We start from the raw sequence: 56,878 nt of genomic DNA on the forward strand, positions 1-56,878 counted from the left end.
CGAATTCATCTCGTTTTAGTCCCGGCCGACACCCCACCCCGTCCCCGACCCCGACCTCGGCACCACCATCCAGCCCACCTGGCACCTTCCAGCCCCGGTCGGCAACTTCAGCCTCGCCGGCGATTGAGGCGCGGGGTACGGAGCCGCACATTGCAGGCTCGCCGGGCAGAATCCGGCAGCGCGACAGCCCGGGCTCAGCCCGCCCGATGGACGATCTCGCCCGCCACCACCACCGTTTCGGCCACCGTGCCCGGGATCTCGGGCGCCGGGACGGCGAGGATGTCGCGGGACAGGATCACGAAGTCCGCCGCCTTGCCCACCGTGAGGGAACCCCGTTCCTCCTCCAGGAAGTTGGCGTAGGCGGAGCCCATCGTGTAGCCGTACACCGCCGTCTCCACGTCCACCGTCTCCGCCGGCTGCCACGGCTCGCCGCCGGCCAGGGGGCGGCGGGTCACGGCCGTGTAGATGCCGATCATCGGGTCCATCTCCGCCACGTTCCAGTCGCTGGAGAACGCCAGGACCGCCCCCGCCTCGTGCAGGCTCCGCATCGGCCACGCCTTGTGCCAGCGGTCCGGGCCCACGTTCTCGGCCCAGTCCTGGCCGGGGCCCGCGATCTCCGGTGCGCAGTGCCTCGGCTGCATGCAGGCCACCACGCCCAGGTCCGCGAAGCGCTCCACGTCCGCGGGGTCCAGGCATTCCACGTGGACCACCTGGTGGCGGGCGTCGCGCACGCCGTTGACCGTACGGGCGTGTTCCACGGCGTCCAGGACGGTACGGATGCCCCGGTCGCCCGTGGCGTGCACGAAGCACTGGAAGCCCCGCGCGTCCAGCTTGGCGAGGAGCTCCGCGAACTCCTCCGCCGGGTAGAAGGTCTCGCCCCGGTGGTGCCCGCAGCCCGCGTACGGCTCCAGCAGAGCGGCCGTACGCGGTTCCACCACGTCGTCGATGTACAGCTTGAGCGGGCCCACCCGCAGCCGGTCCCCCGAGAAGCGGCGGGCCGCGTCCTCGAAGTCGGCCAGGTCGGTGTCACCCGTGCCGCGCGGGTGGAACAGCGCCGCGACGATCCGCGAGCGCAGCCGCCCTTCCGCCCGGGCCCGCTCGAAGAGTTCGAGGTCGTCGAGGGAGTTCTGCGGCTCCACCACCGTGGTGATGCCGAAGCCGATCGCGTCGTCGAGGCTCTTGGTGAGCCGCCCGTACTGCCGGTCGGGCGAGGCCCACGGCACGCCCAGTTCGCGCAGTGCCCGGTGGCCGTCGCGGGAGAGTCCCTTGACGGCGAAGTCCTTGACGAATCCGGTGGGTTCGCCGGTCTCCGGGTCCACCGCGGCCGTGCCGAAGGGCAGGTCCGTACGGTCCCGGGTGACGCCCAGGCGCCGCATGGCCGCCGTGTTCAGCCAGGCCGTGTGCACGTCGTACGAGAGGACGAGCGCCGGGACGTCCCCGGTGGCCGGGTCCAGGTCGGCGGCGGTCGGCATCCGGCCGCCCGGGATCGCGGAGTAGTCGAAGGCCTCGGCCTCGATCCACTCGGCATCCGGGTTGGCCCGCCGCCAGGCCAGGATCCGCTCGTGGATGCCCTCCAGGGTGCGCACCCCGGCCAGCTGGACGCAGGCGTCGTCGGAGCCGAGCCGGACGTGGTTGTGCGCGTCGACGAAGCCGGGCAGGACCAGCTTGCCGCCCGCGTCGATCCGCTGGGTGTCCGGTCCGGCCCAGGCGGCGGCCTCGGCGTCGGGGCCGAGCCAGACGATCGTTCCGTCGTGGACGGCGAGGGCCTCGGCCTCGGGCAGCTGCGGGTCCACGGTGTGGATCCGGGCTCCGGTGAGCAGCAGGTCGGCGGGGAAGGGGCGCGGTGCCATGTGAGGGTGCTCCATTGCGTGGGACGTGGGACGTGGGCCGGTCAGGCGGCCGGGGCGGCGGCGGGTGCGTACGCGGGGACCCGGCCGCGGGCGAGGGCCCAGTAGGCGATGCCGGAGACGACGGAGCCGAGGAGGGTGAGGTCTGCGCCGCCGAGCGGGGCCACCAGCGGCCCGGTCCACAGCTCGGAGTCGCAGGTCAGGGCGGCGAAGACCATGCCGGCGAGCAGGGCGGCCATCCCTGCCGGGTGGTAGCCGGCGCGGTACCAGTAGGCGCCCGTGCTCCCGGCGTGCAGCGCGTCGGAGTCGTAGCGGCAGCGGCGCAGCAGCATGTCGGCGAGGAAGACCCCGCCCCAGGGCGCGAACACGATGATCAGGAGGGAGAGGAAGGAGAGCAGGGAGGTGGTGAAGTCGGTGAGGAAGAGCGCCGCGAGCGAGCCGAGCGCGGTGACGGCGGCGCTGATGCCGAGTGCTCGGGCGCGGCTCCACGGGATGCCGAGGACCTGGAGGTTCAGGCTGGAGGAGTAGAGCGTGATGATCGAGTTGGTGACCGAGCCGCCGAGTACGAGGGCCAGGAACAGCGGCTGGAACCAGCCGGGCAGCAGGCTCTCGGCCCCCGCGACCGCGTCGGTCATGTCGGTCTGGGTGGCGGCGGCGACGCCCGCGACGCCGAGGGCCACGGAGGAGACGAAGCCGCCGAGGGCACCCGTCCAGGTGATCGACTTCAGGGAGGTGGTCCGGGGCAGGTAGCGGGTGTAGTCGGCGGGCATCGGCAGGTACGAGAACGGCCCGGCGAGCATGACGAGGAAGGCCAGGCTCCAGCCGGAGAGGCCGGGCGCCGCGGCCGGGGCGGAGGTGTCGGCGCCGGGCAGGACGAGGACGAGCAGCACGCCGAAACCGGCGGCCAGCGCGTACGCCGCCCAGCGCTCCGCGAACTGCACGGTGGCGTGGCCCCACATGGCGACGGCGAAGGTCAGCGCGAGGGTGATCGCGAGGGCGAGGGCACGGGCCGGCGCCCCGTCCGCGAGGCCGGTCTCGGCGAGGACCAGCTCCAGCGCGAGCGTGCCCACGACGGTGTTGACGATGGTGTAGCCGATGCTCACCACCCAGTTGAGGACACCGGCCGGGAAGTTGCCGCGGACGCCGAAGGCGGCGCGGGAGATGACCAGGGTGGCGGTGCCGGTGCGGATGCCGCTGAGTCCGGCGGCGCTGACGGCGAAGAAGGACAGTCCGCTGATCACGACGACGGCGGTGGCCTGCCAGAAGGAGAGCCCGAAGGCGACGGCGAGGGCGCCGTTGATCACGTAGGTGAAGGTGAGGTTGGACCCGAACCAGAGCCAGAAGAGGTCCTTGGCGCTGCCGTGCCGCTCCTCGTCCGGGATCGGGTCGATGCCGTGTGTCTCGACTCTGAAGACCTCGTCGCTCATCTGCGCACACCCCTGACTGATCTTGAACAGCGTTCTAAGTTCTTGAATGGCATTCAAGATGAGGGGTGGACCGCACAGCCGTCAAGACCCTGCCCGGGATAAGGTCTGGCCAGGGAAGACGGAGGGCGGGAGCGGTGGCAGGAGCGGCACGGCGGCGTGACGGGCAGATCGCCCAGGAGCGGATGCTCGAAGAGGCCATGGCGGCGATCGCCGAGGACGGACTCGCCGCGCTGACCATGTCCAAGCTGGCCGAGCGCCTCGGCACCAGCGGCGGCCACATCCTGTACTACTTCGGCAGCAAGGACCGGCTCCTGCTGGAGGCCCTGCGCTGGAGCGAGGAGCTGCTCACCGGGGAGCGCCGGGCCCTGCTCGGCCGCCGGGTGACGGCCGGGCGCAAGCTCGACCAGTTTCTGGAGCTCTACCTCCCCGAGGGCCCGCGCGACCCGCGCTGGACGCTGTGGATCGAGCTGTGGGCCCGCACGGCCTCCAACGAACCGCTGAAGGCGGCCCAGGAGGAGATCGACGACAGCTGGCAGCAGGATCTGGAGGCGCTCCTGGCCAAGGGCGTGGACCAGGGCCGCTTCGCCCCCATGGACGTCCCCGCCCGCGCCTCGGAACTGCTCGCGCTGCTGGACGGGCTGAGCACCCGGGTGGTCCTGGGCCAGCGCGGCGCGGACCGCGCCCGGGCCCTGGAGCAGGCCCGCTCGGCGGCGGCCCTGCTGATCCCCCGCGCATAGCGGAAAGCCCGCCCGGGCCTTGGCACCCGGGCGGGCCGATCCCTGCCCTCAGCGGGCCTGCGCTCCCTCCTGGTTGCCGTAGTACGCCTGGCGCATCAGCCGCTTCATGTCGTCGATCATCGGCATCCGCGGGTTGGCGGGGGCGCACTGGTCGGCGTAGGCGTTCATGGCCTGCGTCGGCAGGGCCTCGATGAAGGCCCGCTCGTCCACGCCCTCCTCGGCGAAGGAGGCCGGGATCCCGCACTTGGTGCGGAGCTCCTCCACCGCCCGGGCATAGGACTCGACGCCCTCGGCCGGGGTGGCGGCCGGAAGGCCCAGCATCTTCGCGATCTCCTGGAAGCGCTCCGGGGCCCGGTAGACCTCGGCCTTCGGCCACGGGGTGGCCTTGTGCGAGACCGTGCCGTTGTGGCGGATCACGTGGGGCAGCAGGATCGCGTTGGTGCGGCCGTGGGCGACGTGGAAGGTGTTGCCGAGGGTGTGCGCCATGGCGTGCACCAGGCCCAGGAAGGCGTTGGCGAAGGCCATGCCCGCGACCGTCGAGGCGTTGTGCATCTTCTCGCGCGCCTCGGGGTCGTTCGGCCCGTCGACGACGCACCGCTGGAGGTTCTCGAAGATCAGCTTGATCGCCTGGAGGCAGAGGCCGTCCGTGTAGTCGTTGGAGTACGCGGACACGTACGCCTCGGTGGCGTGCGTCAGGGCGTCGAAGCCGGAGTCCGCGGTGACGGTGGGCGGCAGGCCCATGGGCAGGACCGGGTCGACGATGGCGACGTTCGGGGTCAGCGCGTAGTCGGCGAGCGGGTACTTCTGGGCGGCGGCCGGATCGGAGATGACGGCGAACGGGGTGACCTCGGAGCCGGTGCCGGAGGTGGTCGGGATGGCCACCATCCGGGCCTTCTCGCCGAGCGAGGGGAACGTATAGGCGCGCTTGCGGACGTCGAAGAACTTCTCCTTCGTGTCGGCGAACTCCACCTCGGGGCGCTCGTACATCAGCCACATGATCTTCGCGGCGTCCATCGGCGAGCCGCCGCCGAGGCCGATGATCGTGTCGGGCTCGAAGTCGCGCATCATCGCGGCGCCCGCCCGCACGGTCGACAGCTCCGGGTTGGGCTCTACGTTGTCGATGACCTGGACGGCGACGGCGCCTTCGCGGGCCTGGAGGATGTCGGTGACCTTCTGCACGAAGCCGAGGGCGACCATCGTCTTGTCGGTGACGATCGAGACGCGGCTGATGCCGTCCATCTCGCCGAGGTAGCGGATGGAGTTGCGCTCGAAGTAGATCTTCGGCGGGACCTTGAACCACTGCATGTTGGTGTTGCGCCGTCCGATCCGCTTGACGTTGATCAGGTTCACCGCGGTGACGTTGTTCGACACCGAGTTGTGGCCGTACGAGCCGCAGCCGAGGGTCAGGGAGGGGAGGAAGGCGTTGTAGACGTCGCCGATGCCACCGAAGGTGGAGGGCGAGTTGGCGATCACGCGGACCGCCTTGACCTTCCGGCCGAACTCCTCGACGAGCTCCTCGTCCTCGGCGTGGATGGCGGCGCTGTGCCCCAGGCCGTGGAACTCGACCATCGCGGCGGCCAGTTCGAGGCCGTGCTCGGTGTCGGAGGCCTTCAGGGCAGCCAGCACCGGGGAGAGCTTCTCGCGGGTCAGCGGCTCGCTCTCGCCGACCTCGTTGCACTCGGCCAGCAGGATGGAGGTCCCCTCGGGGACGGTGAAACCGGCCTGCTCGGCTATCCACCGCGGGGACTTGCCGACGACCGCCGGGTTCAGCCTGGCGCCGGAGCAGTCGGCGGCGTAGGCCGTCGTACCGAAGACGAACTGCTCCAGCTTGGTCTTCTCGGCGGCGGTGACCACGTGCGCGCCGAGCCGCTTGAACTCGGCGAGGCCCTGCTCGTAGATCTCGGCGTCCAGGATGACGGCCTGCTCGGAGGCGCAGATCATGCCGTTGTCGAAGGCCTTGGAGAGCACGATGTCGTGGATCGCGCGGCCCAGCTTGGCGCTCTTGTGGACGTAGGCCGGGACGTTGCCGGCGCCTACGCCGAGGGCCGGCTTCCCGCAGGAGTAGGCGGCCTTGACCATGGCGTTGCCGCCGGTGGCGAGGATGGTGGAGACGCCCGGGTGGTTCATGAGGGCGCCGGTGGCCTCCATGGAGGGCTCGGTCACCCACTGCACGCAGTCGGCGGGTGCGCCGGCGGCGACGGCGGCGTCGCGCACGGTGCGGGCGGCCTCTGCGGAGCAGTTCTGCGCGGAGGGGTGGAAGGCGAAGATGATCGGGTTACGGGTCTTCAGGGCGATCAGCGCCTTGAAGATCGTGGTCGAGGTCGGGTTGGTGACCGGGGTCATCGCACAGACGACGCCGACGGGCTCGGCGATCTCGGTGATGCCGTTCAGCTCGTCGCGGCGGATGACGCCCGCGGTCTTCAGCCCGCGCATCGAGTTCACGACGTGCTCGCAGGCGAAGAGGTTCTTGACGGCCTTGTCCTCGAAGAGGCCGCGGCCCGTCTCCTCCACGGCGAGCCGCGCGAGCTCACCATGCCGGCTCAGCGCGGCCAGCGAGGCCTTCTTGACGATGTGGTCGACCTGCTCCTGGTTGAACGACTCGAACCGGTCGAGCGCCTTGAGCGCCCCCTGGACCAGTCCGTCCACCATCTCGTTGGCCTGCATGGCAGGGCTCCTTCATTTCGACCCCGTTTTCCTGATGCCTCAATTCGACACCCGAAATCGGAAGCCGCCCCGCCGAAAAAGCCCTTTCCCGATGGGTAGAAGGTCGGTTTACACGCGTTCACCAACCCGATGGATGCCGTCTGACCTGCACGAACAGGGGAGGACCAAAGACCCCTGTGCGCTTGTGGAAACTTTCACAAGAATTTCTCGAACTCTTGGCGCAGTTGCGCCACCACCGCCCTGCCGGTCGCGGTCAGCTCCGCCGCGCCGGAAAGCCGGTCCAGGGCTCGTTCGACATCGGCTCCCCGGCCCGACCGCCGGAACGCCTCGACCGCCACCCGCGCGTGCGCGTCGGCCAGCAGCACCGACACCGGCACCGGCCGCCCCCGCCAGGGGGACTCGTGCAGCCACTCCCCGTCCAGTACGTACAGGTCGGCGACCTCGGTCAGCTCACGCAGCCGGGCCCGCCGCCGACCGGTGAGCAGCGCGAGCGCGGTCTCCCGTACGCCTCCCGCGCAGGGCACGCCCAGTGCGCCGGGCCCGCACCTCCCCCCGCCCCCGGGGCCCCGTCGGCCGGTGAGCGGCGTGAGCGTGGTCAGCCCGGCCTCGGTCTCCCGCGCGAGGTCCTCCGCCGTACGGTGCAGCAGCGCCCGGGCCGCGTCGAGCCGGCGCCTCCAGGCCTCGGCACCGGCGCGGTCCAGCCGCGGCCGGGGCGGTCGGGAGTAGCAGTCGCGGTAGGGATCGAGGTCGTCCAGGGCCACCGGCGCACCGCCCGCCCCGGCTCCCCGCCAGACCCGTACGGGCTGCCAGCCGAGGTCCGGCCCGGACAGCGCGATGCGCCGCTGCGTCCCGCCCTCCCGTACGTGGAACCCGCCATCGGCGGCCCTGATCCCGACCGCGGTCCCGCCGGTGCGCAGCAGCCCGAGGGTGGGCAGGTACAGCTCACCGCCCCGGAGGACCACCCTCGCCGGCAGCTCCGACCGCCCCCGCACCACCGCCGCCGCGGCCAGCGCGGACAGCCGGAAGGCAGGTGGCTCGTCGGGCGGCCGCCCCTGGCGCAGGGCGTCCAGGGCGCCGAGCAGCCAGGTACGGGTGTACGGATGGTCCAGTACGGCGTCGAGGGCGTCGGGCGCCTCGGCCTCGACGGCCGTGATCAGCTCCCAGGAGCGCTGCCAGTCCGCTCCCCCGGAGCCCGCCAGCTCCTCGTGCAACCGGACCAGCAGGACCCGGGTCAGCTCCTGCTGGGAGGCCGCGAGCACGGCGGGCTCCGCGGTCTCGGGTGCGACGGCCGCCGGGCCGGCGCGCCGCTCGACCCTCTCCACGAGCTCCTTCAGGTCGGTGCAGTAGACGGAGGGGTTGTCGAAGCCGGTGGCGGCCCGGTAGCGGTGCGCGTAGAGGCCCCCGCCGCAGGAGCGCACCACGGGGCAGGCGCGGCACGGTGCGCTGACCCCGGCGAGGCCCAACTGCCGGGCGCGGATGCCGGGATGGGCGGCCACCTCGTCGAAGCTGTGCCGGAAGACGTCGAAACCGGTGGCGGCGGCGCCCTCGTGGGCGGTTTTGAGGGAGTCGGCCTGCTCCAGGGTGCCGTCGGTCTCGACGACGACGAGGTCCGTGGGCGCCAGGCCGAGCGACTCGGTCAGGCTCGGCCCGCCGCGCAGTGTGCTCAGGAGGGAGTCGAACATCCGGACCGGTACCGGCCGGCCCTGCGCGTCCCAGTGGTCGAAGGCCTCCAGGAGCCACCGGGCGTAGGTGTCGGGGCGGCCGTCGGGCCTGGCCGGGGGCGTCTCCCAAGTGGCGTGCGGCAGCAGGAAGTCGATGCGCGGCGGTGCGAGCGCGGTGAGCGCGTCGAGCACGGCGCGCGGGTCGTTCTCCGCGTCGATCGTGCAGAGCAGGCCCTGGTAGAGGTGCCGGTGGCGCTCCCGGCCGAGCAGCCCGAGCGCCTTGAGGACGAGGGGGTGGCTGGTCCGGCCGTTCGCGAAGCGGCGGTGCCGGTCGTTGGCCTCACGGTCGCCGTCGAGGGACACACCGACCTTGACCCCGTACGCGTCGAAGACGTCGAGGAACTCCTCGTCGAGCCGGAGCCCGTTGGTGTGGATGCGCAGGTCGAGTCCGGCCACCCCGTCGAGGCCCCGCGTGAGCACCTCGCACAGGCGCCGCAGCCGGGCGGGGCCGGCCAGCAGCGGCTCGCCGCCGTGGAGGATGACCGTCACCGAGGGCAGTGCGTGGGCGTCCGCGTGCTCGGCCAGCCGCTCCGCGATCCGTTCCGCGACCGCTTCGGAGATCACCGCGGGCCGCTGCCGCCAGCTCTGGTCCGCGTGTTCGTAGACGTAGCAGTGGTCGCACGCGAGATCGCATCTGCTGTGCACCTTGACCACGAACTCGCGGAAGGGGATGAGCCGCGCGGCACCGGCCCCGGTGGACTCCATCGCTGCGGACGCGCCCCCGCTCAGAGGGAGGAGTTGAAGGTGACCGTCCGGGTGTCGGGCGCGGTCGCGCCGGGGAGCACCCGGGCGATGCGCCGGTCGGCGTCCGTGCCGCGGGCGGTGATCGAGGCCAGCGACGGCCGGCTGCCGCGCTCCTGGTGTGCCGGTAAGACGGCGGGCTGCTGCTTCCGAATGGTCGTCACGGTTCCCCCTCCGGGTCGTGGCTGTGTTTCCATCAAGAGCTGTCGTCATGAGACTAGGGACATCGGTAGGAAGCCGGAAGACCGCGGAGGCGTCGTGCGCGTCGAGGTGAGGGCAGGAGACGGCCGCTTGCTCGTGGCCGAGGTCTGGGGTGCGCCGGACGGTGTGCCCGTGCTCCTGCACCACGGCATGCCGGGGAGCAGGATCGGGACGGTGTGGGGCGACACCACCGAGCGGTACCCGGGCATCCGGTTCTTCGCCTACGACCGGCCCGGCTACGGGGATTCCGACCGGTCCCCGGGGCGGACGGTGGCCGATGCCGCCGCGGACTCCGCCGCCGTCGCGGACGCCCTGGGCGTGGACACCTTCGCCGTCGTCGGCCGTTCCGGGGGCGGTCCGCACGCCCTCGCCTGCGCGGCGCTGCTCCCGCACCGGGTGACGGGGACGGCCGCCCTGGTCAGCCTCGCGCCGTGGGACGGGGCAGGACTCGACTGGTTCGCCGGCATGACCGCCCACAACGCCGAGCACTACGCGCTCGCCGTCCGCGACCCGGCGGCCCTGGAGCGCAGACTCACCCCGCGGGCCGCGGCGATCAGCAGCGACCCGGGGCAGCTGCTGGAAGAGCTGCGGGCGGACCTCTCCGAGGCCGACCTGCCGGTCCTCTCGGACCGCGCGGTGCACCGGGCCCTGCTGGACAACTACCGGGAGGCGCTGCGTACTTCCGGGTACGGGTGGCTGGACGACAGCCTGGCCTTCTGCCGGCCCTGGGGGTTCGATCCCGCCTCCATCGCCGGCCGGGTCCTGCTGTGGCGCGGCGCGGAGGACAGCTTCTCCCCCCTGGGCCATTTCCGGTGGCTGGCCGGGCACATCGAGCACAGCACCGCCGTGCTCAAGCCCGGCGCGGGCCACTTCGCCGCGCAGTACGCGCAGCCGGAGGCCCTGGACTGGCTACTGTGACCGGCGGCGGCTCCTCGACGGGCGCGACCACCGCCTCGCGGGCGCCTTCGAGGCACTGGATGATCCGCTCGTGCGTGTCCCCGACGCTGTCCACGACCTGTATGCGCATGTAGAAGGAGCGCACCTCGTCGATGAACCGCTTCGAGAACACGCCCACGGCGACCGTCTCGTAGGTACCGGTCGCCACCAGCGGGTATCCCGCGCCCATCCCCACGAGCCGGAAGTCGACCGTGGCCCGCAGCCCCGCCCCGGCCAGCCGTTCGCCGATCCCCGCCAGGCCCGTCCACCGCGGTTCGTGTCCCGGCTCGTCCGGCGGGTCCCCGGCCAGGACCAGCCGGTAGTCCACGTGGTCCACCACCACGTTGTGCTGGCCGCCGTTGAGGACTCCCACGCTCCACGCCTTGGAGGTGCCCGGCAGCTGTCCCGCCACGTACTCGGACCGCCAGCCCAGTGCGGGCCGCACCGTACGGGCGTACTGGGCCCGCGCCAGGACGGCGCCGGCCGAGACGGCCAGCAGGCTCGCCAGCGGCTCGGCGCTCATCAGCTCCAGGCGCCACGGCCACTGGGTCCGGGAGGCCTCGGGGACGTTCCCGCGCACGATCTCCCAGACGAGGACGGCGCCGAGTACGCACAGGAGCACCAGGGGCGCGGTGAACAGCCAGCGGTTGCGGCGGATCCGCCGCTGCGCATCGGCGCCGGAGCCTCCCCGACCGGACGGTGAACTGGTCATCCGCGCCTCCTCTTCCCCCAAAGATGAGCCCCCGCCCATGAGTTGGGCAGGGGCTCACGATTGTGCCGCAGGGCGGGCGCGGCGGCCTACCCGTCGGCCGGGTCAGTAGACGCTGACCCCGTAGGCGTTGAGGGCCTCGACCACGGGCTGGAAGTACGTGGTTCCACCCGAGGAGCAGTTGCCGCTGCCGCCCGAGGTGAGACCGACGGCGCGGGTGCCCGAATAGAGGGGGCCGCCGCTGTCGCCGGGTTCGGCGCACACGTTGGTCTTGATCATGCCGTAGACGATGTCGCCGCCGCCGTAGTTGACGGTGGCGTTAAGCCCGGTCACCGAACCGCTGTGGGTGCCGGTGGTGGAGCCGCGCCGCTTCACGGACATGCCGACGGTGGCGTTGACGGCGCTGGTGATGTCCTGGCTGCCGACGGTACCCGGCGGGACCGGGGAGTTGCTGGCGTACTTGATCAGGCCGTAGTCGTTGGTCGGGAAGCTGGATCCGACCGTGGTGCCGAGCGTGCTGGTGTGGGCGGAGTTGGTCCACCAGGTGCCCGCGCCGTCCGTACAGTGCCCGGCGGTCAGGACGTAGTACGTACTGCCGCTGCGCACGTTGAAGCCGAGCGAGCAGCGCCAGCTGGACGCGTAGATCGCGTCGCCGCCGGAGAGCAGTTTGGTCAGTTTGCCGGGGGTGCGCTCGATGCGCAGGGCGCCCGCGTCGGCTCCGGCCTCGCGCTTGATTCTCGCGAGGTCGGCGTCCGAGACGGTGGAGTCGGCGGTGACCACCAGGGTCCCGGTGGCGGGGTCGGTGTGCCAGGCGGTGCCGGCGACGTCGGCGCGCAGGACGGATGCGCCGGCCGAGGCCAGCCGTGCGGCGCTGAAACCGCCGCCGTCCCGTGCGTCCGCGTTCGCCACGGTGGGGGCGGCGAGTGCTGCGACGGCGGCCAGGCCGGTGGCCACCGCGAGCAACCTGGTACGGGTGATGCTCTTGATCCTCACTTATCGTCCTCCGAGAGGTTCGGGGGCCCGGCTGTCGTGGGGGTGCCGGAGCCCGTGAGGCGCAGTCGGGACACGGGAGCGCACTCTGTTTGCGCCGTGTCCCTGACAAGCACTGTCGGGAGTGTCCTGGCGTCAGATACCGGTCGCAAGAGCGCCTTTCAGCCGCCGCTCTCCCGCCGCCACTTCGAAGGGAAGGGTGTTCCCCGGAGGCGGGAAGGGGCAGATGAAGTGGTCGGCGAAGGCGCAGGGCGGCAGCAGGGCCCGGTTGAGGTCGACGGTGATCGAGCCTCCCCCAGACTCCGTCCGGGGGGACCCCCAGGCCGGGACGCCGGGCTTCAGGAAGCGGAAGCGGTAGCTGGAGCGCCCGCCGGTGGCATCGCCGAAGACGACCCAGAGGCTGCCGTCCTGCTCGTCGACGGCCGCCTGGAGGGTGTGCTCCACGCCCTCGAAGCGGAAGCGCAACTCGCCGCCGAGGCCGAGCCCGCGCTCCCGCCCGTCGGCGTTCTCCACCTGTACGGTGCGGTACTCCTCGTACGGCCGGAACCGCCCCGGCAGCACGAACGCGGGGTCATAGGGAGTGGCCTCGATCCCCGCGAAGTCCCGGCGGGCCTCGGTATCGGGGTCGAAGACCCGTACCGCCCACTCCCCTTCGCGCCGGATCACGACGAGCCGCGCCTCCCCCGCCGAGAGCCGCGCGTGCGAGGGCGGGGCCTCGTCGGCGGTGAGCACGGTGTCACCGGTGAAGGGCTTGCCGTCGAGGTGAAGGGAGTCACCGGGGGCGGCCGTCAGCGCAACTCCGCCGTCAGTCGTGCGCCACCGCCCCGGAACGGCCGGAATTCGACCTTCCGGGTAGTCGGCGAGCCAGTGGGTGCCGGTCAGCGCGAGGGGACCGTAGGGGGCGGACACGGTGGCCACCCGATGCTCGTGCCATTTCCGCCAGGCGGTGGGCTGATCATCTGCTTCATCGCTCATGCCGCTCAACCCTTCCACACGGGTCCGGACGGGAACCGTGAGGTACTCCGTCCGGGCCTGTGCGTCGGGGAAGAGCTCGGTCTGAAGGGCCCTCAGCAGCCGCAGTCGCAACCGCAGTCGCAACCGTCACAGCAGCCGCCGTCGCCGCAGCAGTCGCAGCCGTCGCAGTTACCGTTGCCGCAGTCGCAGTTGTCGCACCAGGGCTGCTTCTTCTCCCGGGACCACGGTCCCTCGTGCTCGGTGCAGCACAGCTGGCAGGTGCAGAACAGCCCCAGGGCCACCGCGCAGCCGGCCAGCAGCCCGCGGCGCGGCTTCTGCGGGGGCAGGCCGCCCCAGCCGCCTCCGCCACCGCCGCCACCGCCGGGCCCCATCGGCGGCGGCACGCCCGGCCCGCCCGGGGCCTGCTGCGGCGCGCCCGGCGCGTAGGGGTTCGAGCCGTAGGGGTTGGAGCCGTACGGGTTCGGGGCGTACGGGCCGCCGCCGGCCTGGGGGCTGCCCGCGTAGGGGTTCGCGGCGTACGGGCCGCCGCCCTGCCCTGCGGAGGCCGTCCCCACGTGCCCGCAGCTGCTGGTCCCGAAGGCCCGGTCCACCGAGGTGCGCAGCTCGTGCACCAGCAGCCGGTGGGCGAGCCCGGCGTCCGCGAACTCCACCTCGCGCAGCGCCAGCCGGATCCCGTGCAGCGCGTCGTCGCACAGCCGCCGCGCCTCGGCGAGCGAGGTCCCGGTCGCGGTGAGCGGGTTCCAGGCGCCCGCCGCAGCGTCCGCGGCCTGGTCCTCCACGGCGTCGAGCAGGTGCGCGAGCCGCCCGAAGTAGCGGCCCGCCTCGGCGAGCGCGGGCGCGTTGCCTGGACGTCCGGCCAGCTGCGCGGTATGGGCGAAGGCGGCGGCCGTCGCGGTCTCCGTCGGCTCGGTCACCACCAGCACCGGCGTGCCGAGCCCGGCCAGCGTCTCGATGCCGGCCTGCCGGTCCACGGCGTCGACGAGGACCGCCGTGTCGAAGCCGAGCGAGGCCCCGGTGCGGGCTCCGGCGCGGTCCCAGCCGCGGGCCACCCTGCGCGCGGCCGCGGCGATGGGGGCCCGGGCCAACAGCCCGTCCCGGTCGGCCACGTGGTCCCGTACCTTCGCGGAGGCCAGTACGAGCGAGACGGCGGCGGCGAGCCGCGCGCCCTCGCCGTTGGCCACGGGGGCGGTGCGCATGCCGCGCAGCGGACAGGGGCCCGCGGTGCGCCGGGCGCCGGGTGCGGGGCCCGACTGAGCCTCCGTCAGAACGGAGACGAGCAGCCCGTCGTAGTTGGTGACGATCCGGGCGAACTGGCCGTGGTCCCCCCGAAGTGCCAGGCACAGCCCGCAAAGATGGGCCATCCACTCCGTTTTGAACCGCTCGCCCAGCCGGTGCGTGCAGGGTCTGACTATGCCGAACAAAACCGCTTCCCCCGTGTGTCGTACGCGTGCCTGCCGGGCATCGTATCGAGCCGCGTCCTTCACTCGTACGTCCCCATCGGTCACCCGCGCGGAGGCAGCAGTCGTATTTTCACTCAGTCAGCAGTGGTAGCCGCCAGGATCCTTGACCGTGCAACGGATGTTCTGCACCAGTACCGTCACGAAACCACTGCGCGGCGACTATCCACTTGGCGCGTTGTCAGCATCATGGACGACCATAGGGGCAGCGGAGAGAAGACAACCGACCGCGGTGAAAGGAGGCGTCCATGGGTTCGGTGCGCAAGGCGAGTGCCTGGCTGGGTCTCGTGGAGGACAGCGACGACGAGCGTTACTACGACGACGACTACGCGGACGCGGCACAGGGTTCGGTGGCCGGTCCCGGCGACCAGTGGGTCACCGACCCGCGCGTCAAGGTGGCCTCCGAGTCCGCCGTCGAGCAGGGCCGCCGGATCGCGACGGTCACCCCCGACGGCTTCCGTGACGCGCGTGGAATCGGCGAGCTGTTCCGCGAGGGCGTCCCGGTCATCGTGAACCTGTCGTCGATGGACCCGGGCGACGCGAAGCGCGTGGTCGACTTCGCCGCCGGCCTGACCTTCGGGCTGCGCGGCTCGATCGAGCGGGTGGCGACCAGGGTCTTCCTGCTGACCCCGGCCGACACCCAGATCGTGAGCGGCGAGCCCGCCGGCCGCTCGCGCGACTTCTTCAACCAGAGCTAGGCAAGGCTCTCACCGGAAGGCATCCAGCCCGGTGAGCGCCTTGCCCAGCACCAGTTGGTGCATCTCGACGGTGCCCTCGTAGGTGAGCACCGACTCGAGGTTCGTGGCGTGCCGCATGACGGGGTATTCCAGGGAGATCCCGTTGGCACCGAGGATGGTCCGCGCGGTGCGACAGATCTCGATGGCCTCGCGGACGTTGTTGAGCTTGCCGAAGCTGATCTGCTCCGGCCGCAGGGTGCCCGCGTCCATGCGCCGGCCGAGGTGGTGGGCGAGCAGGATCCCCTTGTGGAGTTCGAGGGCCATGTCCGACAGCTTGGCCTGGGTGAGCTGGAAGCCGCCGATCGGCTTGCCGAACTGCTCCCGCGTCCTCGCGTAGTCGAGCGCGGACTCGAAGCTGGCGCGCGCCGCGCCCATGGACCCCCAGATGATCCCGTACCGCGCGTGGCTCAGGCAGCCGAGCGGTCCCTTGAGCCCGGTGACACCCGGAAGCACGGCATCCGCGGGCAGCCGCACATCGTCCATGACGAGCTCACTGGTCACACTGGCCCGCAGCGACCACTTGTGCTTGATCTCCGGCGCGGAGAACCCGGCGGTGTCGGTCGGCACCGCGAACCCGCGGATCCCCTCGTCGGTCTGCGCCCACACGACGGCGACGGAGGCCACGGACCCATTGGTGATCCACATCTTGCGCCCGTTGAGCACCCAGTCGCCGCCGTCGCGCTTGGCGTAGGTCCGCATCGCGGCGGGGTCCGACCCGACATCGGGCTCGGTCAGCCCGAAGCAGCCGATCAGCTCACCGGCGGCCATGCCGGGCAGCCAGCGCTGCTTCTGCTCCTCGGAGCCGTACTTCCAGATCGCGTACATGGCGAGCGATCCCTGTACGGAGACCAGCGAACGGATCCCGGAGTCGGCGGCCTCCAGCTCCAGGCAGGCGAGGCCGTACTGCACGGCGCTGGCCCCGGCGCAGCCGTACCCGGTGAGGGACATCCCGAGCGCCCCGATGCTCCCGAGCTCACGGGCCAGCTCCCGGATACCGGGCAGCTCCCCGCTCTCGTACCACTCGGCGACGTACGGCAGCACCCGATCGGCGGCCCAGTCGCGGACGGTGTCGCGGATGGCGAGGTCCTCGGGCCCGAGCAGCTCGTCGAGTCCGAGCGGATCATGAGGCAGGAACGGTGACACGGGGGGGGCCTCCCGGCGGGCGTGGGCGGCCTGGCGGCCGCCTGATGCCGGGACCACCGGCGGTGGGCGCGACCGACCCGGCCGACAAAACCTAGCAGCGCGAGTTTTTCGCACTGCGCCGCCGACGCTATTAGCCTCCGGGCCCCAAATCCAGCCCCGCCCGTCACATGCGGGCTCGCCGGACAAATCCAGCTCCGCCGGCGTTTGAGGCACGGGGTCCGGGCGGAGCCCCGGCACCGGCGCCGCAGCGGCGGACCGGGCGTCAGCCCGCGGCCTGCTCCGCGGGAGCCGGACGCACCTCGGCGATCCGCTCCCCCGCCGCCTGGGCGGGCAACCGCACCGGCTCGGCCGCCGACTCCGCCCCGCAGTCCATGACCTTCGGCAGCTTCAGCGCCATCACCGCCCCCGCGAACAACAGCCCCGCACTCACCACCAGCGTCACGTGCAGCCCGTGCACGAAGGCGTGCCGGGCCGCGGCGTACAGCGACTCGCCCGCCGCCCCGCCGAGGTGCGCGGCGATCTGATAGGCCTCGCCCAGAGAATTGGCGGCGCCCGCCGAATCCGCCGCCGAAACCCCCGGCACGTCCGCCAGCCCCGGCCGGTACGCCGCGTTCATCACGCTGCCCAGCAGCGCGATGCCCATCCCCGCGCCCAGCTGGTACGAGGTCTCGCCGATCGAGGCCGCACCGCCCGCGGTGGCCGCCGGGGCCTCGCTCAGCATCGACTCGTACGCGGCGAACAGCGTGGTCTGCAGCCCGAACCCGAGCAGGATGAAGCCGACCGTGAGCAGCACGGGCCGGTCGTGCTGCCCCATGAAGGTGAGCAGCAGCACGGCGCAGGCGGTCAGCAGGAAGCCCAGCGAGACCATGGTGCGCGGCCCGATCCGGGCCAGGGTGTAGGACCCGGTGGCCCCGGCCGCCATGGCGGCGAAGGTGAGCGGCAGCAGCCGCAGGCCGGTCTCCAGCGGGCTGAGGTGCAGCACCAGCTGGAGGTACTGGACGGCGATCAGCTCCAGGCCGACCAGCGCCAGCATGGCGAGCACGATGCATCCCACCGAGGTGGAGAAGGCGGCGCGCGAGAACATCCGCATGTCGATCAGCGGATGCGTACGCCGCTTCTGCCGCCGGACGAAGAGCACGAGCAGCAGCACGCCCAGGACCAGCGGCACCAGCGCCTGGGCGTCGAGCAGCTGGCGCTCGGCGCCGAGCCGCTTGATCCCGAGGACCGCACCGAGCACACCGGCGGCGGCCATCACCGCGCCGAGCACGTCCCACGGCCCGTCGGCGGAGCCCTTCGACTCCGGCAGCAGCCAGCGCCCGAGCGGCAGGATGAGCGCCATCAGCGGGATGTTGATGAGGAAGACGGAGCCCCACCAGAAGTGCTGGACGAGGAAGCCCCCGAGCACGGGGCCGCTGGCGGCGCCGATCGCGGCGACGGCCGTCCAGATGCCGATGGCGAGCGCCCGCTCGCGCCGGTCGGGGAAGACCTGGCGCAGGATCGACAGCGTGGCGGGCATGATCATCGCGCCGCCGATGCCGAGGAGGGCGCGCGCGGCGATGAGGACCTGGGCGTTGTCGGCGAGGGCCGCCATGGCGGAGGCCGCGCCGAAGAGCCCGTAGCCGAGGAGGAGTATGCGCCGGCGGCCGACCCGGTCGCCGAGGGTGCCGAAGAGGATCAGCAGGGCGGCGCAGACCAGGGGGTAGGCGTCGACGATCCACAGGAGCTCGATGGAGCCGGGGCGCAGGTCCTCGGTGACGGAGGGGACGGCGACGTGCAGGATCGTCGCGTCGAGTGCGACGAGCACCAGGCTGACGCACAGGACCGCCAGGACGACCCAGCGGTTGGCTCCGCCGGAGGCCGCGCGGATCCGCTGCCAGGGGGAGGGGGTCCTGGTCCCGGCCGCGTTCGTCCCCGACATGCATGTACCTCCCAGGTGATCCCTCGCGCTCGGCGGACCAGCGTCTGACGGAGCCGCGGGGGGTGGTGCGCTGTGCGGCGTCCAACGGGGTCCGGCATCGACACGCGAGTGAACGATCAGCGTACGCGAGTTCGCCTGTCCGGCACGTGGCCAAGCTCTCATCCCGACGGCGGCCGCCGTGTGGCGTGCGCCACTTCACCCCGCCCCGCCCCTCCCCCGCGTACACGCGCGCTCACGGCCCGTGGTTCTCGGGCCGCGCCCACCGGCCTGCCCAGCGGCCGCCCGGCGGCCGCCGCCACCGATAATCATGCCCGTGAAAGATCTTGGATTTCGCCGGGCCGCGCCCGCGCTGGCCGTCTTCGCGGCGGTCCGGCTGCTCGGGCTGGCCGTGCTCGCGGTGTGGTGCGCGGCCGCCGGCAGCAGCCCGCACACGCTGCTGTCGGCGCGCTGGGACTCGCTCTGGTACGCCCGCATCGCCGCGGAGGGGTACGGGTACGAGGTGCTCCTCCCGAACGGGGACGTCCACTCGAACCTGGCCTTCTTCCCGCTGCTGCCCTGGCTGGAGCGGCTGGTGTCGGCGCCGACCGGGCTCTCGTACGGCTCGTCGGGCCTGGTGGTCTCGGCGGTGGCGGGGCTCGCCGCGGCCTGGGGGATCTTCGCGGTGGCGGACCTGCTCCACGGCCGCCGGGCCGGGGTGCTCGCCGTCGCCGTCTGGGCGGCGCTGCCCGTCGGCATCGTGCAGTCCATGGCGTACAGCGAGTCGCTGTTCACCGCGCTCGCCGTCTGGGCGCTGTACGGGGCCCTGCGCGGCCGGTGGCTGACGGCGGGCCTGCTCGCGGCCGGGGCCGGGCTGACCCGCCCGGTCGGCGCGGCAGTGGTCGCGGCGGTGTGGGTGGCGGCCGTACTCGCGTGGCGCCGCGGGGAACGGTCCTGGCGGATGGCGGGCGGGGTGCTGCTGGCTCCGCTGGGGGCGGCGGGGTACGCGCTGTGGGTCGGCGCGCGCACCGGGGGCGGCCTGTTCGGGTACCTGGACGTGCAGGCGGGCTGGGGCAACGGCTTCGACTTCGGGTGGGCCTTCGCCCGCTTCATCGGGGCGAAGCTGGCCTCGTCGGCCTTCGCGGCCGGACTCGGTCTGATCGCGGGGGTCGTGCTGGTGCTGTGGCTGTACGGACGGTGCGTACGGCAGCGGCAGCCGGCTCCGCTGCTCGTGTACGGCGGGATCGTCGTGGCGCTCGCGCTGTGCGCGTCGGGGTACTTCGGCTCCAAGCCCCGGCTGTTGCTGCCGGCCTTCCCCTTGTTCCTGCCGGTGGCGGTGGCGCTGGCCGGGTGGCGGACCCGCCGGGCGGCCGCGGTGCTGGGTGCGGCGGCCCTGGCCTCGGCGGTCTACGGGGCGTTCTGGCTGAACGGTTCGGGCCCCCCGTAGCGGCCGACGTAACGGAATGGATCATTCCCCTCCATCTTTCAGCAAAGGAAATGACCTGCGGCGATAAAGCCCGGGTAAGTAGGCGAAAGAATTGCCGGGACAGTGGATCCGCCACACTCCAACCGCTGCCGAAATGCCGGGAATTAAGTACCGCGTGAGACCAACTCCACATCACATGGTCATCACAAAGCCCGCGATTCGCCCGGCCCGACCATCGGCTCGCGGTAACGTCGATTGAGTGCGTACCGATCAAATCCTGACCCGTCTGGAGCGGGTGTTCGCCCGGCTGGACCGGGAACCAGAGCGACCGGCTCATCTGCAAACCCCGCAGATGAGCCGGCACCGCGTCGTGCTCCTGGGATCGACCCTCGCCTTCTACCTGGCGATCGTGGTGGCCGTGCTGACCACGTCCTGGCTCGTCCGCCTGGACTGGCAGGTCATGTTCTTCCGGCCCTACGAGCAGTGGCCGCAGGTCCACGCCTTCCTCGACTACCTCGTCGTGCTGGGCCAGCGCGGGCCCACCGCGGTCATGGTCGCCGCCTGGCTCGGCTGGCGCTCCTGGCGGCAGCACACCCTCCGCCCGCTGATCGCCCTCGGCGTGGCGCTGCTGCTCCTCAACATCACCGTCGGGTCCGTCAAGCTCGGCCTCGGCCGGCTCGGTCCGCACTACGCCACCCAGATCGGCTCCGCCGAACTCTTCGCGGGCGGCGATATATTTCCTTCCGGCCACACCGCCAACGCCGTCGTGACCTGGGGGATCCTGGCCTACCTGGCCTCCACCGTGGTCACCCGGCGGGTGCTGTCCGTGGTGTCCGCGGTCGTCTCGCTGAGCGTCGGCGCCACCACCGTGTACCTCGGCACCCACTGGGTCAGCGATGTGCTGCTCGGCTGGTCCGCGGGTCTGCTGATCCTGCTTGCCCTGCCCTGGTTCGAACCGCTCATCGCCCGGACCGAGGCCTACGTCTTCGAGCTGCGCGAGCTGCTGCGCCGCCGCGCGGAGACCGGGCGGATGTCCGCCCCGGTCGCGACCGCCCTCATGCCGCTGCTCTCCGCGGGCGGCAAGTGGCAGCTCCAGCGGGTCGTCGACCCCGTCGCGGAGCCCTCGTCCGCGCCGGCCGCGGGCGCCGCGCAGACCACCCAGGCGGTCCCCGCCGGACACGGTCCGGCACCCCGACCGGCGGCGATCCTGTCCAGCCGGCCGCACCTGATCAGGTCCGAGCGGACCCCGGTCACCCCGGTCGGCAGCCGCCGCCCGGCGCACACCGACCGGCCCGCCGCCCGGGGGGCCGCCGCCCGCCCGGTCGCCGGCGGCTGAGCCGGCCGCCGCGGGGACGGTACGCACCACCTCACCCCCGCACACGACGAACCAACGACGGAGGCGGGCCGGGTCAGTGACCCGGCCCGCCTCCGTCGTTGGTTCGTCAGCGCCACGCCAGGACGTTCGTCCGTCCCGGGTCACGCTTGTGTCACAGAATATCTACAACTGCCAATTGTTTTCCGGCCCGCGACACGCCCGCCGCGCAAGCTCTTTGGAATTCCCGTCCAAACCCCCTGCCTCGGCCCCGGAATTCCCGCCGGAGATTGCCGCATCCCTTGGACCGGACCAGGCGAATCCCCCTCAGATCCCCTACATTTCCTTCACCGCCGCGGGCTCCACGGCCCGCCCCAGGAGATCCCGCGCGGCCCTGATGCGATCCGTCAGCTCCGGCGGCTCCACCACTTCGAACTCACAGCCGAGCAGCATGACGTGAATCACCAGGACGTCCAGGTTCACCGCCCCGGTGCGCAGCAGGCAGCTCCCCCCGTCGACCGGTTCCAGCACTCCGTCGCTCGGCTCGATGATCCGCGCCGCCTCCTGCGCCGAAACCTTCAGCCGCACCACCGCGCGGGCGGCGTACGCGCGCTGCCCCACGCCCCGGGAGACGTACGCGGCCAGGTCCTTGGCGGGCGGCGGGCGCGGCGTGAACCGCGGGCCGTGTGGCGGGCGGGGCTCGATCCGGTCGGCGCGGAAGGTGCGCCAGTCCTCCCGGTCCACGTCCCAGGCGACCAGGTACCAGCGCCGCTCGGTGCACACCAGCCGGTGCGGCTCGACGACGCGGCGGGTCACGTTGCCCTCGTGGTCCCGGTAGCCGAAGCGCAGCCGCTCCCCGTCCCGGCAGACGGCGGCCAGCTCGGTCAGCACGGACGGGTCCACGGTGGACCGCTGCGGCCCGCGCAGCATCGGCACGGTGAACTCGTTGAGCGCGGACACCCGCCGCCGCAGCCTCGACGGCAGCACCTGCTCCAGCTTGGCGAGGGCCCGTACGGAGGCCTCCCCGATCCCCTCGACCCCGTTCCCGGCGGCCGTCCGCAGCCCCACCGCGACGGCGACGGCCTCCTCGTCGTCCAGCAGCAGCGGCGGCAGCTCGGCCCCCGCCCCGAGCTGGTACCCGCCGCCGGTCCCGGGGCTGGCGTTCACCGGGTACCCCAGCGCCCGCAGCCGGTCCACGTCCCGCCGGACGGTCCGCGGGGTCACCCCGAGCCGGTCCGCGAGATCGGCCCCGGTCCATTCGCGGTGGGCCTGCAACAGGGACAGCAGGCGCAGCAGTCGTGCGGAGGTGTCGAGCATCCCCCGAGTCTGCCAGCGCCCGCCGACAGCCCTCTAAGGCCGGTAGGGCAGCTGCGGAACGTCGAAGCAGGTGGCATTCATGCCGCCGCCCTGGGTCACCCAGCCCTTGCCGTCCTGCCAGCGGGCCACGGACAGGCAGGTCCTGCGCTCGGCGGGCGGGACCGGCGAGGGGACGAAGGAGGCCGGGAGCAGCAGCCCGCGCGCGGTGTACGGCTCGGCCCGCCGCATGAACCGCTCGACACACGGACGAGTGAGGTCGGGCAGGCAGGAGCGGGCCGCGTCGGTGAACCACATGGCGGCGGCCCAGCCTTCGAGCTGCCACTGGGAGAAGCCCTGCCCTCGGCCCGCGCCCCCGGCGAGGGCGGCGCGGAACTCGGCGACCGCCGGGTCGGCGGCGTCGGCGTGGTTGCGGCTCGAACCGGTCACCCAGAGGGAGTTGCGGCACACCGGCGCGTCCTCGTAGTCGGCCGCGACCCGGTCGTTCCAGTTCTGCACGTTGGTGACCTTGGCCGTCACCCGCACCCCGGCGGCGTCCATCGCCGCGCAGAGCCGGGCGTTGCCGTGCGCGTCGAGGGCGTCGAAGACCAGGTCCGTGCCGCGGGCCCGCAGGTCGGCGGCGACCGCGCGGAAGTTGGGCAGCGCGAAGTCGAGCTGCTCGGGCACCACCTCGTACCCCTCGGCGCGCAGCCCCTGGGTGATCTGGCGGGCGTACCCGGCGGAGGCCGCCTGGTTGTAGGAGACCACGGCGGCGGTCCGGGCGCCCTGCTCGCGCTTGAAGTACCGGTAGACCTCGGTGCCGCCGTAGAGGGTGCCGCCCCAGCCGGGGGACTTCCCGTCGCGGGGGGCCTGGCTGCCGTAGATCCCGTACAGGTGCGGGTAGGTGTCGTACGCCGTCCCGATGGGCTGTCCGCCGATGTCGGGCACGCCCGCCCGGTCGACCTGCGGGGCCCCGGCGTAGTTCAGGGAGGTCGTCGCGACGAGCGCGAACACCTTCTTCTCGCCGAGGAGCCGGCGGACGCAGTCGTTGCTGCCGATGCCGCTGCCGCCGTCGTCGCAGCCGACCACCTCGACCGGGCGTCCGCCGAGCCCGCCGTGGGCGTTCAGTACGTCGAACCAGGCGCGGGCGCCCTCGCCGGGGCCGGTGAAGGCGTCCCCGCCCACGGGGCTGGTGACGCTGGCGATGATCCCGACCCGGACGCTCCCGGCGGCGCTCGCCGGCCCCCGTGCGAAGTCGCTTTCGGGCAGCCGGCTCCCGCAGCCGGCACTCGCCGTCAGGAGCGCGGCCAGCAGCAGGGTTTCAGCAGCCCGGCGCCGCATTGCCGCTGAGTTCGACCAGGCCGCAGAGCGTCTTGACCGACACCTTCCACACGCCGTCCTGGAGCACCGCGGTCCCCTTGCTGCCGGGCAGTGCCGGGGTGTCGCCGACGAGCAGGTCGTACGTCACCCGCGCCTCGGTGGGCGAGGTGAAGACCACCTCGGTGACCTTGGCGGAGGACTTGGCGGCCATGGGATCGGCGGCGAATCCCGCCAGCAGGGGCTGGAGCGTCTCACCGTTCTCCAGCACCTTGACCCGCTCCTCCATGGAGGTCTTCGGGCCGAAGAAGACGACCCAGTTCTTCTCGATCTGCGCCTTGGCGGCCGCCGGGTCCGCGGGTCCCGTGCCGGTCGGCGCGCCGGGCGCGCTGACGGAGGGGCTCGCAGCGCCCCCGTCGTTACCCGAATCGGAGGAGCATCCCGCGAGGGCGGGAACGGCGGCCAGGAGGGCGGCCGCGGCCCACACGCCGATCCGAGGGTGTCTGCCCAGGTCCATCTGGCTCACCACCGGTGTCCGAGCGAGCCGTTCGGCTCGATGATTCCAGGGTCGATGTCTTCCGGGCAGAGTGCAATCGGGGTCGGATGCGAACGGTGTGGGCCCTCGGCGCGGTGGCGGTCGGGGCGCTGTTGTGCGTGGCCGGCTGGTACGGGGTGTCCGGAGAGCGGTTCGCGGAACGGCAGATCCCGTACCTGGCCTCGTGCACGGTGCCGGGCGCGGCCCTGATCGTCGCGGGGGCGCAGTTGCTGGGCGGGGCCGGCCGGCGCCCGGAGCGGGCGGACGGACCGCCCGGGTCGTCCACGGACGCCGCCTCCTCGGACACCTCCGCTGCGGCCCCCTCCTCCTCGGAGCCTCCGGTGCGGGTTCCCGGGGGCACCCTCGCCCACCGCCCGGACTGCCCCCTGGTCGACGGCCGCCCGGAAGTGCTCCCGGCCACCGGGGAGGACGGGTTGACCCCGTGCCCGGTGTGTGAGCCTCCGTGGCCTCGCTGACGTACGAGCTCACCCTCGCCGGCCTGGCGGTCGGCAGCGCCGCCGCGCTGACCGGCATCGGGCTGATCGTGACCCACCGGGCGACGGGGGTGCTGAACCTGGCGCACGGGGCGGTGGCCATGGTCTGCGCGTACGTCATGCGCGAGCTGGTGGTGGGCTGGTCCGTGCCGACGGGGGTGGCCGCGGCCCTCACCGTCCTCGTCCTCGCGCCCGCCCTCGGGCTGCTGCTGGGCCGCATCGTCCCGGGCGGCGACGAGGCACGGGCCCTGACGGCGACCATCGGCGTGTTCGTCCTGCTCGTCGGGGTGGCCGTGGCCGTCTGGGGGCCGGGGGCGCGGGCCGACGCGCCGGTCCTGCTGCGCTCGGAGCCGTGGCCGCAGCTGGCGACCGTCCTCGTACTCGCCCTGCTGGTGGCCTGGGTGACCGGCCGTACCGCCTTCGGCCGCGAGCTGCGCGCCGTGGTCGACAACCGCGGGCTCGCGATGCTGGGCGGCATCGACACGGCCCGGGTGGCGGCGGCCGGCTGGGTCTTCGGCGCCGCCACGGCCGGGCTGACGGGCATCCTGCTCGCGCCGTACCTGCGGCTGGACCCGTACGGACTCCCGCTGCTGGTCCTGGAGGTCCTCGCGGTGGCCGTGGCCGCCCGGCTGCGGAGCCTGCCCGCGGCCGTCGCCGTGGCGCTGGCGATCGGCGTGGCCCAGTCCCAGCTCACCCGCTTCCACCCCGAGGGCCTTGCCGCGCCCTTCCTCCAGTCCCTCTCCGCCAACCTCTTCGCGATCGCCCTGCTGGTGGCGGCCCTCCTCCCGGCCTCCCGTTCGACCGCGCCACCGGACGCGGGGCCGAGCGGCCCCGAGTGGCGGACGGGACCGGCGGGACGGGCCTGGCGGCTGACGGGACCGCTGCGGGGGCTGGTCTGGGCGGCCGTGGGCGGGCTGCTGCTGCTCCCCCTCCGCTTCGGCGGTTCCGGGCTCGACACCGCCCTGCGCGTCCCCGCGTTGGCGCTGGTCCTGCTCTCCCTCGTCGTGGTGACCGGGCGCGGGGGCCAGCTCGCCCTCGGGCAGGCGGCGTACGCCGGGCTCGGCGCCCTGTTCACGGCCCACCTGGCCGCCGCCGGAGTGCCCGGCCTGGTGGCCCTGCCGCTCGGCGTCCTGCTCGTCGCGCCGCTCGGGCTGCTCACCGGGGCGCCCGCGATCCGGCGGCGCGGGCTGGCGCTGGCCCTGGTCACGCTGGCCGTGGGGGTGATGGTCAGCCGGTTCGTGTTCGCGCAGCCGTACGCCACTGCCGGGCTGGTGCCGGACCGCCCGGCCGGCTTCGCCGACGACCGGGCGTTCTACGCCCTGGAGCTGGCCGTCCTCGCCGCCGCGCTGGCGGCCGTACGGGCCCTGCGGAGCGGCCGCCCGGGCCGTGCCTTCGCCGCGCTGCGGGACCACGAGGCGGCGGCCTCGGCCGCCGGTGTCCCCGTTCCCCGCCTGAAAATCCTCGCCTTCGTCATCGGCGCCGCCCTGGCCGCACTGGGCGGCGGGCTGCTGGGCATGGGGGTACGGGCCTTCGACCCCGAGTCCTTCGACCCGGTCCGCAGCCTGCTGTGGTTCGCCGTGGTGGTGGCGGTGGGCGCGGACAGCCTCCTGGGAGCGGTCCTCGCGGCCGTCCTCCTGACCGCCCTCGACACCGCCGCGCCGGGCGCCCTCACCGCCCTCCTGGCCGGCCTGCTGGCCACCCTCGCGACCCGCCGCCTGCCGGGCGCCGGTCGCCTGACGGCGGCCCTGCCCGGCCGACCCGACCCGCCCGTCCCACCCGCCCGACTCGGCCCGCCCGTCCCACCCGGCACGACACCGGCCGGCGTCGGCCGCCGCCCTGGCGGGCCGTCCGGCGAGAGCGGTCCCGGCCCGCACCGCACCCCCGGTCCCGGCCCCGGGAGCGGAGACCCGGCCGGCCCACCCGCCCGACCACCCCGGGTGCCTCCCCCGACCGCCACGGGCCCCGGCGCGGGCACGGCAGTGGAGTCGGTCCTCGGCGCAGCCGCAGGCGCAGCCGCAGGCGCAGCCGCAGGCCCAGGCGCGGGCGCAGCCGCAGGCGCAGCCGCAGGCCCAGGCGCGGGCGCAGGCCCAGGCGCGGGCGCAGGCGCGGGCGCAGGCGCGGGCGCGGGCGGTGGGGCGGCTATGGCGCGGGTGGTGCTGCAAGCGCGGGGGCTCGGCGTCCGCTATCCCGGCGGGGAGCCGATCCGCGGGCTGGATCTCGACGTGTACGCCGGGCGGATCATCGGGATCGTCGGGGAGAACGGGGCCGGGAAGACCACCCTGCTGCACTGCCTGGCCGGCACGCTCCGGGACGGCGTCCGGGGGCGGATCCTCCTTGACGGGCGGGACGTCACCCGGCTCCCCCCGCACGCCCGGGCCCGGCTCGGGCTGGCCCGGACCTTCCAGCAGCCCGCCGTCTTCGCCACCCTGACCGTCGCCGAAAACGTCCGCGTCGGGGAGGAGCAGGGCCGCCGTCCGGCGGGCGAGGCCGAACCCGCCGGCGCCGAGACCCTGCGCGCGCTGCGCCTGTTCGGGCTCCTCCCCGAGCGGGACTCCCCCGCCGCCCGCCTCCCCACCGGCGTCCTGCGCCGCACGGAACTCGCGCGGGCGCTGGCCGGCTCCCCGCGCGTACTGCTGCTCGACGAGCCCACCGCCGGGCTGGACGCCGCCGAAGTGGCCGCGCTCGGCCAGGTGTTGCGGGCCCTCGCCGCCGACGGGACGGCCCTCGTGGTCATCGAGCACGACCTGGACCTGATCGCCGCCCTCGCCGACACCGTGCACACGCTCGAGGACGGCCGGCTCCATGGCACTTGAGATGGCGCTGCGCGCCGCCCGGGTCCGCTACGGCCCCCTCGAAGCCCTGCACGGCATCGACCTGCCCGTCCCCGCCGCAACCCTCACCCTGCTGCTCGGCCGCAACGGCGCCGGCCGCACCACCGCCCTGCGCGCCCTCGCCGGAGCGGTCCCGCTCAGCTCCGGCAGCGTGCTCTGGCGCGCGGCCGACGTCACGCGGCTCCCGGCCCACGACCGCGCCCGGCGCGGGCTGTGCTTCGTACCGGACCGGCAGGCCGTGTACCCGTCGCTCACCGTCGCGGAGAACCTGGAGCTCGCCGCTGTGCGGCACGGGGCCGCGCTCGACGCGTATCCGGCCCTGGAGGCCCTCCTCGCCCGGACCGCCGGCACCCTGTCCGGCGGCGAACAACGCATGCTCGCCGTCTCCCGGGCCCTGCTCAGCCCGCCCGGGACCGTACTGCTCCTGGACGAGCCCACCCAGGGCATGTCCGCGCCCGTAGCGGCCCGCACGTACGCGCTCCTCGCCGAACGGGCCGCCGCGGGCGCCGCCGTGGTCCTGGCGGAGCAGCACCTCCCCCCGGCGCTGGCGCGCCCCAAGGTCCTGATCCACGAACTCCGCCGCGGCACCCTTACCTTCACCGCCGAGGCCACGGAGCGCGCTTAGCCTCCCGGCAGGAACCGGCATCTACGCCCCCGCGGGGCCCGGCGGCTTCGCCCCGGCAGGGGCCGAGGTCCTCGTCCCGCAGGGCCCGGCGGCCCGGCGGGAGCCGGCGGGGCCGGGAGCCTCTACGCCGTGGTGGCCAGCGGCTTCGCCCCAGCAGGAGCCGGCGTCCACGACCCCGCGGGGCCCGGCGGCTTCGCCCCGGTGGGGGCTGGGGGTACCGGGCCGGGTGGGGGCGGGAGCTTCGAGCCCGTAGGGGGCGGGGGCTTCGGGACCGCTGGGGGCGTGGGGGGCAGGGTGAGGAGCATGCCCACGCGGAGGGACGCCGGGCGGTCGCCGAGCACCGCCCGGTTCGCCTCGTGCAGCGTCCGCCAGCCGCCCTTCACCCGGTGCCGGCGCGCGATCGACACCAGCGTCTCCCCGGCCCGCACCACGTGCATCCGCCCCGCCAGCCCGTACCGCTTCGAGCACACCGGCCACGCGCCCCACCCCTGCCCGCCGATCACGTCCTCCGCGACCCGGATCTGCTGCCCCCGGCTCGCCAGATCGGCCCGCCCCGCGAACACCAGCCCCCCGTACTCCTCCCACGTCGGCTGCCGGAACTGCAGCCCCCCGTAGAAGCCGTTGCCCGTGTTCACCGCCCAGCGGCCCCCGCTCTCGCAGTCGGCCACGCAGTCCCACGGCCACGCCCCGCCCGGCCCGCAGTCCCCGGGGCCGGTACCGATCACGCCCGGCGATCCGGGGTGCGCCGCCCCGGCCGGCCCGGGCGCGGGCGGCGGCGGGGCAACGGCCGCGGCCACCGCGGCGTCCGGCGGCAGTACGAGGACCAGCGCGGCGGCCGCCACCCGCGCGGCCCGCCCGATGCTCGGCCTGTGCATCGGGTCACGCTACGGAGCCCCCCGGCGCCCTCCCGGCCCGCCACGCGGCACTCCCCCGCACCCCACCCGCTCGGCCGACCCGCACCCCTTCCCCCAAACAGCCATCCCCGGACATCAACTGCGCACAATCAGAAAACAGTTGGCACGAAAACGAAGCCCCGGTCGGACGGTTCACTCCTTCGGGGGCCAGGTTCGAATCCGTTCCCTCAAACGGCGTGACCCCGGCCGCCGCTCCCCCGTTGAGCCCGGCGAGCCGGGAACCACCCGGCCCACGCACCTATGCCGAGGAGCCACCCCGTGCCGCGCATGCTCGACGTCAGTGATGAGGTACGTGCCGAGATCGGTGACGAAGAAGCCGACAGGCTGCTCGTCGGCGAGGACGCGCCGCGCAGTTACGACTGCACCTCCTGCCGCACCCCGGGCGACCCCGAGAACGACCGCACCAGCACGGTGCTGTTCGTCGGCGAGGAGACCGCCGTCCTCGCCTTCGCCCACGCCACCTGCATCCCCTCGCAGGTCGTCACCGTCTCCGAGGAGCAGCTGCAGGGCGCCGTCCGCAGCATCACGGGCGACAGCCCCGCCCCCGCCGCGCCCGCCCCCGGCGCGGCCCCGCAGAACGTGCCCGGCGGCCAGGCCGTCCTCGGCATCACCAGCGGCCTGATCCTGATCGCCGGCGAGCTGCACCCCGCCCTCGTCGTCGAGCCGACCGCGCCGATCGCCCGCCCCGGCAGCGACGGCCCCGGCGACGACTTCCTCCCGCTCCTCATCGAGCAGGGCTTCATCCCGGTCACCGACCTGTCCGAGGTCCCCACCGCCCTCGGCGGCTGGTCGGTCCTGCTCGCCGGCGGCCAGCTGCACGCCGTGCTCCAGCCGGGCACCGACGGCGCCGGCCAGGTCGCCTGGTGGCAGGCGCACCAGGCCCTGTCGGTCACCGACGGGTGGCGGGCCGCCGTCAACAAGACCCAGCGCGTCCTCATCTACGCCGCCCCGGTCGGCTCCATCGGCCAGCAGCCCCGCGAGGACCTGCTGCGCGACGCGCTCGACAAGGCCGCCGCCGGCGGCAAGCTCGTGGCCGCCTCGATGCCCCTGGCCGGCACCCCGGCCGCCTGACCCTTCGGCCTCCCGAAGCTGTCGTCCCGACCCCCTCGCCAGGGGGCCGGGGCGGCGTGCGCCGGGGGTGCGCGGTCCGTCCCGCGCACCCCCGGCGATCTGTGTTTTGAGCCCCGTCAGCCCGCATCCGCAGCGCCCCGGTTTCGTTGGCTGATACGTGCATCCATACGACTCCTCCCGCGCCACGTCCCGTACGAGCCCCGTCTCGCACACCCCGATCTACGACGCGCTGTACTCGGAGTACCTGCGCTCCTTCCGGGCCCTGCCGGGCGACCGGACGGGCGAGGAGGAACTCGGTTTCACGGCCTTCTCGTACGGCGGCGCCTACACCGGCGGGAGCGGCACCGGCGGCTGGAACGGTTCCTCATCCCCGTGGCAGCAGCAGGCCGACAGCTGGCAGCCCTCGTACACCCCGCAGCCCGCCCACTCGTACGCCTACGCGGGCCAGGGCACCGGGAGCCCCGCGTACACGAGCGGGCGGCAGCACCAGACCGGGATGACGCACATCCCGGCGGCCCTGCCGCCCGCTCCGCGCCGGGGCTACTGACCCCGGAACCGCCTCCTACTTCTTCTTGTGCTGGGCGCCGCGCTTCTCGCGCACCCGCACCGAGATGTGGATCGGGGTGCCCTCGAAGCCGAACTCCTCGCGCAGCCGGCGCTCGATGAAGCGCCGGTAGCCGTGCTCCAGGAAGCCGGAGGCGAAGAGGACGAAGCGCGGGGGCTTGCTGCCCGCCTGGGTCCCGAACAGGATGCGCGGCTGCTTGCCGCCGCGGATCGGGTGCGGGTGGGCGGCGACGACCTCGCCGAGGAAGGCGTTCAGCCGGCCGGTGGGGACGCGCGTCTCCCAGCCCGCGAGGGCGGTCTCGATCGCCGGGACCAGCTTCTCCATGTGGCGGCCGGTGAGCGCCGAGACGTTCACCCGGGGCGCCCAGGAGACCTGCTGCATCTCGGTCTCGATCTCGCGCTCGAGGTAGTAGCGGCGCTCCTCGTCGAGCTCGTCCCACTTGTTGTAGGCGATCACGATCGCGCGGCCCGCCTCGACGGCCATGGTGATGATGCGCTGGTCCTGGACGCTGATGGACTCGGTGGTGTCGATCAGGACGACCGCCACCTCCGCCTTCTCTACGGCCGCGGCCGTGCGCAGCGAGGCGTAGTAGTCGGCGCCCTGCTGGAGGTGGACCTTCTTGCGGATGCCCGCGGTGTCGACGAACTTCCAGGTGACGCCGCCGAGCTCGATCAGCTCGTCGACCGGGTCGCGGGTGGTGCCGGCCAGCTCGTTGACGACGACCCGCTCCTCCTTCGCGACCTTGTTGAGCAGCGAGGACTTGCCCACGTTCGGGCGGCCGATCAGCGCGATGCGGCGCGGGCCGCCGAGGGCGGCGCCGCCGAAGGTCTGCGCGGGGGCCTCCGGAAGGGCTTCGAGGACGGCGTCCAGCATGTCGCCGGTGCCGCGGCCGTGCAGCGAGGAGACCGGGTGCGGCATGCCGAGGCCCAGCGACCACAGGGAGGCCGCGTCGGACTCGCCGCTCTGGCCGTCGACCTTGTTGGCGCACAGCACGACGGGCTTCTTGGCCTTGCGCAGCAGGCGGACGACGGCCTCGTCGGTGTCGGTGGCGCCGACCTTGGCGTCGACGACGAAGACGACGGCGTCGGCGGCGTCGATGGCGTACTCGGCCTGGGCGGCGACGGAGGCGTCGATGCCGAGGACGTCCTGCTCCCAGCCGCCGGTGTCGACGACCTTGAAGCGGCGGCCGGCCCACTCGGCCTCGTAGGTCACGCGGTCGCGGGTGACGCCGGGCTTGTCCTCGACGACCGCCTCGCGACGGCCGATGATGCGGTTCACCAGGGTCGACTTGCCGACGTTCGGCCGACCGACGACGGCGAGGACGGGGAGGGGGCCGGCGGCCGCCTCGTCGATGGCGCTTTCGACATCCTCGATGTCGAAGCCCTCTTCCGCGGCGAGCTCCATGAACTCCGCGTACTCGGCATCGCCAAGTGCTCCGTGGTCGTGCTGGTCGTTCATGAAGTCCGTTCCTCGTCGTTCGTGGTGATCGGTGGTACCCGCGCAGCGCGGCTCCACTACTAGGGTCAAGTCTCGCTCAGCGCCCGGTCAGGCGCTTGGCGTCGGCCAGGTGGGCGGTCAGCCGGTCCTGGATGCGTACGGTGGCCTCGTCCAGCGCGGTACGGGTACGGCGGCCACTGCCGTCTCCCGCGTCGAAGGCCGAGCCGAAGACGACGTCGACCCGGCTCTTGAAGGCCGGCAGCCCCTTGACGAGCCGCCCCCGGGTGTCGCCGCTGCCCAGGACGGCCACCGGCACGATGGGCGCACCGCTGCGGACCGCGAAGTACGCGAGCCCGGCGCGCAGCGAGGCGAAGTCGCCTTCGCCCCGGGTGCCCTCGGGGAAGATCCCCAGGGCCCCGCCGTTGTCGAGCACCGCGAGCGCGCGGCTTATCGCCGTGCGGTCGGCGCCGGAGCGGTCGACCTTGACCTGCCCGATCCCTTCGAGGAAGGGGGCGAGCGGGCCTACGTACGCTTCCTTCTTGATCAGGAAGTGCAGGGGACGCGGAGCCGTCCCCATCACCATCGGGCCGTCTATGTTGTGCGAGTGGTTCACCGCAAGGATGACAGGTCCGGAGGCGGGCACCTTCCAGGCGCCGAGCACGCGGGGCTTCCACAGCCCGTACATGAGCCCGATGCCGATGCGCCTGCCGACCGCCGCACCCTTGAGGGAGGGCGTATGGCTCACTTGCGCCCCGCCCGCTTCTCTTCCACCAGGGTGACGACGCACTCGATGACCTGGTCCAGCGTGAGGTCGGTCGTGTCCACCTCGACGGCGTCGTCGGCCTTGGCCAGCGGGGAGGTCTTGCGGCCGGAGTCGGCCGCGTCGCGCTTGATCAGCGCCTCCCTGGTGGCCGCGAGGTCGGCGGCCTCCTTGCCGCGGAGCTCACCGCTGCGCCGGGCGGCGCGCGCCTCGGGCGAGGCGGTGAGGAAGACCTTGAGGTCGGCGTCGGGCAGGACGGTGGTGCCGATGTCCCGTCCCTCGACGACGATCCCGCCGTCCGCCTGGGCGGCGATGGACCGCTGCAGCTCGGTGATCAGCGTGCGCACCTCGGGGACGGCGCTGACGGCGCTGACCTTGGAGGTGACCTCCTGGGTGCGGATCGGGCCGGAGGCGTCCAGGCCGTCGACGGTGATCGTCGGCGCGGCCGGGTCCGTACCGGACACGATGGAGGGCTTGCCGGAGGCGACGGCGACGGCCTGCGGGTCGTCGGTGTCGACGCCGTTGGTGATCATCCACCAGGTGATGGCCCGGTACTGGGCGCCGGTGTCCAGGTAGCGCAGCCCGAGCTTGGCGGCCACGGCCTTGGAGGTGCTGGACTTGCCCGTGCCGGAGGGACCGTCGATGGCGACGATCACGGCGGACGGAGCTGCGGTTTCCACGGTGCGGGCACCTTCCTGGTTGCGCGTACGTGTCCGGGCGCGCCAAAGCGCCCCTCCCCAAGGTTACCGGCCCCCGACACCCCCGGATCCCGCGTACTCGGCATGGAGCCGCACCCGCGCACTCAGGCGCGCAAAATCCAGCCCCGCCGGCGTTCGAGGCGCTGGGGGTCCCCCCGGACGAAGTCTGGGGGAGGGTGCGGGGGCAGAGCCCCCGGCAGCGGCGCCGCACCCGCCTACTGCTGCCGCAGCGCCCAGCCCCGCTCCCGCAGCTCGGCGGTCAGGGCGGCGACCGCACGCGGCTCCACCATCAGCTGTACGTGGCCGGCCTGCTGGCCCGTCGCGTGCTCGATCCGCACGTCCTCGATGTTGACCCCCGCCCGCCCCGCGTCGGCGAAGATCCGCGCCAGCTCCCCCGGCTGGTCACTGATGAGCACGGCCACCGTCTCGTACACCGCCGGCGCGGCACCGTGCTTGCCCGGCACCCGCACCCGCCCCGCGTTCCCGCGCCGCAGCACGTCCTCGATGCCCGCCGCGCCGCCCCGCCGCTTCTCCTCGTCGGCGGACTGGAGACCCCGCAGCGCCTCCACGGTCTCCTCCAGGTCGGCCGCGATCCCCGCGAGCACATCGGCCACCGGGCCCGGGTTCGCCGACAGGATCTCCACCCACATCCCCGGGTCCGACGCCGCGATCCGCGTGACGTCCCGGATGCCCTGTCCGCACAGCCGGACCGCCGTCTCGTCGGCGTCCTCCAGCCGCGCCGCGACCATGCTCGACACCAGCTGCGGGGTGTGCGAGACCAGCGCGACCGCCCGGTCGTGCGCGTCGGCGTCCATCACCACCGGTACGGCCCGGCACAGCGACACCAGCTCCAGCGCCAGGTTCAGCACCTCGTGGTCGGTGTCCCGGGTCGGGGTCAGCACCCACGGCCGGCCCTCGAAGAGGTCAGCGGTCGCCGCGAGCGGGCCGGAGCGCTCCTTGCCCGCCATGGGGTGCGTACCGATGTACGCGGAGGTGTCCACGCCGAGCGCCGCCAGCTCCCGCCGTGGCCCGCCCTTGACGCTGGCCACGTCCACGTACGCCCGCGCGATGCCCCGCCCGATCGCGTCGGCGAGGGTCGCGGCCACGTGGGCCGGCGGTACGGCGATGATCGCGAGGTCGACCTGGCCCTCGAACGGCTCGTCCGTGCCCGCCCCGAGGGCGGCGGCCGTGTGGGCCTGGGCCGCGTCGTGGTCGACGAGGTGGACGGTGATCCCGCGGCCGGACAGGGCGAGAGCCGCGGAGGTGCCGATCAGTCCGGTTCCGATGACGACGGCGGTTCTCACGGGCGCTCCAGGGGTGCGTAAGGGATCACGGACTCTGCCCGGCCAGGGTAGCCAGAGTCGGCAGCACGAGGGCCCGGCAGGCCATCCCGTGGGACGGGCCGCCGGGCCCTCGCCGGCCGCGGGGTCAGAGATTCTGCGCCTTGATGATCTCTTCCAGCGACTCCGAGGGCATCTGGCCGTTCGGCGTCAGCTTGTCGACGACCTGCGGCAGGGTCTGCGCGATCTGGTCGGCGGCCTGCTGCGGGCTGACGCCCGCGTCCTGCGCGACCTTCTGCAGGGTGTCGGCCGGCAGCGCCTCCTGGATCTGCGCGCCGCTGACCTGCTGGTTCTCGCCCGTACCGACCCAGGACTGCGCCGGGCCGGCAAGGCCGGACTTGTTGAGCATGTCCAGCAGACCGCCGAGCGGATTGCCGTTCCCGGCCGCCTGCGCACCGCCGCCACCTGCGCCGCCGCCCATGAGCGCGCCGAGCAGCGAGCCGAGGATGTTGCCGCCGCCCTGGCCGCCACTGCCGCCCCCGAGGAGGCCGCCGAGAAGGGAGCCGAGGTCATTACCCGCCATGATCATGCCTTTCGAAGAGGGACCGGGCCGCGCGGACAGCGCCGTACCCGGCTTCGAGACACGGACAATGTCGCCCATACCGGGTGCTGCTGCCACCTGGCGCACGGCTCCCCGACCGCTGCGGTAGAACGATCGGCATGATCTTCCACATCGTCCCGCTCACCGACTGGACCACCGCGCCCGACCTTCCGTACGCCCCGCCCTCGCTCGACTCCGAGGGTTTCGTGCACTGTTCGGCGGACCGGGCGACGGCTCTGGCGATCGTCGAGGCGCGGTACCGGGAGCTGCCCGGGACCCTGCTCGCGCTGGAACTCGACGAGGACGCCCTCACGGCGGAGGTCCGCCGCGAGGGTGAATCCGGCGGCCGCTACCCGCACGTGCACGGTCCGCTGAACCGGGACGCCGTGATCCACGTGTGGGAGGTCGTACGCACACCCGGCAGTCCTGCCTCACTGGCACCGTGGCAGCCGGGCCACTGAAACGGCGCGGCGGGCTTCTCCAGAGGCCCGCCGCAGGCCAGGATGCTGCACGCCCATCCGGCCACAATGCGAGGAGAAACCGATGAGCGACCCCACGCGCACCGCCCGGCGCACCGTACTGGCGGCGGGCGCCGCCACCTTGGCGGGCGGCGCCCTCGCCGCCTGCGGAAACGACGGCGGCGCGAAGCCGGGCGAGAACGGGTCGGCCGCGGCCACCTCGTCGGCACCCGCCGAAACCGCGTCCGCGACCGCTTCCGCCCCGGCCTCCCAGCCCGCGGGCGCCGGCAAGGTCATCGCCAAGGCCGCGGACGTGCCCGTCGGCGGCGGCACGATCCTGAAGGAGGAGAAGCTGGTCGTCACCCAGCCCACGGCCGGGTCCTTCCGCTGCTTCACGGCGGTCTGCACCCACCAGGGCTGCCTCGTGAACAAGGTGGAGGCCGGCACCATCGACTGCCCCTGCCACGGCAGCAAGTTCCAGATGGCGGACGGCGCGGTGGCCCACGGCCCGGCCACCCGCCCGCTCGCGGAGACGAAGATCACGGTCGCCGCGGACGGCAATATCTCGCTCGCCTAGCGGCGGTGGGGTGCCTAGGCTCCCTGGATGGACGATCTGACGCTGGTACGGGACCACACGGTCTACCGGTGCGTGATGGGCTCCCGGGCGTTCGGGCTGGCGACGGAGGCGAGCGACACCGACCGGCGCGGTGTCTACCTCGCCCCGACGCCCCTGTTCTGGCGTTTCGAGAAGCCCCCCACGCACGTGGAGGGCCCTCGGGACGAGGAGTTCTCCTGGGAGCTGGAGCGCTTCTGCGAACTGGCCCTGCGCGCCAACCCGAACATCCTGGAGTGCCTGCACTCCCCGCTGGTGGAGCACGTCACCCCGGTCGGCGAGGAGCTCCTCTCTCTCCGCGAGGCCTTCCTCTCCCGCCGGGCCCACACCAGCTTCAGCCGCTACGCCGACTCCCAGCGCGGCAAACTCCTCGCGGACGTCCGCAACCACGGCGCCCCGCGCTGGAAGCACGCCATGCACCTGCTGCGCCTGCTCCTGTCCTGCCGCGACCTGCTGCGCACGGGCCGCCTGGTCCTCGACGCGGGCCCGCACCGCGACCGCCTCCTGGCGGTCCGGCGCGGCGAGATCGGCTGGGACGAGGTCGACACCTGGATGTCCCGCCTCGTCGCGGAGACCGAGACCGCGCTCGCCGCCACCCCGCTCCCCGCGGATCCGGACCTGGCCCGCGTACAGGACTTCCTCGTCCGCGCCCGCCGCGCGTCAGCCGCGTAGCGTCCGGCGCCGTACGACGAGCTCGTCGAGGGCGTCGTACGCCGACGGGTGCTCCGGCAGCGCGGTGCCCGCCTGCGCGGCGTCCAGCACCGCGTGCAGCGCCTCGAACCCCTCCCGCACCCGGCCCTCGGCCGGACCCTCGTACGCCCCGTGTTCGGCGGCCACCTTGGCCTCGATCAGCCCGGCCAGGAAGCCGGGCGCCTCCGGCACCTCGGCCAGCAGGGTCGGCAGATGCGCCTGCACCTCGGCCGACCGCATCAGGTGGATCCCGGTGAGCAGGGCCCGGAAGGTGTAGAGCAGCGGCTTGAGTTCGGCGGTCTTCTCGAAGAGCCGCCACTGGGTGTTGGCGAAGCCCCGGTAGTGGTGGGCGTGGTGGGAGGTCAGCACGCCCGGGGCCAGCTCGATCAGTTCCGCGTGCGCGGGTGTCGTGTGGACCACCAGCGGGGACAGCAGCTGCTCCAGGACGTAGCCGTTGCGGTTCAGCATCAGGCGGACGAACTTGCGCAGGTCGTGGGTGACGAGGTCCATCTCCACGTCGTCCCGGTCCCACATGCGGGTGCGGGTCTCCTCCGGTTCGCGCAGGCCCAGGAGGGCCTGCGCCGGGAGCAGATGGGCGCCCCGCAGGTCGATGTCGGAGTCCCGGGACGGGAAGCCGTACAGGTGGGCGCCCGACACCGTGGCGAAGAGCAGCGGGTCGGGCTGCTCCGCCACGACGGGGGTCAGGTCGAGGCTCAGTGCGTCCAGCATGGATCAAGCATCCCAGAGGGCGCCGAAGGCCAGGAGTTCGTCGCGGTACTCGATGCGGCCCTCCCAGTCGCGGGGCCAGACGTCCGCGCCGAGGTGGGCGCCCGCGAAGGCGCCGGCCAGGCAGGCTATGGAGTCGGAGTCGCCCTGGGTGCAGGCCGCGCGGCGCAGGGTCAGGAGGGGTTCGTCCGGGAAGAGCAGGAAGCACTGGAGGGCGGTGGCCAGGGCCTCCTCCGCGATCCAGCCGTCGCCCGTGGTCAGGCAGGGGTCGGTCTCGGGGGACGGGCTGCGCAGGGCGGCCGCCAGCCGGTCCAGGGCCGCCAGGCATTCGTCCCAGCCCCGCGCGATGAAGGACTCGGGCGAGGCGTCGGAGGCGGTCCGCGTCCAGAGGTCGCCGAGCCAGCGCTCGTGGTAGCGGGTGCGGTTCTCCAGGGCGTACGAGCGCAGCCGCCCGACCAGGCCCGTCACCTCGGTGCCCTGCGCCAGCAGGTACACCGCGCGCGCGGTCAGGTCGGAGGCGGCGAGGGCCGTCGGGTGGCCGTGGGTGAGGGCCGACTGGAGCTGGGCGGCGCCGGCCCGCTCCTCCTCGGTCCAGCCCGGCACCAGCCCCACCGGCACCACCCGCATGTTCGCGCCGCAGCCCTTGGAGCCGATCTGGCTGGCGTCGCGCCAGTCCCGCTCGGGCTTCGTCAGCAGCATGCAGGCGGTCATGCAGGTGCGGCCCGGGGCCCGGTTGTTCTCCGGGGAGCGGTACCACTCGACGTACTCCTCGCGCACCGGCCGGGTCAGCCGCAGCGGCCCGACCCGGCCGCGCTCCTGCGCCGTGCGGATGCCGCGCGCGAGGGCGAGGGTCATCTGGGTGTCGTCCGTGACGATCGCCGGGCGGGGCAGCCTCATCTCCCGCCACGGGCCGGTCTTGGCCAGGATCGAGGGCACGTCGTTGAACTCCGTCGGAAAGCCGAGGGCGTCGCCCAGGGCCAGGCCGATCAGCGCGCCCGTCGCCGCTCGCTTCGTGCGCGTCGACCTCGTCATCGTCGTCATCGTCGTCCTTCCGTGGGGCGGAGCAGGGGCGGGTGGAGGGTGGTCGCCGGTCCGGGCCGGTAGAGCGCGGCCGGTTTGCCGCGTCCGCCGGTGAGCCGGGCGGCTCCCGGTACGGCCTCGACGAAACCGGCCGTGGCCAGGACCTTGCGGCGGAAGTTGGGGCGGTCGAGGACCGTGTCCCAGACGGTCTCGTAGACGGCCTGGAGCTCCCCGAGGGTGAACTCGGGCGGGCAGAAGGCGGTGGCCAGGCAGGTGTACTCCAGCTTCGAGCCGATCCGCTCCCGCGCGTCGGCCAGGATCACCGCGTGGTCGAAGGCCAGGCCGGGGACCTCCCCCACCGGCTGCCAGCGGGCCCCGGCCGCGTCGCCGCCGCCCTCGGCCGCCGGCTCCGGCAGGTCCGGGACCAGCGCGGTGAAGGCCACCGAGACCACCCGCATCCGGGGATCGCGGTCCGGCTCGCTGTACGTGCGCAGCTGCTCCAGGTGCAGGCCGGCCACCAGCTCCGCCGACAGGCCGGTCTCCTCGGCCAGTTCGCGGCGGGCGGCGGTCTCCGCGGATTCCCGGGGCAGGACGAAGCCGCCGGGGAGCGCCCAGGCCCCCGCGTACGGCTCCTGTCCGCGCCGGATCAGCAGGACGTGCAGCCGCCCGCCCCGCACGGTGAACACCGCGAGGTCGACGGTCACCGCGAACGGCTCGAAGGCGGAGGGTTCATAGCCTGGTCCACCCCCGTGGGTCCAGCTCATGACGACCTCCTCCGAGCTCTTTAATGGTCATATTGACTATAAACAGCGACGGTGGCGCCGGACAAGCGAAAAGCCCGCAGTGCCTGGGGCACTGCGGGCTCTCGCTCCGGGATCGGGCGGTACTGCGGTACTACAGACCGACCTCGCGCATCAGCATGCCGACCTCGGTGTTGGTCAGGCGGCGCAGCCAGCCGGACTTCTGGTCGCCGAGCTCGATCGGGCCGAAGGAGGTCCGGACGAGCTTGTCGACGGGGAAGCCCGCCTCGGCCAGCATGCGGCGGACGATGTGCTTGCGACCCTCGTGCAGGGTCACCTCGACCATGTAGTTCTTGCCGACCTGGTCGACGACGCGGAAGTTGTCGGCGCGGGCCCAGCCGTCCTCCAGCTCGATGCCGTCCTTGAGCCGCTTGCCGATGTCGCGCGGCAGCGAGCCGGTGATGGCGGCCACGTACGTCTTCTGCACGCCGTACTTCGGGTGCGTGAGGCGGTGGGCCAGCTCGCCGTGGTTGGTGAGCAGGATGATGCCCTCGGTCTCGGTGTCGAGCCGGCCGACGTGGAAGAGACGCGTCTCACGGTTGGTGACGTAGTCGCCCAGGCACTGGCGGCCGTCCGGGTCCTCCATCGTGGAGACGACACCGGCCGGCTTGTTCAGCGCGAAGAACAGGTACGACTGGGTGGCGACGGTCAGGCCGTCCACCTTGATCTCGTCCTTCGGCTGGACGCGCTTGCCCTGCTCCAGCACGATCTCGCCGTTGACCTCGACGCGGGCCTGCTCGATCAGCTCCTCGCAGGCGCGGCGCGAGCCCATGCCGGCGCGGGCGAGGACCTTCTGCAGGCGCTCGCCCTCCTCCTCGGCGCCCGGGAAGGTCTTCGGGGTCTTGATCACGGGCTTGTCGGCGTACCGGTCGCGCACGCGCTCCTCGATGCGCGCGTCCAGCTCACGCGGACGGGACTGGCCGCTGCGGCTGCCCGGGCCGCGGCGCGGGCCGCCGGCCCCGCCGATGCCGGGCGTCTTGGAGGTCTTGGGGCCGCCCTTGGCGCCACCGCGCGCGGCCGCGCCGCGGGCACCGCCACCGCCGGCCTTGGGGCCGGAGCGGCCGCTGCGCTCGCCCTCGGGGCCGACGTCGTAGCGGCGCTCCTCGGGACGGGGCTTGCGGGGGCGCTGGGGCGCCTGGTCGCGGTCGCGCGAGTCGCCGCCCTGGTAGCCGCCGCCGGAGGAGGAGCCGCCGCGGTAGCCGCCACCGCCCGAGGAGCCGCCGCCGCGGTAACCGCCACCGCCCGAGGAGGAGCCGCCGCGGTAGCCACCGCCGCCGGAGGAGCTGCCGCCGCGGTAACCGCCACCGCCCGAGGAGGAGCTGCCGCCGCGGGAGTTACCGCGTCCGCCACCCCCGCCGCCGCTGTTCCTGTTGCCGCCGCCGTTGCCGTTGCTTCGCATCAAATGTCCGTCGTCTTGTCGTCGTCTTCATCAGTGTCCGGTGCGTCCGGATCGAACGACGGCACACCTTCTTGCGTCTCGGCTTCGATCGCCTCCGCCTCGGGGAGGAAGGGCGCGAGCTCCGGGAGCTCGTCCAGGCCGCGCAGGCCCATCCGCTCCAAAAAGTGGTTCGTCGTCCTGTACAGGATCGCACCTGTTTCGGGTTCCGTCCCCGCCTCCTCCACCAGACCCCGCTGGAGGAGGGTCCGCATCACCCCGTCGCAGTTGACTCCGCGGACCGCCGAGACGCGCGAGCGGCTCACCGGCTGCCGGTACGCGACGACCGCGAGGGTCTCCAGCGCCGCCTGGGTGAGCCGGGCCGTCTGGCCGTCCAGGACGAAGCCCTCGACGGCCGGGGCGTAGGCGGCCCGGCTGTAGAAGCGCCACCCGCCGGCGACGAGCCGGAGCTCGAAGCCGCGGCCCTGGACCGTGTACTCGTCGGCGAGCTCGCGCAGGGCTTCCGCGACCTCGCGCGGGGTCCGTTCCAGCACCTTGGCGAGGTGCGCCTCGGTCGCCGGCTCGTCGACGACCATGAGGACGGCCTCCAGGGCCGGCTTCAGTTCCAGCGCGGCCACCGCGCCCGCGTCGCCGCTCATTCCTTCGCCTCCACGATCTGGTCGAACTCGTCGGTCACGGTCGGCATGCCGTCGCCGTCCCCGCCGCTCCAGCGGACGGTCAGGGTCTTCAGGGCCTCCTCCTGATCGAGGACCACCGCCTTCTCGCGGTAGAGCTCCAGGAGGGCCAGGAAGCGGGCGACGACGGTGAGGGTGTCGCCGGCGTCCTCGGTCAGCTCCTGGAAGGTGGCCTCCCCGCGGGCCTTCAGCATCCGTACGACGAGCCCGGCCTGCTCGCGCACGCTGACGAGCGGTGCGTGGATGTGGTCCACGTACACCTGGGGCTTGGCCTTGGGCTGCATGGCCTTGACGGCGAGGCGCGCGAAGCCCTCGGCGCCGATGCTGATGACGACCTCGGGGAGCAGGTCGGCGTGGTGCGGCTCCAGCCCCACGGTGCGCGGGTAGCGGCGGGCCTCGGCCTCGCCGCGCTCCTCGAAGATCTCGGCGATGCGCTTGTACGCCCGGTACTGGAGCAGGCGCGCGAAGAGCAGGTCCCTGGCCTCCAGCAGGGCGAGGTCGGCCTCGTCCTCGACCTCGGCGGCCGGCAGCAGCCGGGCGGCCTTCAGGTCGAGCAGGGTGGCGGCGACCACGAGGAACTCGGTGGTCTGGTCGAGGTCCCAGTCGGGGCCCATGGCCCGGATGTGCGCCATGAACTCGTCGGTGACCTTGGACAGCGCGACCTCGGTGACGTCGAGCTTGTGCCGGGAGATCAGCTGGAGCAGCAGATCGAACGGCCCCTCGAAGTTGGCGAGCCGCAGCGTGAACCGCCCCTCGCCTCCGGCGGGGCCGGCGGTCTCCGGGTCCTCGCCCCGCCCGGCGGCGCGCTCCGCGTCAGGCGCCTCGGCGGCCCCGTCAGGCCCCGCAGCGGGCCCGTGAGGAGCTCGGGGGGTGTCCCGGGGCTCCGCCGGGACACCGGCCGTCTGCGGCCCCGCAGCGGGCCCTGCCGGGCCGACGGGCACCGCAGGCGCCCCTGGGCCGCGGCCCAGGCTCCGGCGGGCCCGGGAGGCCCCTCCGGACGGAGTCCGGGGGAAGGCGGCGTCGTCGTTCGGGGGCATCGCGGGTCCAGGGTGGTACGGAAAGGTCGTCCGGGCAGCGTACGGCGGGACCCGCCCGCACGGCCGGGCACCCCGCCGGGTGGTGAGCCGCACATGACGGCCGTACGCCGGCAAGATCCAGCCCGCCGGCGATGGGGGCGCGGGGGTTCGGGGGCGGAGCCCCCGCAACGGCGCCGCACCCGACAGCGCGGCTCAGCCGGATACGACCCGGCGGCGGCGCAGCCCAAGGGTCAGCGGCCGCGGAGGCGGCGGACCAGGATGCTGGCGTCGCCGCGGGACTCCAGGTCCGCGAGGACGACCGCCACCGCCTCGCGGACGATGCGGCCGCGGTCGACGGCCAGGCCGTGCTCGCCGCGCAGTACCAGCCGCGCGTGCTCCAGGTCCATGAGCTCCTCGGCGGAGACGTAGACCGTGATCTTCTCGTCGTGCCGCTCGCGCCCGCTGGGGCGCCGGTTCGAGCCGCGGCCCTGGCCCTTGCCCCGCCGGTCCGACGGGGAGGTTCCGTTGACAGAACCTTCCTGCGACCGCCGGGGTGCGCCCACGCCGGGCTCCGTGCCGGCCGCAGCCTCCCGGCTGCGGCCCTCCCCCGCCGTGCCGTCCGCCGAGGCGGCGGCCGAGTGCTCCGCGCCGGGTGCCTCCTCGGCCCCGCGCCGCGGCGAGGACGACTGGAGGGCCATCCCCCCTGTCGTGCGGAACAGTTCGTCGGCTCCGGGCAGACTCACTCGGCGTGACACCGGGCGAGCACCTCCCTGGCCAGCTGGCGGTAGGCGGCGGCGCCGACGGAGTTGGAGGCGTACGTCGTGATCGGCTCGCCGGCGACCGTGGTCTCCGGGAAGCGCACCGTACGGCCGATGACCGTGTGGTAGACGTGGTCGTCGAAGGCCTCGACGACGCGCGCCAGCACCTCGCGGCTGTGCACCGTACGGGAGTCGTACATGGTGGCGAGGATGCCGTCGAGCTCCAGCTCGGGGTTGAGTCTCTCCTGCACCTTCTCGATGGTCTCGGTCAGCAGCGCCACACCGCGCAGTGCGAAGAACTCGCATTCCAGCGGCACGATGACCTTGTGAGCCGCCGTCAGGGCGTTCACGGTCAGCAGGCCGAGCGAGGGCTGACAGTCGATCACGATGTAGTCGTAGTCGGCCATCAGGGGCTTCAGGGCCCGCTGGAGGGTCGACTCGCGCGCGACCTCGCTGACCAACTGCACTTCCGCGGCGGACAGGTCGATGTTGCTCGGCAGCAGGTCCATGTTGGGGACCGCCGTCTTGAGCAGCACCTCGTCGGCCGACATGCCCCGCTCCATGAGCAGGTTGTAGACCGTCAGATCGAGTTCCATCGGGTTCACGCCGAGACCCACGGACAGCGCGCCCTGCGGGTCGAAGTCGACGAGCAGCACGCGGCGCCCGTACTCGGCGAGCGCGGCACCCAGGTTGATGGTCGACGTGGTCTTGCCCACGCCGCCCTTCTGGTTGCACATCGCGATGATCTTCGCCGGACCGTGGTCGGTCAGCGGACCCGGGATGGGGAAGTACGGGAGCGGGCGTCCGGTCGGGCCGATCCGCTCGCGGCGCTGGCGGGCAGCGTCGGGGGCGAGGGTGGCCGCGTACTCGGGGTCCGGTTCGTACTCCGCGTCGGGGTCGTAGAAGTGCCCCTCGGGCACATTGTCGTAGTCGGCGAAACCCACGGGCTTTTCGCCGCTCAGGTCGCCGGCCCTGGAGTTCACGTCTAGGCCGTCCATGCTCTTTTGGGGCGTCGTCATGTGCTGGTGGTTTGCGAAGGTGCGGACTGCGACGGAGCCGACAGCTTCGAGCCCTCGACCACCCCCAGGAGCAAATGTCGACTCATTCACAAGTCGTCTTACCTCCTCGGACGTGACCAGGACACTTATCGATAGGTCAGCGTGGCACCATGCCGACGGTTGGCGACTCTATGGCGTGTCACCACTCAGCGGCAACACAATCCGCCGGACCCGGCACGATGTGTCGGCAACCGAACACCACTCTGTCAAGGGCGTACGGGCTGCCACCGCGAAGTTTCGCGGGTGTGCGAAAGGGTTAAAGGGTTACGTTCGAGGCGAGTTGAGCCGGGTCCGCGGGCACGCGGCAAACGCGTCCGGCCGGACCTTGCGGGCAAGGTCCGGCCGGATACGTGAGATTGACGTCAGTCGTTGACGTTTCAGCCGAGCAGCGTGCTCAGCTCGAGGGTCTCGAGACCGTGGGCCTCGGCGACCGGGCCGTAAACGACCTGGCCGTCATGGGTGTTGAGGCCCAGCGCGAGCGCCGGGTCACGACGCAGCGCCTCGACCCAGCCGAGGTTCGCGAGCTGCACGATGTAGGGCAGCGTGGCGTTGGTCAGGGCGTAGGTGGAGGTGTTCGGCACCGCGCCCGGCATGTTGGCGACGCAGTAGAAGACCGAGTTGTGGACCTGGAAGGTCGGCTCGGCGTGGGTGGTCGGACGGGAGTCCTCGAAGCAGCCACCCTGGTCGATCGCAATGTCGACAAGGACACTTCCGGGCTTCATCTTCGCGACGAGCTCGTTGGTGACCAGCTTCGGGGCCTTCGCACCCGGGATCAGCACCGCGCCGATGACGAGGTCGGCCTCGATGACGGCCTTCTCCAGCTCGTAGGCGTTGGAGACGATCGTCTTGATCTTCGTTCCGAAGATCTTGTCGGCCTCGCGGAGCTTGTTGATGTCCTTGTCGAGCAGGGTCACGTGGAAGCCCATGCCGATGGCGATCTGCGCGGCGTTCCAGCCGGAGACGCCGCCGCCGATGACGACGCACTCGCCGGCGTGGGTGCCGGGGACACCGCCCGGGAGGACGCCGCGGCCGCCGGCCGAGCGCATCAGGTGGTAGGCGCCGACCTGCGGGGCCAGGCGGCCCGCGACCTCGGACATCGGGGCGAGCAGCGGCAGCGCGCGGTTGGCGAGCTCGACCGTCTCGTAGGCGATGGCGGTGGTGCCGGACTCCAGCAGGGCGTCCGTGCACTCGCGGGAGGCCGCGAGGTGCAGGTAGGTGAAGAGGGTCTGGTCCTTGCGGAGGCGGTGGTACTCCTCCGCGATCGGCTCCTTGACCTTCAGCAGCAGATCAGCGGTCGCCCAGACCTCGTCGGCGGTACCGAGGATCTCGGCGCCGGCCGAGACGTACTCGGCGTCGGTGATGGAGGAGCCCACACCGGCGTTCTGCTCGATGAAGACCTGGTGGCCGTTACGGACGAGCTCGTGGACACCGGCGGGGGTGATGGCCACGCGGAACTCGTTGTTCTTGACCTCGCGGGGGATGCCGACCTTCATCGTCGATCACGGTCCTTGACTCAGGGGGAATAACGGGGGCACTTCCATACATACCCGCCCACAAGAACGCGCAACGGGATGCACCACAGGATGACGTGGTGAAGCCAGTCTAATGAAGGATGAGGCGCTGTCTAGCCTTGCAAACCAATAATCTTAGTCCGAACCACTGCGGATTTCGCAGGCTGCGGGGTCGTCGCCCAGCAATCTGTCGGCCGCGGAACGGTGCAGTCTGGCGGCCGCCGGGTCGCCCAGCCGGTCGAGCGTGTCGGCCAGCCGGACCTGGAGCGCGGCCTGAAGCCGCTGGTCCCCGGCACGCCGCGCGAGCTCCACCGCCTCGCGGCAGGTGTGCAGGGATTCCTCGGGCCGTCCGGCGTACTCCTGGACCCTGGCCATCTCGCTCAACGCCTTTGCCTGGCCCGGGACATCGGCCAGCCGCCGGTACCCCGCGGCGGCGGCCCGCCAGCTGCGCAGCGCGTCCCCGTACCGGCCCGCGTACGTGTGTACGTTTCCGAGCCGCCCGTACAGCCGCGCCTCGTCCTCGCGCTCCTCCCGGGCGTGCGCCTGGGCGAGTGCCCGGCCGAACCAGTCGGAGGCCCGGTGCCAGTCCGCCAGCTCCTGATAGGCGCCGCCTACGGATTCCATCGCGCGGCCGGTGGCGTACGGGTCATTCGCGGCCCGTCCCGCGTCCAGCGCGGCCCGGTAGCGCTCCAGTGCCTCCCGGGTCCGGCCGGTCTCGGCGTCCAGGTCGGCCAGGTTCAGGAGCGCGGCGGCCTGCTCCCGGTGCAGGCCGCGGCGCTCGGCCACGTCCAGGACCAGGCGGTGCAGCCCATACAGCTCGGGGGCGGCAGCGGCGGTGCCGCGGTGCTCCGCGAGGGCCCGTACGAGGCCTGCGACCAGGCGGCGGGCCAGGGTGTCCAGCTCACCGTCGGCCACCGCGAGGGAGGCCGCGGCGGAGAGGGCGGGCAGCCGGGTGTCCAGCCAGGTGGCGGCGGCCCGCCGGTCGGGGAAGCGCAGGGCGCGCGGGAACCCGTCCAGCTTCTCAGACAGCCCGAGCACACCGTCCTCGTCCGCCTCCGCCATGACCCGGCAGGAGTGCAGCAGCCGTACGGCGCGCTCCAGCATCCGGGCCCGGGCGAGCTGGACCTCGGCCAGGCGCTCCTTGGTCTCCAGCAGCGCCTGGAGCAGGGGGGCCAGGCAGCCGGGCAGCAGGAAGAGGCCGTCGTGGGCGGGGCGCAGCAGGCCCAGCCCGGCGAAATCGTCCAGCGTGGACTGGGCCGCGGCCACCGAGCAGCCGGCGAGGGCGGACGCGGTGTGCGAGTCGACGACTCCGGCGGGGGCGAGCGGCAGGAGCCGCAGGGTCCGCTGGGCGGGCTGCGGCAGGGACTCGTAGACGAGCCGGAACGCGCGGCCGAGCGGTCCGCCGGTGCTCGCGGGCATGTCGTGCAGCTGCTTGGCCACGTCGGCGACGGCGGCCTTGGGGTGGGCCGCGAGCCAGCCGCCCACGAGGGCGAGCGCGGCGGGCTGGCCCCCGCACTCCTCGGCGAGGGCCTCGGCGGCGCGGGGGTCGACGGTGACGCGGATGTCACCGATGCGGTGGGCGAGCATCCGGACGGCGGCGGGGGTGTCCAGCCCGCCGAGGGTGCAGGGGCGCACGTCGGGAATCCCGGTGAGCGGACCCTCGGCGGTGACGACGACGAGGCACTCGGGGGTGTCCGGCAGCAGGGCGTCGACCTGGTGCGGATCGTCGGCGTCGTCGATCAGGATGATCACCCGGCGGCCGTCGAGCGCGGTGCGCAGGGCGGAGCTGAGCTCGTCCTCCGCGGCGCCGGGGGGTGTGCTCTGCCCGAGCCCCTCGATCAGCCCCCGGACGGCCCGCTCGGTGGCGACGGTCTCCCCGCCGGGAGCGGTGAGCCGCGTCCGGAGCACGCCGTCGGGATACTGCTCGGCGACCTCCCGCACGAACGCCTCGGCCAGCGCGGTCCGCCCGGACCCCGGCCGCCCGGCGATCAGCAGGACGCGCGCGCGGGGTGCCTTGGCCTTGCGGCCGGAGAGGGTGTCGAGCCCGGTCCGTGCGATGTCCTCGCGCAGCTCCTTGAGCTCACGCCGCCGCCCGACGAAATCCGCCACGGATCCGCTCCTCTCCTGCCCCTGCCCTTCGGGGATCCCGAGCGTAGTTCACGCAGAGCGACGAGCCGTGTGGAGCGCGGCGGACATATCCCCTGATCGGATCAGCGGATGGTCCCACTTTCAGACGGACCCCGTCGGCCGCTGCGCGGAGCAGCCCCCTACCCGCCCTTCCACCGTTCCCTGGGGCTCCGCCCCCAGACCCCACGCCTCAAACGCCGGCGAGGCTGGAAGCGCCCGGCCGGGGGCGGGGGCGGGGTGGGGTGTCGTCCGGGACTAAAACGAGATGAATTCGGCGCACGCTCCCGCCCGACACAACAGCCCCGGACAGGGCGCCGAACATCGAAGCCCGTCCCGGACGACACCCCACCCCGTCCCCGACCCCGGCCCCGGCCCCGGCCCCGGCCCCGGCCCCCAGCAGCGGCGGCTACGCCTCGTACGGCCGGGCCGCCCAAGGGGCGAGGGCCGGGCGGAGGGCGGAGAGGTCGGGGTCGGCGGCGAGGGCGGCGGAGAGCGCCAGGACTCCCGTCACCAGCCCCGGGTTGCCCAGCTCGCCCGCCAGGACACCCCGGACCAGGTCCGCCAGCGGCACCCAGGCCACCTCCATGTCGGCCTCCTCCGAGCCGGACTCCGCGTACCGCTCCCCCTCCGCCTCCGAGACGTCCCGCGCGAGGAAGACCCGTACCGCCTCGTCCGAGCCACCCGGCGACGCGTAGAAGTCGGCCAGCACCCGCCAGTCCTCCGCCTTGACGTGCGCCTCCTCGTACAGTTCGCGCTGCGCCCCGAGCAGCGGGTTCTCCCCCGCCACGTCCAGCAGCCCGGCCGGCAGCTCCCACAGCCGCCGCCCCACCGGGTGCCGGTACTGGCTGAGGACCAGCACCCGCCCCTCCTCGTCCAGCGCCAGCACGCACACCGAGCCCGGGTGCACCTGGTAGTCGCGGCGGGCCGTCGACCCGTCCGGCATCCGGACCTCGTCGGAGTTCACCGCCGTCTTCGCGCCCTGGAACGGCCGCCGCGTCGACACCGTCTCCCAGCTCTCCGGCGTGTCCTTGATGTTCATGCCCCGAAACCCTCCACAACGGCGACAGCCGGGGTACGGATCCTCCGTACCCCGGCTGTCTACGTTATGCGGTCCGCAGGATCACTTCGCGGACTGCTGCCGCTCCACGGCCGCCTTGACCAGGCCCGCGAAGAGCGGGTGCGGGCGCGTGGGGCGCGAGCGCAGCTCCGGGTGGGCCTGGGTGGCCACCAGGTAGGGGTGCACCTCGCGCGGGTACTCGACGTACTCCACGAGCTTGTTGTCCGGGGAGGTGCCGGAGAAGACGATGCCCGCCTTCTTCTCCAGCTCGCCGCGGTAGGCGTTGTTCACCTCGTAGCGGTGCCGGTGGCGCTCGTCCACGTACGCCTGGTCGCCGTAGACCTCGCGCACGATGGAGCCCTCGGAGAGCTTCGCCGGGTACATGCCCAGACGCATGGTGCCGCCCAGGTCGCCCGCGCCCTCGACGAAGGCCAGCTGCTCCTCCATGGTCGAGATGACCGGGTTGGCGGTGGAGGCGTCGAACTCGGTGGAGTTCGCGTCCTCGATGCCCGCCAGGTTCCGCGCGGCCTCGATGACCACGCACTGCAGACCCAGGCACAGGCCGAGCAGCGGGATCTTGTTCTCGCGGGCGTAGGTGATCGCGCCGACCTTACCGTTCACGCCGCGGTCGCCGAAGCCGCCGGGCACGCAGATCGCGTCCACGTCGGACAGCTGCGCAGCCGCGCCCGCGGGGGTCTTGCACTCGTCGGAGGTGACCCACTTGATCTGGACGCGGGCCTTGTTGGCGAAACCGCCGGCGCGCAGCGCCTCGGTCACCGACAGGTAGGCGTCCGGCAGGTCGATGTACTTGCCGACGAGCGCGACCTTGACCTCGTGGTCGGGGTTGTGGACCCGGTCCAGCAGGTCCTCCCACACCGTCCAGTCGACGTCGCGGAAGGGCAGGTCGAGCTTGCGCACGACGTAGGCGTCCAGGCCCTCGGTGTGCAGCACCTTCGGGATGTCGTAGATCGACTTGGCGTCGATGGCCGCGACCACGGCCGCCTCGTCCACGTCGCACATCAGCGAGATCTTGCGCTTGATCGAGGTGGGGACGTCCCGGTCGGCACGCAGCACGATCGCGTCGGGCTGGATACCGATGTTGCGCAGCGCCGCGACCGAGTGCTGGGTCGGCTTGGTCTTCAGCTCACCGGAGGGGCCGATGTAGGGCAGCAGCGAGATGTGCACGACGAAGACGTTGTCGCGGCCGACCTCGTGGCGGACCTGGCGGACGGTCTCCAGGAACGGCAGCGACTCGATGTCGCCGACGGTGCCGCCGACCTCGGTGATGACGACGTCGACGTCCTCGGTCGCCATGCGGCGGATGCGGTGCTTGATCTCGTTGGTGATGTGCGGGATGACCTGCACGGTGTCGCCGAGGTACTCGCCGCGGCGCTCCTTGGCAATGACCGTGTTGTAGACCTGGCCGGTGGTGACGTTGGCCGAGCCGTCGAGGTCGACGTCGAGGAAGCGCTCGTAGTGGCCGATGTCCAGGTCGGTCTCGGCGCCGTCGTTGGTGACGAACACCTCGCCGTGCTGGAACGGGTTCATGGTGCCCGGGTCGACGTTCAGGTACGGGTCGAGCTTCTGCATCGTGACCCGAAGACCCCGCGCCTTGAGCAGCGCACCCAGGCTGGAGGCCGTCAGGCCCTTGCCGAGGGAGGAAGCGACACCCCCGGTGACGAAGATGTGCTTGGTCGTCAGAGATTTGGGCGGCATCGCCAAGAGGGGGCTCCCGTGGTCGCGAGGTGAGGTGCGTCCGACGCCGGCCACCGTCGATCCGGAAGGGTCTCAGGGGGCGCCGAAGCTGCGGTTTCGGGGCTCCTGATTCGCACAGGCAGACCACCGGTCCACGGGGTACCAGCCTATCAGCGCCCGGAGCCGTCCGCCTCCGGCCACGCGGCGCGGAGGTTCCGTCCGGTGGCGCCGCGGGGCCGCCGCGGGACGTCGTGCCTGCGTACCGGCCGCTCACCCGTTTGGAGTAGCCACATTCTTCCGGGGCTTAAGGAGATCACTAGGGTGCCGTCATATCCTGCTCGGATATCGCACACATCGCCGCCGAGCAGTCCGTCGGACGACTCTCACCGGGCCGGTATACGGAATCATGGCTCTCACGCGGTGATCCCCACACACAGGAGACCGCGCAACCAGCGCAATGCAAGCGCCCTTCGGGGTGGACGTGACCGTTTCGACTGGAGATGCAACGTGTCCGGGCGCATCGAGGATTACGCACTGATCGGGGACATGCAGACCGCGGCGTTGGTCTGCCGGGACGGGGCAGTGGACTGGTTGTGCCTGCCGCGTTTCGACTCCCATGCCGTGTTCGCGAGCATTCTCGGCACCGAGGATCACGGTTTCTGGCGGATCGGCCCGGCGTTCCCGGCGGGATCCGAGGCCCCGCGTGCCACCCGCCGCCGCTACCGCGGCGACTCGCTCGTGCTCGAGTCGGAGTGGGAGACCCCGCGCGGCACCGTCCGCGTGATCGACTTCATGCCGCCCCGCGAGGACCACGCCCCGCAGCTGATCCGCATCGTGGAGGGCGTCAGCGGGCGCGTCCCGATGCGCTCCGCGCTGCGCATGCGGTTCAGCTACGGGCGCGTCGTGCCCTGGGTGCACAAGGTCGACGGGCGAACGGTCGCCGTGGCCGGCCCCGACTCGGTCTGGCTGGACACCGAGACGCAGACCTACGGCAAGGACCTGACCACGTACTCCGACTTCACCGTCGGGCCGGGCGACCGGATGGCCTTCAGCATCAGCTGGGAGCGCTCGCACAAGAGCGCGCCGGAGGCCCCCGACGCCGAGGCGGCGCTGGAGTCGACCACCGAGTTCTGGCGCGAGTGGGTCGAGCAGTGCACGTACCACGGGCCCTACCGGGAGGCGGTCGTCCGCTCCCTGATCACCCTCAAGGCCCTCACGTACGGCCCCACGGGCGGGATCGTCGCCGCGCCGACCACCTCCCTGCCCGAGGAGATCGGCGGCGTCCGCAACTGGGACTACCGCTACACCTGGCTGCGCGACGCGGCCATCACCCTCTCCTCGCTGCTGCGCACCGGGTACCGCGAGGAGGCCCGCGCCTGGCGCGAGTGGCTGCTGCGCGCGGTGGCCGGGGACCCGGAGAACCTGCAGATCATGTACGGGATCGCGGGCGAGCGGGAGCTCGGCGAGACCGAGCTGGACTGGCTGCCGGGCTACGAGAACTCCCGCCCGGTCCGCGTCGGCAACGGCGCGGCCGGCCAGCTGCAGCTCGACGTGTACGGCGAGGTCACCGAGGCCCTGCACCTGGGCCACATGACCGGCCTGGCCCGCAGCGACTACGCCTCGCTCCTCCAGCTGAAGCTGATCCGCTACCTGGAGACCCACTGGGACCAGCCGGACGAGGGCATCTGGGAGGTGCGCGGCCCGCGCCGCCACTTCGTGCACTCGAAGGTGATGGCCTGGGTGGCCGTGGACCGCACGATCAAGCTGATCGAGAGCGGGGACGCGGACGGCCCGCTGGAGCGGTGGCGCGAGCTGCGCGACGAGATCCACCAGGACGTGTGCGAGAAGGGCTACGACAAGGAGCGCAACACCTTCACCCAGTCCTACGGGTCGAAGGAGCTGGACGCCTCCCTGCTGCTGATCCCGCAGATGGGCTTCCTGCCGCCCGACGACAAGCGGGTCATCGGCACCATCGAGGCGATCCAGCGCGAGCTGTCCACGCCCGACGGTTTCATCCTGCGCTACCCGACGGCGGGCGACGAGGCCGGCGTGGACGGCCTGGAGGGCGACGAGGGTGCCTTCCTCGCCTGCTCGTTCTGGATGGCCGACGACCTGGCGATGATCGGACGGGTGGACGAGGCGCGGCGCCTCTTCGAGAAGCTCCTCTCGCTCCGCAACGACCTGGGGCTCCTGGCGGAGGAATGGGACCCGCGCCTCCAGCGCCAGGTCGGAAACTTCCCCCAGGCCTTCAGCCACGTTCCCCTGATCGACACGGCCCTGCGGCTGACGGCGAGCGGGGCGTACGGGGGCTGACTAGCCTGGAAGTGTCGTATGCCCTTCCGCACCTCTCGGAAGGGGGTAGCCATGGCGCCCCTCTCGAAGGCGGGCACGGCGCTTGCCGAGCTCCGCGAGGATCTGTCCGGTGATGTCTTCGCTCCGGGCGATCCGGGGTACGACGAGGCCCGCGCGATCTACAACGGGATGATCGACCGCAGGCCCGCCGTCATCGCCCAGTGCGAGAGCCCGGTGGACGTGGTGAGCGCCGTGCGGTTCGCGCGGCGGCTCGACCTGCCGATCGCGGTGCGCGGCGGCGGGCACAGCGTCGCCGGGATGTCCCTCAACGACGGCGGTCTGGTGGTGGACCTGCGCCGGATGCACGGGGTGACGGTGCATCCCGGGGCGTCGGCCGTCCGCGTCGAGGGGGGCGCCACGATGAGCCACCTGGACCGGGCCTGCGAGCCGTACGGGCTGGCGACCACCGGCGGCCGCGTCTCCACCACCGGGGTCGGCGGCTTCGTGCTGGGCGGCGGCACCGGGTGGTTGGACCGGAAGTTCGGCCTGGCGGTGGACAACCTGCTGGGCGTGGACCTGGTCACGGCCGGCGGCGAGATGGTGACGGCGACCGCGCAGGACCACCCCGAGCTGTTCTGGGGGCTGCACGGCGGCGGCGGGAACTTCGGCATCGCGACCTCGCTGACCCTGCGGCTGCACGAGCTGCCGGTCATGTCCATCGCGTTCCTGCTGTACCTGCCGGAGCGCGGGCCCGAGGTGGTCCGTACGTACCGGGACGTCATGGATTCCGCACCGCGCGAGGCCGGCGGCGGCGCCATCTACATGACCGGCCCGCCCGAGGAGTTCATCCCGCCGCACTTGGTGGGGCTGCTGCTGTGCGGTGCGCTGGTCACCTACGCGGGCCCCGAGGAGGAGCTGCGCAGGCTGGCCGCGCCGCTGCTGGCGATCCCGCACGAGGTGGAGATGGTGATGGCCCTCCCCTACGCGGATCTCCAGTGCATGCTCGACGACCCGCCGGGCATGCGGAACTACTGGTCGGCCGAGTACCTGACCGCCGTGCCCGACGAGTTCGTGGACGTGTTCTGCGCCCGCGCGGACTCCATGCCCGTGCCGAGCGGCTGCCAGCACGTCGTGTGGCCGCAGGGCGGGGCGATCGCCGAGGGTCCGGCCGACTACCCGGTTCCGTTCCGCGACGCGCCCTGGGCGGTGCACCCGTTCGCCGCCTGGGAGGACCCGGCCGACGACGAACGCGCCCGCCAGTGGGTCAAGGACGTCCGCGCCGACGTCCAGCCGTGGAGCACCGGCGCGGTGTACCTCAACTTCACCGGGGACGAGGGCGGTGACCGGGTGGTCGCCGGCCTCGGGCCCGACAACATGCGGCGGCTGGGCGAGTTGAAGCGGCAGTACGACCCGGACAACGTCTTCCGCTTCAACCACAACATCGCGCCCGCCTGAGCATTCAGAGCTCACGTGAGGGCGGCGATCACCTCGCGTGCCGCGCGCTCGCCCTCGGTGGCGCCGCCCTCCATGAAGCCCTGGAAGTCGTAGCTGCAGTGCTCTCCGCCGATGTGGATGTTGCCCTGCGCGGTGCCCTCGTACTTGGCGTAGCGGTGCAGGTAGCCGGTGGGCCAGTACGAGTACGCCCCCAGGGAGTACGGGTTGCGGTGCCAGGCGGAGAGCTGGGCCTTGCCGGTCCACACGGCCTTGGTGCCCGGGAAGAAGGAGTCCACGCCCGTCAGCACCTGGCTCGCGAGGTTCCGTACGTACGGGTCGGACTCGGTGGCGAAGGGGGTGCCCGGGGTGAGCGCCCCGGCCAGGGTGCCGCCGCCGTACTGGAGCAGGATCCCGCCGGTGCCGGGCTGGACCTTGGTGGTGTCCCAGGTCTGCTGGACCGGGGAGTCGGTGAAGCAGTCGCCCGCGGAGACCCCGGGCCAGGGGCCGGTGCCGCGCCAGGGGCGGGCGGTGAACTGCATGTTGAGCTTGGTGCAGTAGCCCATCCGGGCGTCGCGCAGCAGGCTCCGCATGAGCGGGTCGAAACCGGCCTGAGAGGTGTCGATGCGCTGGAGGATCGGCAGCGGCACGCACAGGATGGTGTGGTCGGCGACGGCGGTGCGCACGGACCCGGAGTCGTTGAAGGTCAGGGTCTGGGTGCCGTCGGCGTTGGCGCGTACGGCGAGCAGCTCGCGGCCCATGACGATCGAGCCGGCGGGCAGGGCGGCGGCGATGGCGTTCGGCAGCCGGTCGTTGCCGCCGGTGATGTGGTAGCGCTCGTCGGACAGGCCCCAGACGTTGAAGTTTCCCGGGTTGGGCTGGTAACCCATCAGCAGGACCAGGGCGAGCGCGGACTGCTGATCGGTGTCGGCGCCGTACTCGACGTTGTAGGCCACGTCGATGAAGCGGCCGAGCTGCGAGCCGTGGCCGCCGGGGACCCGGGTCTCGATCCACTCGTACAGGGTCATGTTGTCGAGGGCGGTCCCGGTGGGGGTGCTGCTGTTCCAGGAGACCTCCCCGGCCTGCGAGAGGTCCCGGTGCAGGGCATGGTAGACGGCCTTGAAGTCCTCGTCGGCCTGGGTGCGGGGGTAGTACTGCCCGTTGAACCAGAGGACTTCCTCGGCCCCGTTGGGGCCGCCGCCGAGGAAGTCCTCGGTGGGCAGGTTGAAGCGGCGGCAGAGCGCCCGGATCTTCTTGTGGCTGGTGTCGATCAGCTCGCCGCCGATCTCGGAGGTCTGTCCGTACGCCCAGTGGCCGCGCTGGGTCCACATGCGGCCGCCGACGCGGCTCGGGTTGGCCTCGTAGAGGGTGCAGTCGACGCCCGCGTCCTTGAGGGTGAGGGCGGCGGTCAGGCCGGAGATGCCGGCGCCGATCACGGCGACGCGGGCGGGGGCTACGGGCTTCTTGTCGGCGGCGGTCTCGGCGGCGTACGCGGTCGCCGTGGCGGAGCCGGCGAGGGCGGTGCCGAGGCCCAGGGCCGCCGCGCGGCCGAGGAGTTCACGGCGGGTGGAGCCGCGGACCTCGGCGGCGGGCATGTCGAGGCGCTGCGCGGCGGCGTGCTCGGCGGCGAGCCGGCGCAGGGCGTGCATGAGGGGGGTACGGGCCATGGCGGTGGCTCCTCAGACGTTCGCGGAAGTGGAGTCGGACGAGGTGTCGCCCTTTGGGAGCGGGACGGTCAGGCCAGGCCGGCCCGGCTCGTCGGCGGTGTCGGCGGGATCGACCGGGTCGGCGGGGCGTTCCGCGGCGTCCTCCAGGACGATCCGGCCGATGATCTCGTAGCGCTCGGGGGCCTCCGCCTTGAGCCACAGGCCGAGGCCGAGGCCGCCGAGGAAGACGGCGCCGACGATCCACGGGATCAGGTTGAAGAAGACGGAGCCGGCCGCGCTGCCGGCGGCGGTCTCCATGTTGAGCACCAGCAGGACCACGACGGCCGTCATGCCGATACCGCCGAGCAGCGGGGCGGTGAAGGTCTTGAACCAGTGCCGGTCCTCGGGGTGGTTCTTGCGGAAGTACCCGATGACGGCGAAGGAACACAGCGTCTGGACGATCAGGATCGCCATGGTGCCGAGGATCGCGAGCAGGGTGTAGAGGTGCAGGTACGGGTCCTGCCCGGTGAGCCAGAAGCCGGCGACGAGCGCGGTGGCGATGGCGGTCTGCA

At 72.9% G+C, this 56,878-nt stretch carries 49 protein-coding genes (1 of these 49 cut by a window edge); 15 read left to right on the forward strand and 34 right to left on the reverse strand.

Going from position 1 to position 56,878, the window contains the following annotated elements:
• Positions 1-194: 194 nt before the first annotated feature.
• Both ACGFYU_RS34015 and ACGFYU_RS34020 read right to left on the reverse strand, forming a co-directional pair.
• The gene (locus tag ACGFYU_RS34015; RefSeq protein WP_393831159.1) at positions 195-1,850 is read right to left on the reverse strand and encodes an amidohydrolase; all 1,656 of its coding nucleotides are present in this window, start codon (positions 1,848-1,850) and stop codon (positions 195-197) included.
• Between the two features lie 41 nt (positions 1,851-1,891).
• Positions 1,892-3,274, reverse strand: a complete 1,383-nt coding sequence (locus tag ACGFYU_RS34020) for a purine-cytosine permease family protein (RefSeq protein ID WP_393831160.1) — start codon at positions 3,272-3,274, stop codon at positions 1,892-1,894.
• Between the two features lie 134 nt (positions 3,275-3,408).
• On the opposite strand from ACGFYU_RS34020, the gene ACGFYU_RS34025 reads away from it, so the two are divergent.
• The gene (locus ACGFYU_RS34025) at positions 3,409-4,011 is read left to right on the forward strand and encodes a TetR/AcrR family transcriptional regulator (protein WP_393831161.1); all 603 of its coding nucleotides are present in this window, start codon (positions 3,409-3,411) and stop codon (positions 4,009-4,011) included.
• A gap of 48 nt (positions 4,012-4,059) precedes the next feature.
• Here ACGFYU_RS34025 and adhE read toward each other — a convergent pair whose 3' ends face one another.
• The 3 genes from adhE to ACGFYU_RS34040 all read right to left on the reverse strand — a co-directional run bounded on the left by adhE (position 4,060) and on the right by ACGFYU_RS34040 (position 9,301).
• A complete protein-coding gene (gene adhE, locus ACGFYU_RS34030) occupies positions 4,060-6,675 on the reverse strand; it encodes a bifunctional acetaldehyde-CoA/alcohol dehydrogenase (RefSeq protein WP_393831162.1) in 2,616 nt (871 codons plus the stop codon).
• A gap of 194 nt (positions 6,676-6,869) precedes the next feature.
• The gene (gene fxsBH / locus ACGFYU_RS34035) at positions 6,870-9,101 is read right to left on the reverse strand and encodes a radical SAM/SPASM protein FxsBH, inactivated beta-hydroxylase extension form (protein ID WP_393831163.1); all 2,232 of its coding nucleotides are present in this window, start codon (positions 9,099-9,101) and stop codon (positions 6,870-6,872) included.
• A gap of 20 nt (positions 9,102-9,121) precedes the next feature.
• Entirely contained in the window at positions 9,122-9,301 is a 180-nt protein-coding gene (locus tag ACGFYU_RS34040; RefSeq protein ID WP_393831164.1) for a hypothetical protein, read from the reverse strand.
• A gap of 94 nt (positions 9,302-9,395) precedes the next feature.
• Here ACGFYU_RS34040 and ACGFYU_RS34045 point away from each other — a divergent pair, with 94 nt between their 5' ends.
• Complete coding sequence (locus ACGFYU_RS34045) at positions 9,396-10,256, forward strand: alpha/beta fold hydrolase (RefSeq protein WP_393831165.1); 861 nt, start codon at positions 9,396-9,398, stop codon at positions 10,254-10,256.
• Here ACGFYU_RS34045 and ACGFYU_RS34050 read toward each other — a convergent pair.
• The 4 genes from ACGFYU_RS34050 to ACGFYU_RS34065 form a co-directional block, all read right to left on the reverse strand.
• Complete coding sequence (locus tag ACGFYU_RS34050; protein ID WP_393831166.1) at positions 10,189-10,986, reverse strand: hypothetical protein; 798 nt, start codon at positions 10,984-10,986, stop codon at positions 10,189-10,191. The two genes, ACGFYU_RS34045 and ACGFYU_RS34050, sit on opposite strands and share 68 nt — an antisense overlap.
• A gap of 102 nt (positions 10,987-11,088) precedes the next feature.
• On the reverse strand, positions 11,089-11,976 hold the full coding sequence (locus ACGFYU_RS34055; protein WP_393831167.1) for a S1 family peptidase: 888 nt from the start codon (positions 11,974-11,976) through the stop codon (positions 11,089-11,091).
• Positions 11,977-12,108: 132 nt separating this feature from the next.
• Positions 12,109-12,948: a DUF1684 domain-containing protein gene (locus tag ACGFYU_RS34060; protein ID WP_393831168.1), complete on the reverse strand. Its 840-nt coding sequence runs from the start codon at positions 12,946-12,948 to the stop codon at positions 12,109-12,111.
• Positions 12,949-13,040: 92 nt separating this feature from the next.
• Positions 13,041-14,369, reverse strand: coding sequence for a DUF5685 family protein (locus ACGFYU_RS34065; RefSeq protein WP_393831169.1), 1,329 nt, complete (start codon positions 14,367-14,369; stop codon positions 13,041-13,043).
• 284 nt (positions 14,370-14,653) lie between these two features.
• On the opposite strand from ACGFYU_RS34065, the gene ACGFYU_RS34070 reads away from it, so the two are divergent.
• Complete coding sequence (locus ACGFYU_RS34070) at positions 14,654-15,103, forward strand: cell division protein SepF (RefSeq protein WP_393831170.1); 450 nt, start codon at positions 14,654-14,656, stop codon at positions 15,101-15,103.
• Between the two features lie 9 nt (positions 15,104-15,112).
• On the opposite strand, the gene ACGFYU_RS34075 is transcribed toward ACGFYU_RS34070, so the two are convergent.
• Both ACGFYU_RS34075 and ACGFYU_RS34080 read right to left on the reverse strand, forming a co-directional pair.
• Positions 15,113-16,285, reverse strand: a complete 1,173-nt coding sequence (locus ACGFYU_RS34075) for an acyl-CoA dehydrogenase family protein (RefSeq protein ID WP_393831171.1) — start codon at positions 16,283-16,285, stop codon at positions 15,113-15,115.
• 262 nt (positions 16,286-16,547) lie between these two features.
• Positions 16,548-18,203, reverse strand: coding sequence for an MFS transporter (locus ACGFYU_RS34080; RefSeq protein WP_393831172.1), 1,656 nt, complete (start codon positions 18,201-18,203; stop codon positions 16,548-16,550).
• Positions 18,204-18,510: 307 nt separating this feature from the next.
• On the opposite strand from ACGFYU_RS34080, the gene ACGFYU_RS34085 reads away from it, so the two are divergent.
• Positions 18,511-19,626: a hypothetical protein gene (locus ACGFYU_RS34085; protein WP_393831173.1), complete on the forward strand. Its 1,116-nt coding sequence runs from the start codon at positions 18,511-18,513 to the stop codon at positions 19,624-19,626.
• Positions 19,627-19,864: 238 nt separating this feature from the next.
• On the forward strand, positions 19,865-20,941 hold the full coding sequence (locus ACGFYU_RS34090) for a phosphatase PAP2 family protein (RefSeq protein ID WP_393831174.1): 1,077 nt from the start codon (positions 19,865-19,867) through the stop codon (positions 20,939-20,941).
• A 312-nt stretch (positions 20,942-21,253) separates the two neighbouring features.
• Here ACGFYU_RS34090 and ACGFYU_RS34095 read toward each other — a convergent pair whose 3' ends face one another.
• The 3 genes from ACGFYU_RS34095 to ACGFYU_RS34105 are packed head-to-tail and all read right to left on the reverse strand — an operon-like array spanning position 21,254 to position 24,044.
• Positions 21,254-22,234 (reverse strand): helix-turn-helix transcriptional regulator, encoded by a 981-nt coding sequence (locus ACGFYU_RS34095; protein WP_393831175.1) that lies wholly within the window; start codon positions 22,232-22,234, stop codon positions 21,254-21,256.
• Positions 22,235-22,267: 33 nt separating this feature from the next.
• On the reverse strand, positions 22,268-23,551 hold the full coding sequence (locus ACGFYU_RS34100; RefSeq protein WP_393831176.1) for an ABC transporter substrate-binding protein: 1,284 nt from the start codon (positions 23,549-23,551) through the stop codon (positions 22,268-22,270).
• Positions 23,532-24,044 (reverse strand): hypothetical protein, encoded by a 513-nt coding sequence (locus tag ACGFYU_RS34105; protein ID WP_393831177.1) that lies wholly within the window; start codon positions 24,042-24,044, stop codon positions 23,532-23,534. The genes ACGFYU_RS34100 and ACGFYU_RS34105 overlap by 20 nt, the downstream gene beginning before the upstream one ends.
• Before the next feature lie 86 nt (positions 24,045-24,130).
• Between ACGFYU_RS34105 and ACGFYU_RS34110 the strand changes: the two genes are divergently transcribed.
• Genes ACGFYU_RS34110 through ACGFYU_RS34120 form a run of 3 tightly spaced genes read left to right on the forward strand, consistent with a single transcriptional unit; the run spans position 24,131 to position 28,012 of the window.
• The gene (locus tag ACGFYU_RS34110) at positions 24,131-24,538 is read left to right on the forward strand and encodes a hypothetical protein (RefSeq protein WP_393831178.1); all 408 of its coding nucleotides are present in this window, start codon (positions 24,131-24,133) and stop codon (positions 24,536-24,538) included.
• Positions 24,526-27,369: an ATP-binding cassette domain-containing protein gene (locus ACGFYU_RS34115; RefSeq protein WP_393831179.1), complete on the forward strand. Its 2,844-nt coding sequence runs from the start codon at positions 24,526-24,528 to the stop codon at positions 27,367-27,369. The genes ACGFYU_RS34110 and ACGFYU_RS34115 overlap by 13 nt, the downstream gene beginning before the upstream one ends.
• Entirely contained in the window at positions 27,359-28,012 is a 654-nt protein-coding gene (locus tag ACGFYU_RS34120; protein WP_393831180.1) for an ATP-binding cassette domain-containing protein, read from the forward strand. The genes ACGFYU_RS34115 and ACGFYU_RS34120 overlap by 11 nt, the downstream gene beginning before the upstream one ends.
• Before the next feature lie 122 nt (positions 28,013-28,134).
• Here the strand turns inward: ACGFYU_RS34120 and ACGFYU_RS34125 are convergent, their stop codons facing one another.
• Entirely contained in the window at positions 28,135-28,887 is a 753-nt protein-coding gene (locus tag ACGFYU_RS34125) for a transglycosylase family protein (RefSeq protein ID WP_393831181.1), read from the reverse strand.
• A 297-nt stretch (positions 28,888-29,184) separates the two neighbouring features.
• Here ACGFYU_RS34125 and ACGFYU_RS34130 point away from each other — a divergent pair, with 297 nt between their 5' ends.
• Complete coding sequence (locus tag ACGFYU_RS34130) at positions 29,185-29,997, forward strand: hypothetical protein (protein ID WP_393831182.1); 813 nt, start codon at positions 29,185-29,187, stop codon at positions 29,995-29,997.
• Positions 29,998-30,154: 157 nt separating this feature from the next.
• The gene (locus ACGFYU_RS34135) at positions 30,155-30,544 is read left to right on the forward strand and encodes a hypothetical protein (protein WP_393831183.1); all 390 of its coding nucleotides are present in this window, start codon (positions 30,155-30,157) and stop codon (positions 30,542-30,544) included.
• A gap of 15 nt (positions 30,545-30,559) precedes the next feature.
• Here ACGFYU_RS34135 and der read toward each other — a convergent pair whose 3' ends face one another.
• From der to ACGFYU_RS34160, 5 genes are all read right to left on the reverse strand, one after another.
• Positions 30,560-32,020: a ribosome biogenesis GTPase Der gene (gene der / locus ACGFYU_RS34140; RefSeq protein WP_393831184.1), complete on the reverse strand. Its 1,461-nt coding sequence runs from the start codon at positions 32,018-32,020 to the stop codon at positions 30,560-30,562.
• 76 nt (positions 32,021-32,096) lie between these two features.
• Positions 32,097-32,786, reverse strand: a complete 690-nt coding sequence (locus ACGFYU_RS34145; RefSeq protein ID WP_393831185.1) for a lysophospholipid acyltransferase family protein — start codon at positions 32,784-32,786, stop codon at positions 32,097-32,099.
• Positions 32,741-33,439, reverse strand: a complete 699-nt coding sequence (gene cmk, locus ACGFYU_RS34150) for a (d)CMP kinase (protein WP_393831186.1) — start codon at positions 33,437-33,439, stop codon at positions 32,741-32,743. The genes ACGFYU_RS34145 and cmk overlap by 46 nt, the downstream gene beginning before the upstream one ends.
• A gap of 233 nt (positions 33,440-33,672) precedes the next feature.
• Positions 33,673-34,761, reverse strand: coding sequence for a prephenate dehydrogenase (locus ACGFYU_RS34155; protein ID WP_393831187.1), 1,089 nt, complete (start codon positions 34,759-34,761; stop codon positions 33,673-33,675).
• Between the two features lie 124 nt (positions 34,762-34,885).
• Positions 34,886-35,320 (reverse strand): YidB family protein, encoded by a 435-nt coding sequence (locus ACGFYU_RS34160; RefSeq protein ID WP_393831188.1) that lies wholly within the window; start codon positions 35,318-35,320, stop codon positions 34,886-34,888.
• 137 nt (positions 35,321-35,457) lie between these two features.
• Here ACGFYU_RS34160 and ACGFYU_RS34165 point away from each other — a divergent pair, with 137 nt between their 5' ends.
• From ACGFYU_RS34165 to ACGFYU_RS34175, 3 genes are all read left to right on the forward strand, one after another.
• Entirely contained in the window at positions 35,458-35,799 is a 342-nt protein-coding gene (locus tag ACGFYU_RS34165) for a DUF952 domain-containing protein (RefSeq protein ID WP_393831189.1), read from the forward strand.
• Positions 35,800-35,881: 82 nt separating this feature from the next.
• A complete protein-coding gene (locus ACGFYU_RS34170; RefSeq protein WP_393831190.1) occupies positions 35,882-36,373 on the forward strand; it encodes a Rieske (2Fe-2S) protein in 492 nt (163 codons plus the stop codon).
• A gap of 27 nt (positions 36,374-36,400) precedes the next feature.
• Positions 36,401-37,081 carry a DNA polymerase beta superfamily protein gene (locus ACGFYU_RS34175; protein ID WP_393831191.1) on the forward strand — a complete coding sequence of 227 codons (681 nt, stop codon included), beginning with the start codon at positions 36,401-36,403 and terminating at the stop codon, positions 37,079-37,081.
• Here ACGFYU_RS34175 and ACGFYU_RS34180 read toward each other — a convergent pair.
• The 12 genes from ACGFYU_RS34180 to ACGFYU_RS34235 form a co-directional block, all read right to left on the reverse strand.
• Positions 37,070-37,828, reverse strand: coding sequence for a DNA polymerase beta superfamily protein (locus ACGFYU_RS34180; protein ID WP_393831192.1), 759 nt, complete (start codon positions 37,826-37,828; stop codon positions 37,070-37,072). The two genes, ACGFYU_RS34175 and ACGFYU_RS34180, sit on opposite strands and share 12 nt — an antisense overlap.
• 3 nt (positions 37,829-37,831) lie before the next feature.
• Positions 37,832-38,857, reverse strand: coding sequence for an ADP-ribosylglycohydrolase family protein (locus ACGFYU_RS34185; RefSeq protein ID WP_393831193.1), 1,026 nt, complete (start codon positions 38,855-38,857; stop codon positions 37,832-37,834).
• 5 nt (positions 38,858-38,862) lie between these two features.
• Positions 38,863-39,609, reverse strand: a complete 747-nt coding sequence (locus ACGFYU_RS34190; RefSeq protein WP_393831194.1) for an NUDIX domain-containing protein — start codon at positions 39,607-39,609, stop codon at positions 38,863-38,865.
• 130 nt (positions 39,610-39,739) lie between these two features.
• Positions 39,740-41,044, reverse strand: coding sequence for a pseudouridine synthase (locus ACGFYU_RS34195; protein ID WP_393831195.1), 1,305 nt, complete (start codon positions 41,042-41,044; stop codon positions 39,740-39,742).
• Positions 41,044-41,679, reverse strand: a complete 636-nt coding sequence (gene scpB, locus ACGFYU_RS34200) for an SMC-Scp complex subunit ScpB (RefSeq protein WP_393831196.1) — start codon at positions 41,677-41,679, stop codon at positions 41,044-41,046. The genes ACGFYU_RS34195 and scpB overlap by 1 nt, the downstream gene beginning before the upstream one ends.
• Entirely contained in the window at positions 41,676-42,752 is a 1,077-nt protein-coding gene (locus tag ACGFYU_RS34205; RefSeq protein WP_393831197.1) for a segregation/condensation protein A, read from the reverse strand. The genes scpB and ACGFYU_RS34205 overlap by 4 nt, the downstream gene beginning before the upstream one ends.
• 230 nt (positions 42,753-42,982) lie before the next feature.
• A complete protein-coding gene (locus tag ACGFYU_RS34210) occupies positions 42,983-43,486 on the reverse strand; it encodes a hypothetical protein (RefSeq protein ID WP_393831198.1) in 504 nt (167 codons plus the stop codon).
• A complete protein-coding gene (locus ACGFYU_RS34215; RefSeq protein ID WP_393831199.1) occupies positions 43,471-44,508 on the reverse strand; it encodes a ParA family protein in 1,038 nt (345 codons plus the stop codon). The genes ACGFYU_RS34210 and ACGFYU_RS34215 overlap by 16 nt, the downstream gene beginning before the upstream one ends.
• 416 nt (positions 44,509-44,924) lie before the next feature.
• On the reverse strand, positions 44,925-46,040 hold the full coding sequence (ald, locus tag ACGFYU_RS34220) for an alanine dehydrogenase (RefSeq protein WP_382649441.1): 1,116 nt from the start codon (positions 46,038-46,040) through the stop codon (positions 44,925-44,927).
• A 153-nt stretch (positions 46,041-46,193) separates the two neighbouring features.
• A complete protein-coding gene (locus ACGFYU_RS34225; protein ID WP_393831200.1) occupies positions 46,194-48,167 on the reverse strand; it encodes a tetratricopeptide repeat protein in 1,974 nt (657 codons plus the stop codon).
• A gap of 424 nt (positions 48,168-48,591) precedes the next feature.
• Positions 48,592-49,224 (reverse strand): NUDIX domain-containing protein, encoded by a 633-nt coding sequence (locus ACGFYU_RS34230; protein ID WP_393831201.1) that lies wholly within the window; start codon positions 49,222-49,224, stop codon positions 48,592-48,594.
• An 81-nt stretch (positions 49,225-49,305) separates the two neighbouring features.
• Positions 49,306-50,958, reverse strand: coding sequence for a CTP synthase (locus ACGFYU_RS34235; RefSeq protein ID WP_393831202.1), 1,653 nt, complete (start codon positions 50,956-50,958; stop codon positions 49,306-49,308).
• 486 nt (positions 50,959-51,444) lie between these two features.
• Between ACGFYU_RS34235 and ACGFYU_RS34240 the strand changes: the two genes are divergently transcribed.
• Entirely contained in the window at positions 51,445-53,250 is a 1,806-nt protein-coding gene (locus tag ACGFYU_RS34240) for a glycoside hydrolase family 15 protein (protein ID WP_393831203.1), read from the forward strand.
• A gap of 51 nt (positions 53,251-53,301) precedes the next feature.
• Positions 53,302-54,684 carry an FAD-binding protein gene (locus ACGFYU_RS34245; protein ID WP_393831204.1) on the forward strand — a complete coding sequence of 461 codons (1,383 nt, stop codon included), beginning with the start codon at positions 53,302-53,304 and terminating at the stop codon, positions 54,682-54,684.
• A gap of 11 nt (positions 54,685-54,695) precedes the next feature.
• Here ACGFYU_RS34245 and ACGFYU_RS34250 read toward each other — a convergent pair whose 3' ends face one another.
• Together ACGFYU_RS34250 and ACGFYU_RS34255 are read right to left on the reverse strand one after the other, a co-directional pair.
• On the reverse strand, positions 54,696-56,327 hold the full coding sequence (locus ACGFYU_RS34250; RefSeq protein ID WP_393831205.1) for a flavin monoamine oxidase family protein: 1,632 nt from the start codon (positions 56,325-56,327) through the stop codon (positions 54,696-54,698).
• Positions 56,328-56,339: 12 nt separating this feature from the next.
• Positions 56,340-56,878: the 3' portion of an APC family permease gene (locus ACGFYU_RS34255; protein WP_393831206.1), read on the reverse strand. Its footprint extends 1,084 nt past the window's final position; 539 of the gene's 1,623 nt are visible here — the last part of the coding sequence; its start codon lies off the right edge, out of view; the stop codon is at positions 56,340-56,342.

Origin of the sequence: Streptomyces sp. NPDC048337, assembly GCF_043201175.1 — a bacterium.
Taxonomy (GTDB): domain Bacteria; phylum Actinomycetota; class Actinomycetes; order Streptomycetales; family Streptomycetaceae; genus Streptomyces.

Excerpts from the sequence above, each read along its gene's own strand:
- ACGFYU_RS34195 (WP_393831195.1), bottom strand. The coding sequence starts at position 41,044 with ATGCGAAGCAACGGCAACGGCGGCGGCAACAGGAACAGCGGCGGCGGG.
- ACGFYU_RS34110 (WP_393831178.1), top strand. The coding sequence starts at position 24,131 with ATGCGAACGGTGTGGGCCCTCGGCGCGGTGGCGGTCGGGGCGCTGTTG.
- scpB (WP_393831196.1), bottom strand. The coding sequence starts at position 41,679 with ATGAGCGGCGACGCGGGCGCGGTGGCCGCGCTGGAACTGAAGCCGGCC.
- ACGFYU_RS34215 (WP_393831199.1), bottom strand. The coding sequence starts at position 44,508 with ATGACGACGCCCCAAAAGAGCATGGACGGCCTAGACGTGAACTCCAGG.
- ACGFYU_RS34020 (WP_393831160.1), bottom strand. The coding sequence starts at position 3,274 with ATGAGCGACGAGGTCTTCAGAGTCGAGACACACGGCATCGACCCGATC.
- ACGFYU_RS34250 (WP_393831205.1), bottom strand. The coding sequence starts at position 56,327 with ATGGCCCGTACCCCCCTCATGCACGCCCTGCGCCGGCTCGCCGCCGAG.
- ACGFYU_RS34095 (WP_393831175.1), bottom strand. The coding sequence starts at position 22,234 with ATGCTCGACACCTCCGCACGACTGCTGCGCCTGCTGTCCCTGTTGCAG.
- ACGFYU_RS34180 (WP_393831192.1), bottom strand. The coding sequence starts at position 37,828 with ATGCTGGACGCACTGAGCCTCGACCTGACCCCCGTCGTGGCGGAGCAG.
- ACGFYU_RS34245 (WP_393831204.1), top strand. The coding sequence starts at position 53,302 with ATGGCGCCCCTCTCGAAGGCGGGCACGGCGCTTGCCGAGCTCCGCGAG.
- der (WP_393831184.1), bottom strand. The coding sequence starts at position 32,020 with ATGAACGACCAGCACGACCACGGAGCACTTGGCGATGCCGAGTACGCG.
- ald (WP_382649441.1), bottom strand. The coding sequence starts at position 46,040 with ATGAAGGTCGGCATCCCCCGCGAGGTCAAGAACAACGAGTTCCGCGTG.
- ACGFYU_RS34060 (WP_393831168.1), bottom strand. The coding sequence starts at position 12,948 with ATGAGCGATGAAGCAGATGATCAGCCCACCGCCTGGCGGAAATGGCAC.
- ACGFYU_RS34185 (WP_393831193.1), bottom strand. The coding sequence starts at position 38,857 with ATGACGAGGTCGACGCGCACGAAGCGAGCGGCGACGGGCGCGCTGATC.
- ACGFYU_RS34080 (WP_393831172.1), bottom strand. The coding sequence starts at position 18,203 with ATGTCGGGGACGAACGCGGCCGGGACCAGGACCCCCTCCCCCTGGCAG.
- ACGFYU_RS34190 (WP_393831194.1), bottom strand. The coding sequence starts at position 39,609 with ATGAGCTGGACCCACGGGGGTGGACCAGGCTATGAACCCTCCGCCTTC.
- ACGFYU_RS34235 (WP_393831202.1), bottom strand. The coding sequence starts at position 50,958 with ATGCCGCCCAAATCTCTGACGACCAAGCACATCTTCGTCACCGGGGGT.
- ACGFYU_RS34160 (WP_393831188.1), bottom strand. The coding sequence starts at position 35,320 with ATGGCGGGTAATGACCTCGGCTCCCTTCTCGGCGGCCTCCTCGGGGGC.
- fxsBH (WP_393831163.1), bottom strand. The coding sequence starts at position 9,101 with ATGGAGTCCACCGGGGCCGGTGCCGCGCGGCTCATCCCCTTCCGCGAG.
- ACGFYU_RS34085 (WP_393831173.1), top strand. The coding sequence starts at position 18,511 with ATGCCCGTGAAAGATCTTGGATTTCGCCGGGCCGCGCCCGCGCTGGCC.
- ACGFYU_RS34105 (WP_393831177.1), bottom strand. The coding sequence starts at position 24,044 with ATGGACCTGGGCAGACACCCTCGGATCGGCGTGTGGGCCGCGGCCGCC.
- ACGFYU_RS34170 (WP_393831190.1), top strand. The coding sequence starts at position 35,882 with ATGAGCGACCCCACGCGCACCGCCCGGCGCACCGTACTGGCGGCGGGC.
- ACGFYU_RS34015 (WP_393831159.1), bottom strand. The coding sequence starts at position 1,850 with ATGGCACCGCGCCCCTTCCCCGCCGACCTGCTGCTCACCGGAGCCCGG.
- ACGFYU_RS34205 (WP_393831197.1), bottom strand. The coding sequence starts at position 42,752 with ATGCCCCCGAACGACGACGCCGCCTTCCCCCGGACTCCGTCCGGAGGG.
- ACGFYU_RS34120 (WP_393831180.1), top strand. The coding sequence starts at position 27,359 with ATGGCACTTGAGATGGCGCTGCGCGCCGCCCGGGTCCGCTACGGCCCC.
- ACGFYU_RS34230 (WP_393831201.1), bottom strand. The coding sequence starts at position 49,224 with ATGAACATCAAGGACACGCCGGAGAGCTGGGAGACGGTGTCGACGCGG.
- ACGFYU_RS34175 (WP_393831191.1), top strand. The coding sequence starts at position 36,401 with ATGGACGATCTGACGCTGGTACGGGACCACACGGTCTACCGGTGCGTG.
- ACGFYU_RS34125 (WP_393831181.1), bottom strand. The coding sequence starts at position 28,887 with ATGCACAGGCCGAGCATCGGGCGGGCCGCGCGGGTGGCGGCCGCCGCG.
- ACGFYU_RS34050 (WP_393831166.1), bottom strand. The coding sequence starts at position 10,986 with ATGACCAGTTCACCGTCCGGTCGGGGAGGCTCCGGCGCCGATGCGCAG.
- ACGFYU_RS34165 (WP_393831189.1), top strand. The coding sequence starts at position 35,458 with ATGATCTTCCACATCGTCCCGCTCACCGACTGGACCACCGCGCCCGAC.
- ACGFYU_RS34070 (WP_393831170.1), top strand. The coding sequence starts at position 14,654 with ATGGGTTCGGTGCGCAAGGCGAGTGCCTGGCTGGGTCTCGTGGAGGAC.
- ACGFYU_RS34100 (WP_393831176.1), bottom strand. The coding sequence starts at position 23,551 with ATGCGGCGCCGGGCTGCTGAAACCCTGCTGCTGGCCGCGCTCCTGACG.
- adhE (WP_393831162.1), bottom strand. The coding sequence starts at position 6,675 with ATGCAGGCCAACGAGATGGTGGACGGACTGGTCCAGGGGGCGCTCAAG.